Source organism: Yokenella regensburgei (assembly GCF_003634235.1).
GTDB lineage: Bacteria > Pseudomonadota > Gammaproteobacteria > Enterobacterales > Enterobacteriaceae > Yokenella > Yokenella regensburgei.
Window position 1 is genome coordinate 2,082,611 of record NZ_RBIZ01000003.1, and the last position, 57,671, is coordinate 2,140,281.

The following is a 57,671-nucleotide window of genomic DNA, read 5'->3' on the forward strand; positions in this document are numbered from 1 at the left end:
TGCCAGCTCAACTTTGATATCTTCCATCGCCTGAATAATACGCTCGCGTGGCGTCACGTAGTGCGTTTTCGGGTAGATGGTGAAGCGCTGAACGCCGGACTCCAGATGGCCGGTGAGCGGGTCAAACAACGACAGCCGCTCGACTTCGTCGTCAAAAAGCTCAATGCGTAGCGCCAGATCGTCGGACTCTGCCGGGAAGACGTCGATCACTTCGCCGCGGACACGGAAGGTCCCGCGCTGAAATGCCTGATCGTTACGGGTGTACTGCAGCTCAGTGAGACGTCGCAGGATACTGCGCTGATCGACAATCATCCCGACCGTCAGGTGCAGCATCATTTTCAGATACAGATCCGGATCGCCAAGGCCGTAGATGGCTGAAACCGACGCCACCACGATTACATCACGGCGCTCTAACAGTGCCTTGGTCGCAGAGAGTCGCATCTGTTCGATATGCTCGTTCACCGAGGCGTCTTTCTCGATGAAGGTATCCGAGCTCGGTACGTAGGCTTCCGGCTGGTAGTAATCGTAGTACGAGACGAAATACTCCACCGCGTTTTCCGGGAAGAACTCCTTCATCTCGCCATAGAGCTGGGCCGCCAGCGTTTTGTTCGGCGCCAGTACCATAGTAGGACGCTGCAGATCGGCAATAACGTTAGCGATGGTAAAGGTTTTACCTGAGCCCGTTACGCCGAGCAGCGTCTGGTGCGCCAGGCCGTCCTCCAGACCCTCTTTCAGTTTGGCGATGGCCGCAGGCTGATCGCCTGAAGGGCGAAACGCGGAATGAAGTTTGAACGGTTTAGACATGGACAACGACCTGTGAAGGAGTGAACTGGCAGGTGACTAATTTTACTCGTCGCAGATAAATTTGCCAACCATTTATACTGGATATAAAAACAGTAACATATTATCGTATTTGTGTTACCCGCCCATCGTCAGCCTGACAAACGGGCAATTTCTCGTGACGGCGGGATAAAAAACCAGACAGCATCGGTTATCCCCAGAATTTTTTCTGGTTTAACATTTGTCAAGGTATGTAATGAAACTTTTGTGGCAGCCGGTGACACTTTTCTTACAGGCATTGCTTTTATCTAACTCATTAATTAAAAAAGAAAATATCCAAAAGCCGCCTTTCGCATCAATTCAGTCGCAAGCCGCATGCTCTCTCGTTTACCAGAGGTTTTCTAACCCTAATACACAAGGTTATCCACAGGAATAGTGGATAACTGTCTCCAGCCCATATCCCCCGCCTGACGGCAAAAATGGTCCGGCAGCGAAACGCCGGACATAAAAAAATATTATTGATAATTTTTGAGTTTTTTTCGCTTTAGACGTTGGCGAATATATGCGCGATCTGCTTCACATTTCTACAATTTTGTAGCGGTCAGGTGCTGAAGGTCGAGATATCCACCGAGGTCAGTTTGCGCAACATCTCCTTCAATCCACGGGATTTCTCCCAGCAGCGGCGCAGGCAACATACGCGTTAGCGTAGCCATATATTCTGCGTGTCGGCGTCCGGGTGGAACCACGTCGTTGGCAATCCAGCCTGCAAGATGTAAACCGGCCTGCAGTACTGCCTGGGCCGTCAGCACTGCATGGTTAATACAGCCAAGCTTAACGCCAACCACCAGAATCACCGGCAAGCGTTCTTGCTGCACCCAGTCGGCAAATGTCAGCACCGGTGACAACGGTGTGTACCAGCCCCCCGCACCTTCAACCAGCACCCACTCCGCGTCACTCTCAAGCGCCCGTAACCCAGCGGAAAGCACCGTGGCTTCAATGGGACGCCCTTCATCGGCGCTGATAATATGCGGCGAAGTCGGTTCGCCGAAGGTATAGGGGTTCACCTGTTCATAACGCAGCGCTAGCGCGCTATTTCGCTGCAAGGCCAGCGCATCGCTATTACGTAACCCTTCGGCGGTCTGTTCACTACCGGAGGCGACCGGCTTATACCCCGCCGTCCGCCGTCCCAGACGATTCGCGGCCTGCAGCAGCGCACAGCTGGCGACCGTTTTCCCGACTTCCGTATCGGTACCGGTGACAAAATAACGTTCAGTCACGTTCAATCACTCCCCAGAAAAGATGGTAAGTCAGCGGGCAACCCCCGCCGTGCTGCGGCCATGCAAGCTGCAGCGCCTGTAGTTTTTGTCGCGTCAGAAGCCTGCTGGCACGCCCTTCATGCAGATGGGTGGCACCAATGCCTTTAAGCGAACGCATCGCGCTCATCGCGTCAGGGAAGCTCAGGGTGATGGATTCCAGCCTGGAACGCCCCCGCCATGCTGAGAGCGTCTCCAGGAGCCTCTCCTGCGCTAAAAAACGGTTGGCATGAGGGTGTTCATCCACCGCCTGCCAGGCCTGATTCAGCTCCGGCAGAGAGCCGGCGGCAAGCGTGGTGAAGGCCAGCACTCCGCCAGGTTTTACCACTCGATACAGCTCCGCCAGCGCCGCGCCAAAATCATCGCACCACTGCACGGCAAGATTGCTCCAGACGAGGTCGAACTGCGCGTCCGGCAGCGGCAGTGATTCGATATCGCCGGTGATGTAGTGGTGCGCGGCCTGCTGCGCACGCGCCTGTTCAAGCATTTGTGAAGAGAGATCCAGCGCCGTTACCTGGCTCCCGCTCTCCCGCCACACCCGGCTCACCGCGCCCGGACCGCAGCCCGCGTCCAGTACGTGCGCGAAGTGGCGTTCCGGCAGCTGTGCCCGCAGCAGACTGGCGCTTTGTCGCTGCAGTTTATCATGCTGTAAATAGTGCGCCGCAGCGCGACCAAAAGCGGCAGCTACCGCCTGTTTATTGACCGGCGTCATGCAGCACCTCCAGTAAGCGGGCAATATCCTCAGGCTGATGGGTGGCGGTCAGCGTCAAACGCAGCCGCGCAGTACCCGCCGGCACCGTCGGTGGACGAATCGCAGTGACCCAGCATCCTTTAGCGCGTAACCGCCCGGCAAGTTCCAGCGCCCGGGCATTTTCGCCGACGATCAGCGGCTGAATAGCGCTCCGGGAATCGGTGAGCGTCATGCCAGCCCCCTGCGCGCCCTCACGGAATGCGGCAATGTGCCCGGCAAGAGTGGCGCGACGCGCTTCCCCTTCTTCGCTACGAATAACCGCAAGCGCCGCCTGTAGCGCGACCGCCTGAGCAGCGGGCATAGCGGTGCTGTAGATGAGATGACGGGCAAACTGCAGCAGATAATCCGCCACGGACTCGCTACACAACACGGCGGCACCGCTGAGGCCAAAAGCTTTACCGAAGGTCACGACCAGCAATTCCGGGTGAACCCCCTGGGCATGACAGGAGCCGCGCCCCTGCTCGCCGGTGACGCCAATCCCATGTGCGTCATCCACCATCAGCCAGGCATCTGCCACCCGGGCCGCCTGATGGATAGCCGCCAGCGGTGCCGAATCACCATCCATGCTGAAGATACCCTCAGTGATGGCAAGCTTCAGGCCGTCGGCATCGACTTCCAGCAGGCGTTGCAGATGACCGGCATCGTTATGACTAAACCGGCGCAGCGTCGCCGGACTGAGGCTTGCGGCCTCCAGCAGCGAGGCGTGGCTAAGACGGTCAGCCACCAGTTTGTCACCCTTTGCCGCAAGTGCGGCAATCAGTGCCTGGTTGGCGGCAAAACCGGAAATAAACAGCAGCGCACGCGGGTAGCCCAGCCAGTCGGCCAGGGCTTCTTCCAGCTGCTGGTGCGCCACGGTATAGCCGCTGACGTGGCCAGAACCACCGCTACCCACGCCATAACGTGAAGCCCCGGTTTGCCAGGCACGAATACTCTCCGGGTGCTGACTCAGCCCCAGATAGTCGTTGCTGGAGAAATTGATCCAACGCTCGCCGTCACGGCTTAACCACCGCCCGGCGCCCTGCTCCACGGCCTGACGGCGGCGTAACGCATCGGCAGCCTGCCGTTCGTTCAGCGCCGCTGCAATCCGCTGTTGCCAGCTCATACTGTCGCCGCGTTGTAATACTGCTCGGTATCCGGTGAACGCAGCGCCTGCTCCAGCCGTTCCTGCTGTTCGTTATCGCCGGCGGTGACTTCCGTTTGCTGCGGATTCAGCCCCAGTTTGCGGAACAACAGCAGGTCTTTGTCCTCTTCCGGGTTTGGCGTCGTCAGCAGTTTGCAGCCGTAGAAAATGGAGTTGGCGCCCGCCATAAAGCACATTGCCTGAGTCTGCTCGTTCATCTGCTCACGGCCAGCAGAGAGACGCACATGCGAGGTGGGCATCATGATGCGCGCAACGGCGATAGTCCGAATAAATTCAAACGCATCCACGTCGTCGTTATCGGCAAGCGGTGTACCTTTGACCTTAACCAGCATGTTAATTGGCACACTTTCCGGCGGAGTTGGCAAATTAGCCAACTGCAGCAGCAGACCCGCCCGGTCTTTCTCGGTTTCGCCGAGCCCAACGATGCCGCCAGAACATACTTTGATCCCGGCATCGCGCACTTTACCCAGTGTGTCCAGACGTTCCTGATAGCTACGGGTGGTGATGATGTTGCCGTAGAATTCCGGGGAGGTATCGAGGTTGTGGTTGTAGTAATCGAGCCCCGCGTGCGCCAGGCGCTGCGCCTGCTCATCGGAAAGCGTACCGAGGGTCATGCAGGCTTCAAGGCCCATAGCTTTCACGCCCTGCACCATTTGTTCGAGATACGGCATGTCGCGCTCGTGCGGGTTCTTCCACGCAGCCCCCATGCAGAACCGGGTTGAGCCCGCGTTTTTCGCCTTACGGGCCGAGTCGAGCACCTGCTCCACTTCCATCAAACGCTCGGACTCGAGGCCTGTTTTGTAGCGCGCGCTCTGCGGGCAATATTTACAGTCTTCCGGGCAGGCACCGGTCTTAATTGACAGCAGCGTGCTGACCTGGACCTGGCGTGGATCGAAATGCTGGCGGTGCACCTGTTGCGCTTCAAACAACAGTTCCAGCAGTGGTTTATTAAATAACTCAGTAACTTGCGACATCGTCCAACGTGTGTGGTGAGCCATTGGCATCTCCAAAAGGGGTTTTGTTAATTTTCGCTTCGGTGTAAACTCGTAAACCTAAAACTTTTCAATTTGGTTTACAAGTCGATTATGACAATGGACGATCTCGCTTTCGATCAGCGCCACATCTGGCACCCTTACACCTCAATGACCCAGCCGCTACCGGTTTATCCCGTGGTTTCGGCGCGCGGCTGCGAGCTTGAGCTTGCCAGCGGCGAAAATCTGGTCGACGGTATGTCCTCCTGGTGGGCGGCTATTCACGGCTACAACCACCCACGTCTCAACGCGGCAATGAAAGCCCAGATTGACCAGATGTCGCACGTGATGTTTGGTGGCATTACCCATCCGGCCGCCGTTGCGCTGTGTCGTCGCCTTGTGGCGATGACGCCGAAAGCATTAGAGTGCGTCTTCCTTGCCGACTCCGGCTCCGTCGCCGTTGAAGTAGCGATGAAGATGGCGCTGCAGTACTGGCAGGCGAAAGGCGAGCCGCGCCAGCGTTTTCTCACTTTCCGCAACGGCTATCACGGCGATACCTTCGGGGCGATGTCGGTCTGCGATCCGGACAACTCGATGCACAGTCTGTGGAAGGGTTATCTGCCGGAAAACCTGTTCGCGCCGGCACCGCAAAGCCGTTTCGACGGCGAATGGGACGAGCTGGATATGGTGGCATTTGCTCGCCTGCTGGCGGCACATCGACAGGAAATCGCGGCGGTCATTTTAGAGCCGGTGGTTCAGGGCGCAGGCGGGATGCGGATGTATCACCCGCAGTGGCTCAAACGTATTCGTCAGATGTGCGATCGGGAAGGGATTTTGCTTATTGCCGACGAAATTGCCACCGGCTTTGGCCGCACCGGCAAACTGTTTGCCTGCGAACATGCGGGCATCACGCCGGATATTCTGTGCCTTGGTAAAGCGCTGACCGGCGGCACAATGACCCTTTCCGCCGCTATCACCACCCGTGAAGTGGCAGAGACCATCAGCAACGGCGAAGCAGGCTGCTTCATGCACGGCCCCACCTTTATGGGCAATCCGCTGGCCTGCGCCGTGGCCAATGAAAGCCTTGCCATTCTTGAGAGCGGTGAGTGGCAAACCCAGGTGGCGACAATTGAAGCGCAGCTCACGCAGGAGCTTGCTCCGCTTCGCGATAACGAACTTGTTGCGGATGTGCGTATTCTTGGCGCCATTGGCGTGGTGGAAACCCGCGAGCCGGTCAATATGGCGCGCCTGCAGAAGTTCTTCGTCGAACAAGGGGTGTGGATCCGCCCGTTTGGCAAGCTGATTTACCTGATGCCACCGTATATCATTGCGCCGGAGCAGCTCTCGCAGCTGACTGCCGCTGTCGCAAAGGCGCTGGACGACCGCGAGCTGTTCAGCCGCTAGAAAGTGAAAGCCCGGCACAGGCCGGGCGTTTTATTTATGATTCGGTGACGGCCTCAGTGGCGCGTTTCTTTGCCCGGGTGAACCATACCACCGTCAGCAATGCCAGCCATACCAGCCCGGCGATGAGCGCCATGCGGGTCTCTTCAAACCAGCCAAGCACCACAATTACCAGCCCCATAAACAGCAGCGTCAGAACAGGTGCCACCGGCCAGAACGGCACCGGGAAGGCAATCTCCGCCTTTTCAGCGGCGGTCATGCTGCGGCGCATGGCAAAGTGGGAGAGCAGGATCATCAGCCATACCCAGATAGTTGCGAAAGCGGCAAGCGAGGCGATGAGCACGAAAATCTGCTCCGGAATCAGCCAGTTCAGCACCACCGCCGCCAGCAGCGAGCCACCCATCACCACCACCGTCATCCACGGCACGCCGTTGCTGGCAATGCGCAGGAAGCTTTTCGGCGCCATCCCTTCTTTCGCCATGCCGTACATCATGCGGCCCGCGCCAAAAATGTCGCTGTTAATGGCTGATATGGTGGCGCTGATAACGATGATGTTAAGAATGTTTGCCGCAGCAGGGATCCCCAGGCCGCTAAAAATCAGCACAAACGGACTACCCTGCTGGCCGATACTGTTCCACGGGAAAATCGCCATCAGCACCATCAGCGTACAGACGTAAAACAGCACGATGCGCAGTGGGATAGTGTTAATGGCCTGCGGGATAACCTTCTTCGGATCCTGCGCTTCTGCCGCAGTAATACCGATAATTTCGATGCCGCCAAAGGCGAACATCACGATCCCGAGCGAGGCTATCACCCCTTCCCAGCCGTTAGGCGCAAAACCACCGTGCGACCACAGGTTCGAAAGCCCGGTGGCCGGGAAAGCATGCCCGAAGCCGAAGAACATGATCCCGGCACCGGCGGCAATCATGGCAATAATCGCCGCCACTTTTACCAGTGACAGCCAGAACTCCATTTCACCGAAAATACGCACGTGGCAAAGGTTCATCGCACCGATAAAGCAGATGATACTCATCACCCAGATCCAGCGCGGAACGTCGGGGTACCAGAGCCCCATATAAATGCCAAACGCGGTGACGTCGGCAAGACAGACGATGACCATCTCAAAGGTATAGGTCCAGCCGGTGATAAACCCGGCCAGCGGCCCGAGATAGTGACGAGCATAGCTGCCAAATGAGCCGGAGATAGGGTTGCGTACCGCCATCTCACCGAGCGCACGCATAACGATAAAGACCGCAGCCCCGCCGATGAGATATGCCAGCAGTACCGCAGGCCCGGCAGTCTGGATAGCAGCGGCAGAACCATAGAATAACCCGGTACCGATAGCGGAGCCGAGCGCGATGAAGCGAATATGACGGGCGTTAAGCCCGCGCAGCAGATGGGGCTTGTTGTTGTGTTGTTGCATTTGCGAGTGTCCTGATAATTGTTTTATGACGGCATAAATGCGTGTAGAGCGGCCTGGGGGCGGAACTCCCCCAGGCTACAGGTACAGAAACAACGTTGGTAAGTTAGTTTTGGCTGGGCAATACAGCAGGCAGCAGTTTCGTCAGGTGACGTTGTGCCAAAAGCGCAGTAGCAACTTCAATATCGGGTGCGAAATAACGGTCTTTGTCGTAGTGAGAAACCTGCTCGCGCAGCAGCTGGCGCGCCTGCTCCAGCAGCGGGCTGGTCGCCAGGCCTTCACGCATATCCAGGCCCTGGCAGGCAGACAGCCATTCCACCGCGATCACACCACGGGTGTTGGCGGCCATTTCCCATAAGCGACGTCCGGCCGCAGGCGCCATCGAGACATGGTCCTCCTGGTTTGCTGAGGTCGGCAGGCTGTCGACGCTGTGCGGGTGCGACAAAGCTTTGTTCTCACTCGCCAGCGCCGCAGCGGTGACCTGAGCAATCATAAAGCCGGAGTTTACCCCACCATTTTTCACGAGGAACGGCGGCAGCTGCGACATATGGCTGTCCATCAGCATCGCAATACGGCGTTCTGCCAGAGAACCAATTTCGGCAATCGCCAGCGCGATGTTATCTGCCGCCATCGCGACCGGTTCCGCGTGGAAGTTCCCGCCGGAGATCACTTCGTTCTCGGCGGCAAACACCAGTGGGTTATCGGAAACGGCGTTGGATTCCGTCAGCAGCACTTCTGAGGCATAGCGCAGTTGGGTCAGGCAAGCGCCCATCACCTGCGGCTGGCAGCGCAGAGAGTACGGATCCTGCACTTTGCTACAGTTGTGATGCGACTGCGAAATGGCGCTGTCGTCGGTCAGTACGTGGCGATACAGTGCGGCGGCATCAATTTGCCCACGCTGCCCGCGCACTTCATGGATACGGGCATCAAACGGACGACGTGAGCCCAGCGCCGCTTCGGTAGTCAAAGCACCGCACACTACCGCAGAGGCAAAGAGATCTTCCGCTTCAAACAGGCCACGCAGCGCAAACGCGGTGGAAGTTTGCGTGCCGTTAAGCAGCGCCAGCCCCTCTTTGGCCGCCAGGGTCAGCGGCTGCAGCCCGGCTTTTTTCAGCGCTTCGGTGGAAGGCAGCCACTCACCCTGCCAGCGGGCTTTACCTTCACCCAGTAAGGTCAGTGACATATGCGCCAGCGGCGCCAGGTCACCGGAAGCACCAACGGAGCCTTTCGCCGGGATCCACGGATAAACGCCAGCGTTGACCATTGCCACCAGCGTCTGGATAACCTGCAAACGAATGCCGGAAAAACCACGCGCCAGGCTGTTGATTTTCAGCACCATGATAAGGCGCACCATCGCATCATCCAGCGGCTCACCCACGCCCGCCGCATGAGACAGCACCAGCGAGCGCTGCAGATTTTCTAAATCTTCATTGGCAATACGCGTGGAGGCCAGTAGACCAAATCCGGTGTTGATCCCATAAGCGGTACGCCCTTCTGCCATAATCGCATTGACGCAGGCCACGCTTTCATTGATGGCAGCAAAGGCGCCGTCGTCGAGCGTCAGGTGCAGCGGCTCATTATAAACATCGCGCAGCTGCGCCAGAGTCAGTTTGCCAGGAGTCAGTGTTAAGGTTTTCATAATTAGCGATGCCCCTGCGTTGCGGCGACCATAGGAAGATTGAGCCCCTGTTCGGCGGCACAGTCGATTGCAATATCGTACCCGGCGTCGGCGTGACGCATTACCCCGGTTGCCGGATCGTTGTGCAGCACACGTGCGATACGCGCTGCGGCTTCGTCGGTACCGTCACAGACGATAACCATGCCAGAGTGCTGGGAGAAGCCCATTCCTACGCCACCACCGTGGTGCAGCGACACCCAGGTCGCACCGCTCGCGGTATTCAGCAGCGCATTCAGCAGCGGCCAGTCAGAAACGGCGTCGGAACCATCGCGCATGGCTTCAGTTTCACGGTTAGGGCTGGCCACTGAGCCAGAATCCAGGTGGTCACGACCGATGACGATCGGCGCGGAAACTTCACCGCTGCGTACCATTTCGTTAAAAGCGAGGCCAAGCTTCTGACGCCACTCCAGACCCACCCAGCAGATACGTGCAGGGAGTCCCTGGAAGCTGATGCGCTCGCGCGCCATATCCAGCCAGTGGTGCAGGTGCTTATCATCTTTGATGATTTCTTTGACTTTGGCATCGGTTTTATAGATGTCCTGCGGATCGCCTGACAGCGCTACCCAGCGGAACGGACCGATACCCCGGCAGAACAGCGGACGGATATAGGCAGGAACGAAGCCCGGGAAATCGAACGCATTGCTGACGCCCATCTCTTTGGCCATCTGGCGAATGTTGTTGCCGTAGTCAAAGGTCGGAACACCCTGTTTGCTGAAAGCGAGCATCGCGCTAACGTGCTCTGCCATCGAACGCTTGGCCGCTTCAACGGTGCCCTGCGGATCGGATTCCGCTTTACGCTGATACTCTTCCCACGTCCAGCCCTGTGGCAGGTAGCCGTGCAGCGGATCGTGCGCGCTGGTCTGGTCGGTGACCATGTCCGGGCGTACGCCGCGTTTTACCAGCTCCGGCACGATATCAGCCGCGTTGCCGCACAGCGCGATGGACACGGCTTTGCCTTCTGCGATGTATTTTTTGATACGCGCCAGCGCATCGTCGAGCGAGGTTGCCTGCTCATCCACATAGCGGGTGCGCAGACGGAAATCGATACGGCTCTGCTGGCATTCAATGTTCAGGGAACAGGCACCCGCGAGGGTTGCCGCCAGCGGCTGCGCGCCGCCCATACCGCCCAGACCGGCGGTTAATACCCAACGCCCCTGCAGGTTGCCGTTGTAGTGCTGACGGCCGGCTTCTACGAAGGTTTCGTAGGTGCCCTGCACGATGCCCTGGCTACCGATGTAGATCCAGCTGCCCGCGGTCATCTGGCCGTACATGGCGAGGCCCTTAGCATCAAGCTCGTTGAAGTGCTCCCAGGTCGCCCAGTGTGGAACGAGGTTGGAATTGGCAATCAGCACGCGCGGTGCGTTGCTGTGGGTTTTAAATACGCCCACCGGCTTGCCGGACTGCACCAGCAGCGTTTCATCCTCTTCAAGCTTCGTCAGCGCGTTGACGATAGCGTCATAGCATTCCCAGTTGCGTGCCGCACGACCGATGCCGCCGTAAACAACCAGCTCATTCGGGTTTTCCGCTACGTCCGGGTCCAGATTGTTCATCAGCATGCGCAGCGGCGCTTCGGTCAGCCAGCTTTTGGCAGTCAGCTCTGTGCCGCGCGGGGCGCGGATCTCCTGCTGGCGATATTTGGTTTGCGACATCGTTGTTCTCTCCTCTGGGGAACCTGTGAATGTATAAACACATATACTTGTCTATACAATTGCGCGCAAGCGTACTTTTAACAAGCTGGATACATTTTTGTTATATTGCGTCAGCAATCACGCTTTTGCTGACGCAGAGAGATCAGGAGCTGAAATGGCCCTGTAGACGGTAGCGGTTGCCGGGGAAAAGCAGGCTGGCATGGGAGACAATATGCGAGGTAGACCAGGTACGGCGGCGGATGAGCAGGCAGGGGTCATGCTCTTTGATATGTAATAAGCGGCAATCTTCCGGTGCAGCGGCGACGGCTTCCACGATGTGCTCCCCTTCGGTCAGCGGTGCAATCAGTGACAGATAAGCATGCGGCGTGGTGGTGGTGTAATCCTGCTGCAGATAATCAGGCACTACGGCGGCGTTGACGATACGATCTTCAATCTGCACCGGGATGTCGTTTTCGAAATGCACCATCCTTGAATGGAAAATACGCGTCCCCTCCTCCACCTCCATGGCCGCCGCCTGGGTGAAGTCGGCGCGGGTCTCTTCGAGCAGCAGCACTTCACAGCGGTGCTGGTGGTGACGGGCGGTGATCTCATCAGCAATGCTGCGGATCTCAAACAACGCCGATTGCCCCTTTGGCTCCGCCACAAAGGTACCAACCCCCTGCAGGCGGACCAGTAAGCCTTCATCCGTCAGTTCGCGCACCGCACGGTTGACCGTCATCCGGCTGAAACCAAACTGCGCAACCAGCTCGGCTTCCGACGGAATACGGTCATGCGGCTGCCAGACTCCCGCGTAAATTTTCTCACTGATAGCCTGCTTCACTTTTTCATAAAACGGCACCGGCGCGCTGGCGGGTGCGGGTCGGGGTCTGGGTGAATACATAGCGCTGGCGTTCCTTTTGTCTGACATCGTCGGCGAATTCAGCCGAGTATATACTCATAATCAGTTAACGCGGTGGTCATCCTTACCACCAGTGTAAAATTTGCCATGCGAGACGAGCCGCGACTTTCGCTCCTTGTCCTTCACGGTCAAAGGTTGGGTTAAATTCCACCAGGTCGACGGCCTGCAGTTTACCGCTGCGGCACAGCGGTTCGACTATCCGTAGCAGCTGCGCCAGCGGGATCCCAAGCGGCGCAGGTGCTGAGACCGCAGGCATTTCCCACGCCGGTAAGACATCAAGATCGATAGTCAGGTAGATGCGGTCGTAGCTGTCGATAGCCCGGGCAATTTCCGGCAGCGCCCGCGCCTCCATAGCGTTCAATACGTCGAGATCCTCAATCACCGTCACATGACGATGCGCCGCCTCGTCCCACAGCGCGGCGGTATTGGCCGCCAGGCTCGCGCCCATGCAGGTATAGTGGAAACCACGCTGCTGCGCCTCACAGTGCAGCGCCAGCTGGCGGAAAGGCGTGCCGGAGCTTGCATGCGGGGCGTGGCGTAAATCCAGGTGCGCATCAAGGTTGATAATACCAATGCGCTCGTCGGGAAACGCATCCAGTACGGCGGAACCATGACCAAACGCGGTTTCATGTCCCCCACCAAGCACCAGGGTGCGCATCCCGGCCTGCTGGCAGGCCAGCGCCGCATCATGCAGCGCCTGCTGCGCGGCTTCCAGTTTTTCCGGCTCAGCGCGGATGTTACCCATCTCCACCAGCCGCTCATGACCACGGTGGCTGGCCATGTTCGCCAGCGCTTTACGCAGAACGTCCGGGCCTTGTGCCGCACCGGGCCGTCCCTGGTTGCGCTTCACCCCTTCGTCACATTCAAACCCCAACAGCGCGACCTTACCGCGATGGCTTTGCGGGGCGAAATCTCCGCCGTTGGCAATCGTCTGAAACAGGCGCAGCGCGTTGGGGGCTTCGTGGCTGTCATCACGCCCCTGCCAGAGTGAAGGGTCTACCGGTTGCCACAGATTCATGCTGTCACCTCACCACGGAAAATACGTTGCCAGAGCGGATTACGCCCTGGCTCATAAACCATTTCGACCGGGTGCTGAGCATCCCAGACGACAAAATCAGCCACAAAACCGGTTGCAAGCTGACCATGCGAATCCTGGCGCCCCAGCGCTCGCGCGGCGTGACGGGTCACCCCGGCCCAGGCCTCTTCCGGCGTCAGGCCAAACTTCACGCAGGCCATGTTCATTGAGAGATGCAGACTGGCAAACGGGCTGGTGCCCGGGTTGTAGTCGGTCGCAACCGCCATCGGCACCTGCAATTCTCGCAGCAGTGCAATGGGTGGTTTGCGGGTTTCATTGAGGAAATAGAACGCCCCCGGGAGCAGTACCGCCACCGTGCCGCCCTGCTGCATAGCGACCACGCCGTCACGTTCAAGATATTCAATGTGATCGGCAGAAAGCCCTTTGTAACGCCCGACCAGCTGCGCGCCGCCGAGGGATGAGAGCTGCTCCACGTGTCCCTTCACCGGAATGCCAAAATCGCAGGCGGTGCGGAACACGCGTTCCGTTTGCGCTGGGCTAAAACCGACGTTCTCGCAAAAAACATCCACCGCTTCGAACAGTTCTTTCTGCCACAGCGCAGGCAATATGGTGTCGCAGACCAGGGAGATGTATTCATCGGGGTTATCTCTATACTCCGGCGGCGTAGCGTGGGCCGCAAGCAGTGTACGGCTCACCTCGCACGGATTCGCCTGCGCCAGCGCCCCGGCGACCTGCAACATCTTCTCTTCGTTTTCCAGATCCAGCCCATAACCTGACTTGATCTCAATGGTGGTTACCCCTTCGCGCATCAGTCGATTCAGCCGTTCCTGAGCAAGCGACTGGAGCTGCTCTGCACTGCTCTCCCGGGTCGCCCGTACCGTCGAGTTAATGCCGCCGCCCGCCGCACTGATTTGCTGGTACGATACGCCGTTCAGCCGCTGCTCCCACTCCTGGGCACGGCTGCCACCAAAGATCAGATGGGTATGGCAGTCAATAAGACCCGGAGTGATGAGTCTCCCACCGACGTCGATTACGTTGGGCGCACTGGCAGGAATATCAGCATCCGCAACGATGGCGTGAATGTATCCTTCGCGCACGATAAGCGCATGATGGTCGAGCAGACCATAGGCCTGCGGACGTGACGGGTCGAGCGTTGCCAGGCGAGCGTTGCGCCAGATGCGGTCTTCTGCGGTCAGTTCAGTCATAATGTTCGCTTGTCATGGGTTGTATAGACATTTATTTTCATTACACCGAACTTGTCAACAAAGGCTTATAGAAATGTTGGTTTTTTGTGACTATCAGCCCCTCTTCGTGCGTCCTTTACGCACATCATGATGAACTTTTTACCGTTCGTGCTTCCCGTTTCGCTCAACTTAGTATAAAAAAGCAGGTTTTGAGGGACTTACTTTTCACTGACGACCAGGTCTGGAGCAACATGAACACATTTTCGGTTTCCCGTCTGACGCTGGCATTGGCTTTTGGCGTGACACTGACCGCCTGCAGCTCAACGCCACCCGATCAACAACCTTCCACTCAGGAAGCACCGGGTACGACGTCTCGCCCCATTTTAAGCGCCGCTGAAGCGAAAAATTTCACTCAGGCTCGCTATTTCACCGCGCTGGATCCAAAAGACGGTGCGTGGGATCCGTCGGCTATCAGCATTCCGGCTAAGCCTGATTTCGTGGTAGGGCCGGCAGGTACTCAGGGCGTGACCCACACCACCATTCAGGCGGCAGTAGATGCAGCCATCGCGAAGCACTCAAGCAACCGTCTGTATATTGCGATTCTGCCGGGCGAATATCAGGGTACCGTGTACGTTCCGGCGGCACCGGGTAGCCTGACGCTTTACGGCACTGGCGAAAACGCCGCAGACGTGAAGATTGGCCTGGCTATTGATTCCGAAATCGACCCGAACACCTGGCGCCACCTGGTCAACCCGGCCGGGAAATACATGCCAGGCAAACCGGCGTGGTACATGTTTGACAGCTGCCAGAGCAAGCGTACCGCAACCGTCGGCGTAATGTGCTCTGCCGTGTTCTGGTCACAGAACAACGGCCTGCAGCTGCAGAATATGACCATCGAAAACAATCTGGGCGACAGCGTAGATGCCGGAACTCACCAGGCCGTAGCGCTGCGTAGCGATGGCGATCAGGTACAGATTAATAAGGTGAACATTCTGGGTCGCCAGAACACCTTCTTCGTCACCAACAGCGGTGTACAGAACCGTCTGCAAAACGATCGTCAGACCCGAACGCTGGTAACCAACAGCTATCTGGAAGGGGATGTGGATATTGTTTCCGGCCGCGGTGCGGTGGTATTCGATAATACCGATTTCCGTGTAGTGAACTCCCGTACTCAGCAGGAAGCTTACGTGTTCGCTCCGGCCACTCAGTCGAACATCTTCTACGGTTTCCTCGCCGTCAACAGCCGCTTTAACGCTGCCGGTGATAATGTGGCGCAGCTGGGGCGCTCCCTTGACGTTGATGGCAACACCAACGGCCAGGTGGTTATCCGTGACAGCGCGATCAACGAAGGTTTCAACATGGCGAAACCATGGGCTGATGCCGCCGTGTCTAAACGCCCGTACAGCGGAAATACCGGTGCAAAAGATGATAAAGGCGACATTCAGCGTAACCTGAACGACGGCCAGTTCAACCGCATGTGGGAATACAACAACCGCGGTCTGGGCAGCAAAGTCGTGGCGAACTAATACGCCATTTCTGACAGCAAAAGGGGGGATAATTCCCCCCTTATTTAGAACAGCAGATAATGATGAGCACGCTGCCGTTTACCAGGCGTTGACTACCACCCACATCGGGCCCTGACCTACGGCGTAGCGGCCTTTCTCTTTCAGCAGCCCCTGTTCACCTTTAATCTCATACACGCCAATGTGATGAGATTTCTGGCCCGCAGCAATCACATATTTGCCGCTGTGATCGACGTTAAAGCCGCGCGGCTGGGTTTCGGTCGGCTGGAAACCTTCCACTTCCAGCACGCTACCGTCTTCAGAAACACTGAACACGGTGATGAGGCTGGAAGTACGGTCACAGGCGTAGAGATGACGCCCGTCCGGGGTAATATGGATATCCGCCGCCCAACGCACGCCGGTGAAATCCAGCGGCATCATGTCCAGCGTTTGCACGCACTCGATGTCGCCGTGCGGGTCATTCAGTTCCCAGACGTCAACCGAGCTGTTGAGCTCATTCACGCAGTAGGCGTACTTCTGGTTCGGGTGGAACACCATGTGACGCGGACCAGCGCCTTCCACGGTGGTGACTTCCGCAGGCTCCTGCGCAACCAGCTTACCGTCGTCGCTCAGAGTGAACAGGCAGATACGGTCCTGTTTGAGCGCCGGTACCCACAGGGTGCGGTTATCCGGGGAGATATTGGCTGAATGGCAGCCTTCAAGCCCTTCCACTACGTCAACCACACCGACAGGCAGGCCGTCTTCCAGACGCGTCACGCTCACGCAGCCTGCGTTGTAAGAACCACTGAACAGGAATTCACCCCGGTGATCGGTAGAGATATGCGTTGGGCTACCTGGCAGCGCTGATTCAGCGACCCAGGTCAACGCGCCGTCGTCCGGAGCAATACGATAGGCCAGCACGCGAAACTCAGGGCGAACACCAACGTACAGAAAACGTTTATCAGGGCTCACTACCATCGGCTGAACCTGACCCGGCACGTCAACCACCTGCACCAGTTTCAGCTCGCCGTCATGTTTCAGGCTCCAGACGTGGATCTGCTGGCTTTCCGGGCTGGCGGTATAAACGGTTTGTTTCATGAAAACTCCTTTCCTAAATGCTTAACTGCACGTGGAAGCAAAATACCAGGATAGACGGTTTTAGCGGTCAATGCTGTATAAATTTGTTGTACCGCCGTAACGGTGTACCATCAACAATTATGACTTTTTCAACATTAACCTGGACTACCTCATGACCTCTCGCGTGATTGCCCTTGATTTAGATGGAACCCTGCTAACCCCACAAAAAACGCTGCTCCCCGCCTCGCTCGAAGCGCTAAAGCGGGCTCGTGAAGCGGGTTATCAGTTGCTCATCGTCACCGGGCGTCACCACGTTGCCATTCACCCTTTTTATCAGGCACTGGCGCTCGATACACCTGCAATTTGCTGTAATGGCACCTATTTGTATGATTATCAGGCAAAAAAGGTGCTGGAAGCCTCCCCATTGCCGGTCAATAAAGCGCTGCAGGTCATTGAGCTGCTGCAGGAGCACGACATTCACGGTCTGATGTACGTTGACGATGCCATGATGTATGAGCGCCCGACCGGGCACGTGCTGCGCACCACCAACTGGGCGCAATCGCTGCCGCCGGAACAGCGCCCTACCTTTACCCAGGTTGCGTCTCTGGCGCAGGCTGCTCAGGACGTGAACGCGGTGTGGAAATTCGCGCTAACCGATGAAAACATGCCGAAACTGCGCGATTTTGTCAGCCATGTGGAGAAAACGCTGCAGCTGGAGTGCGAATGGTCGTGGCACGATCAGGTTGATATCGCCCGTCAGGGGAACAGCAAAGGTAAGCGTCTGACCCAGTGGGTTGAATCTCAGGGCTGGTCGATGAAAGATGTCGTTGCCTTTGGCGACAACTATAACGACATCAGCATGCTGGAAGCCGCTGGCACCGGCGTAGCAATGGGCAACGCCGACGATGCGGTCAAAACCCGCGCTAACGTGGTGATTGGCGACAATACCACTGACAGCATAGCTAACTTTATCTATAAAAACCTGCTCTGATTAAGAGGTAATAGAAACGCTCTTAATCTGGGTGTAGAGCCACAGGCCTGGTTTAATCCCCAGGTCGTCTCTGGCCCAGGGGCTGATGCGCGCCCACAGCGTGCGTCCCCCCACTTCCAGGCGTACTTCCACCTGCCCGTTGTCGTCGTAGCACTCCACCACTTTTCCGCGCAGTACGTTACGAATACTGGTTTGCGTTGGCGGTTGCAGCACCAGCGACACGTCGGAAGCCTGAATGCGCACACGTACCGCGCTCTGCACCGGCTTATCGAGCTTATTTACCCACAGATGCTGATCGCCCAGCGCCAGCGCCGTCATCGCGTAATGTGGGTGGTGTTCCATCACGGTAACTTTCAGAATACTGCTCTGCTGATCCTGCGGCAGCCAGGGATGCATGACGCTGCTACCCCAGACCTCTTCCAGATTACCGAAGGCTTTTACACTCCCCGCCTCCAGTACCAGCACTTTATCCGCCAGATGCAGGATCTCATCGAGCGAGTGGCTGACGTAGAGCATCGGAATATTAATTTCCCGCGCCAGACGCTGCAGATACGGCAGCAGCTCGCGTTTACGGGGAATATCGAGCGAAGCCAGCGGCTCATCGAGTAGCAATAATTCGGGAGCCGTCAGCAGGGCACGGCCGATAGCCACCCGCTGCTTTTCTCCGCCCGACAGACTCCCCGGCAGCCTGTCCAGCAGAGCTTCAATTCCGAGTAGTTCCACCAGCTTGTCAAACTGTCCGGCCATGCTTTTCGCCATGCCGTAGCGCAGGTTGCCGCGCACTTTGTAGTGCGGGAACAGACGCGCATCCTGAAATACATAGCCGATGCGGCGTTTATCCGGCGACAGACAGATGCCTTTTTCCACGTCGTTCAGTACACGATCGTTGAGTATGATCCGCCCTTCCTGTGGACGAGTCAGGCCGCTAATCGCGTTAATCAGCGAAGTTTTCCCGGCTCCCGAGACGCCAAAAACCGCCGTAATACCAGAAGCCGGAAGCGTTTCGTTGATATTCAGGCGGCAGGTGCCCAGGGTTTGAGTAAAGTTGAGTTCCAGCATGATTACTTCCCTGTCCGTTCGCGGCTAAGGCGGGCCAGCCATTCCGAAACCAGCAGAGAAACCAGCGCCAGCACAATAGAAATCACGCACAGACGAGCCGCAGCACCTTCGCCACCCGGGGTCTGAATCAGCGTATACATCGCTGAAGGAATGGTGCGTGTTTCACCAGGGATGTTGGATACGAAGGTAATGGTCGCACCAAATTCGCCCAGCGAGCGGGCAAACGCCAGCACCGTGCCAACGATAATGCCCGGCAGCATCAGCGGTAAGGTGATAGTGAAAAATACCCGCCAGCGTCCGGCGCCCAGCGTTCGGGCAGCCTGTTCAAGCTTGACGTCGACACCTTCCAGCGCAAGGCGAATGGCGCGCACCATTAGCGGGAACGACATCACCGCCGCTGCCAGCACGGCGCCGCGCCAGCTGAAGGCAAAGGTGATCCCAAACCAGTCGTACAGCCAGGAACCGATGAATCCGCGTCGCCCCATGGCAATCAGCAACAGATAGCCCACCACGACCGGCGGCAACACGAGAGGAAGATGGATAACGCTGTCGAGCAGCGCTTTGCCTGGAAATTTACGCCTTACCAGCAACCAGGCCATGAAGATCCCAAATGGCAGGCTGATAACCACCGCCAGGGATGAAACTTTCAGGCTCAGCAGAACCGCCTGCCATTCAGGATCCGACAAAATCATTAGTGCGTTGTAAACCCGTATTGTTTAAAGATGGCAGAGGCCTGCGGCCCTTTCAGGTAGTCATAAAAAGCGCTCACGGTGGCATTCTTATGACCTTCCACGATGGCTATCGGATATTCTACCTTTTTATGTGAATCTTCCGGGAAGGTCCCGATCACTTTTACGCCTTTGCTGGCGACCGCGTCGGAGCCGTAGACAATGCCTAACGGCGCTTCGTTACGCTCTACCAGCGCCAGCGCGCCGCGCACGTCTTCCGCCGGAGCCAGTTTCGGTGACAGCGTCTCCCACGCGCCAAGTTTCCGCAACGCTTCTTTGGCATAAATACCCGCCGGAACGTGTTCCGGATCGCCTACCGCCAGACGGCCGCCCTTCAGCAGGCTGGTCCAGTTGGTTTTAGCATCGATGGTGATGTCACCCTGTTCGCTGGCCTTAGGTGCCACAACCACCAGGCTATTGCCAAGCAGCGTTTCACGGCTGGCAGTATCGATGGCCTTTTTGTCTACCGCATAATCCATCCATTTCTGATCGGCAGAAATGAACAGGTCGGCAGGTGCACCAGCTTCAATCTGGCGAGCGAGTGTTGAAGAAGAGGCAAACGACGATACCACATCAACGTTCTTCTCTTTTTTGTACTCTTTGGCGATATCCTGCATTGCGTTAGTCAGCGAGGCTGCCGCAAATACCGTAATTTTGGCGTCAGCCGCCAGCGCCTGACCGGCGACAGAAAGTGTTAACGTTGCCCCGGCGAAAAGGCGTAACCATGTACGTGCCATGTGTAGCTCCTGTGAGTGTCGTTATGTATGGAATAATATAACGAGAAGAGCGTGCTTTTCATAGCGCCGCGCGCTACCGCATTGTGGGTAATGTGATGATTATCGGCAAAAAAGGCGGGAACTTAAATGTAAAACACCCGGCATAGCCGGGTGTTCTGGTAATCAGTGATTCTGATGGGGGCGGTCTTTATGGCCAACGTTAGAAAAGACGTTAAACACTTCACCAAGACCGTAGATCAGCCCCAGGATGATAGCCATCACCACGGGAACCATGATTACGGCAAATACCAGGCTTTTCAATAACTCTAACATGGTCGACTCCAGACATTGTGATTAGGCTATTTTAACGCGATATTCGCAAAAAACACCTCCGTTTTGTGCGGTAGGCTTTGACCGTGCCCGCAAATGAGTGACAATGCCCTTTCTCATCCGGTTAACCAGGATTTTGTTATGCAAGCCGAAATTCTTCTGACACTTAAACTGCAGCAACGCCTCTTTGCCGATCCGCGCCGTATTGCGTTGCTCAAGCAAATAGAACTGACCGGCTCTATCAGCCAGGGCGCGAAGAATGCCGGCATCAGCTACAAGAGTGCCTGGGATGCCATCAACGAGATGAACCAGCTAAGCGAGCAATCCCTGGTAGACAGAGCCACCGGCGGCAAAGGCGGCGGTGGCGCGGTGCTGACGCGCTACGGTCAACGGCTTATCCAGCTCTACGATCTGCTGGCCCAAATTCAGCAAAAAGCGTTCGATGTCCTGAGCGACGACGATGCCCTGCCGCTTGATAGCCTGTTGGCGGCCATTTCCCGCTTTTCCCTACAGACCAGCGCCCGTAACCAGTGGTTTGGCACCGTAACCGCACGGGATCATAGCCAGGTTCAGCAACACGTCGAGGTGCTACTGGCCGACGGCAGTACACGCCTTAAAGTTGCGTTAACGGCGCGCAGCAGCGAACGTCTGGCCATTGAAGAAGGTAAAGAGGTGCTGGTGCTGCTGAAAGCGCCATGGGTGGGTATCACGCAGAACAAGCAGGAAGCCGCTCATGCTGACAACCAACTGGCTGGCCGTATCAGCCATATCGAGTGCGGCGAGGAGCAGTGCGAAGTCCTGATGACCCTGCCGGACGGCCAGACCCTGTGCGCGACTATCCCCCGCGAACATGCGCAGGATCTGCAGGAAGGCGCCGAGGTCACAGCATATTTCAACGCCGATCGCGCCATCATCGCCACGTTATGCTGATGCACTGACCCGCCATTGACAATGTTTGGCGGAAAACGTATCCCTGTGGCTACAGATGCAAAAATCGGGATACATCATGTCATCATTGCAGATTTTGCAAGGCACGTTTCGCCTTAGCGATACCAGAACGCTGAAAATCGATAACCTGAGCCTGCGCGCTGGCGAAAGCTGGGCGTTTGTTGGCAGCAACGGCAGCGGCAAATCAGCGCTGGCGCGGGCGCTGGCCGGAGAGCTCCCCCTGCTTTCTGGTTCACGTGAATCAACCTTTAACCGGGTCACCCGCCTGTCGTTTGAGCAGTTACAGAAGCTGGTCAGCGATGAGTGGCAGCGCAATAACACCGACCTGCTGAGTCCCGGTGAAGAGGATACCGGGCGCACCGCCGCCGAGATTATTCAGGAGGATATTCACTCCCCCGAGCGCTGCGCGCTGCTGGCTGAACGTTTCGGTATTACAAGCCTGTTGAATCGCCGCTTTAAGTACCTCTCCACCGGCGAAACCCGTAAAACGCTGCTCTGTCAGGCGCTGATGTCCGAGCCCGACCTGCTGATCCTCGATGAACCTTTTGACGGTCTGGACGTTGCCTCCCGTCGGCAGCTCGCCCTGCTGCTGGAAGCACTGAACAATGAGGGTTATACCCTCGTGCTGGTGCTCAACCGCTTTGATGAAATTCCTGAATTTGTTCCGCAGGCTGGTGTGCTGGCAGATTGCACGCTTAGCGAAGCCGGTGAGAAAAAGGCGCTGCTGGAGCAGGCGCTGGTCGCACAGCTGGCGCACAGTGAGAAGCTCGATGGTATCACTCTGCCCGAGCCCGATGCGCCCGCAGCACGCCTGTCGCTCCCGGATAATGCCCCGCGTATTGTGCTAAATGATGGCGTGGTCTCGTACGACGATCGCCCGATCCTCAACCACCTTAGCTGGCAGGTTAACCCCGGTGAACACTGGCAGATTGTTGGCCCTAACGGTGCCGGAAAATCGACGCTGCTGAGCCTGGTGACCGGCGATCATCCCCAGGGTTACAGCAATGATTTAACCCTGTTCGGGCGCCGTCGCGGCAGCGGAGAAACCATCTGGGATATCAAAAAACACATTGGTTATGTCAGCAGCAGCCTGCATCTTGATTACCGGGTGAGTACGACGGTGCGTAACGTTATTTTATCGGGCTACTTTGATTCTATCGGCATTTATCAGGCCGTTTCCGATCAACAGCAAAAGCTGGTACAGCGCTGGCTTGCGATCCTTGGGATGGATAAACGTACCGCCGACGCGCCGTTCCATAGCCTGTCGTGGGGACAGCAGCGGCTGGCGCTTATCGTCCGTGCGCTGGTCAAACACCCAACGTTGCTGATTCTGGACGAACCGTTACAAGGGCTCGATCCACTCAACCGCCTGCTGGTACGTCGCTTTGTGGATGTACTGATTGGCGAAGGAAAAACGCAGCTGCTGTTTGTCTCTCATCACGCCGAAGACGCGCCGGAGTGTATCACCCATCGGCTTGAGTTCGTCCCTGAAGGTAACAACTACCGCTACGCTATCGGCCAGCGTTAACTTACGGCACGACACCACGGAGGTATCTCGCCTCCGTTTTTCAGATAAAGGGCATCTCTCTCCCCTCTATACCTTGTTTTATAATGAGAAAATCTCTGCTACAAGCGTTGGTAAATTTAGTGTAAACGATTCCACTAATATATCCCATGTCACACTTTTGACTTCTCTGTTATGCTAGGATTTTAACATACCATATGCCTAATGGAGCGAATCATGAGAGTACTGGTAACGGGTGGTAGCGGTTACATAGGAAGCCATACCTGCGTGCAGCTGCTGCAACAGGGTCATGACGTCATCATTCTTGATAATCTGTGTAACAGTAAGCGCAGCGTCTTGCCGGTGATTGAGCGCCTGAGTGGTAAAAGCGCCACGTTTGTTGAGGGTGATATTCGCAATGAAGCTCTGATGACGGAGATTCTGCACGATCACGCGATTGATACGGTGATTCATTTCGCCGGTCTGAAAGCGGTGGGCGAATCCGTCGCCAAACCCCTCGAGTATTATGACAACAACGTCAACGGCACTCTGCGACTAATTGCCGCTATGCGTGCGGCAAACGTTAAGAACTTCATTTTTAGCTCCTCCGCGACCGTCTACGGCGACCAGCCGAAGATCCCATACGTAGAGAGCTTCCCGACCGGCACCCCGCAAAGCCCTTACGGCAAAAGCAAACTGATGGTAGAGCAGATCCTGACCGATCTGCAAAAGGCACAGCCAGACTGGAGCATCGCCCTGCTGCGTTACTTCAACCCGGTTGGCGCACATCCATCGGGAGATATGGGGGAAGATCCGCAGGGTATCCCGAATAACCTGATGCCGTATATCGCCCAGGTGGCGGTTGGCCGCCGTGAATCTTTAGCCATTTTCGGCAACGACTACCCGACAGAAGACGGCACCGGCGTGCGTGACTACATCCACGTGATGGATCTCGCCGATGGCCACGTGGCCGCCATGGAAAAACTGGCCGGGAAACCGGGCGTACATATCTACAACCTTGGCGCCGGAGTGGGCAGCAGCGTACTGGACGTCGTGAACGCATTCAGTAAAGCCTGCGGCAAACCGGTGAATTACCATTTCGCACCGCGTCGCGACGGCGACCTGCCTGCTTACTGGGCTGATGCCACAAAAGCAGACCAGGAGCTGAACTGGCGCGTGACCCGCAACCTTGAGCAAATGGCGCAGGACACCTGGCACTGGCAGTCCCGTCATCCTCAGGGCTATTCAGACTAAGGAACCGAACGTAATGGAGCACTTTAATCCCGTCGATCACCCGCACCGTCGCTTTAACCCGCTGACGGGTCAGTGGATCCTCGTTTCCCCGCACCGCGCGAAGCGTCCCTGGCAGGGGGCGCAGGAAACGCCAGCGAAGCAAACGCTGCCGAACCACGATCCCGACTGCTTTCTGTGTCCGGGCAATACGCGTGTCACGGGTGATGAGAATCCGGATTATCCGGGTACCTATGTTTTCACTAACGACTTTGCGGCGCTGATGACGGATACGCCAGCAGCGCCAGAAAGCGATGACCCGCTTATGCGCTGCCAGAGCGCACGTGGTACCAGCCGCGTGATCTGCTTCTCTCCCGACCACAGTAAAACGCTGCCGGAACTGAGCCTCAGTGCGCTGGAAGAAGTAGTTAAAACCTGGCAGCAGCAAACCGCCGAGCTGGGGGAAACCTGGCCGTGGGTGCAGGTTTTTGAAAACAAAGGCGCGGCGATGGGGTGCTCCAACCCTCACCCACACGGCCAGGTGTGGGCCAATAGCTTCCTGCCGAACGAAGTGGAGCGCGAAGACCGTCTACAGCGCGAGTACCACCAGCAGCACGGCACACCAATGCTGTTCGACTACGTGCAGCGTGAGCTGGCAGACGGTAGTCGTACGGTAGTGGAAACCGAACACTGGCTGGCGGTGGTGCCCTACTGGGCAGCCTGGCCATTTGAGACCCTGCTGCTGCCGAAAGCGCACGTCCTGCGCATCACCGAACTCACCGACGCGCAGCGCAGCGACCTTGCCCTGGCGTTGAAAAAGCTGACCAGCCGCTACGACAACCTGTTCCAGTGCTCTTTCCCCTACTCGATGGGCTGGCACGGCGCACCGTTTAACAATGACAGCCACGCGCACTGGCAACTGCACGCCCATTTCTACCCGCCGTTGTTACGCTCGGCCACCGTGCGTAAATTTATGGTCGGTTATGAAATGCTGGCGGAAACCCAGCGCGATCTCACGGCAGAACAGGCGGCTGAACGTCTGCGTGCCGTCAGCGATATTCATTTTCGCGAGTCCGGAGAATAACAATGAGTCTGAAAGATAAAACCCAATCCCTGTTTGCCGAAATTTTCGGCTACCCTGCAACTCTTACAATCCAGGCCCCTGGCCGCGTCAATCTGATTGGCGAACACACCGACTACAACGACGGCTTCGTTCTGCCCTGCGCCATTGATTATCAGACGGTTATCAGCAGCGCTGCCCGTAACGACCGTATTGTGCGCGTTATCGCCGCCGACTACGACAACCAGACGGATGAGTTCTCACTCGATAAGCCGATCGTCGCCCACGACACCCAGCAGTGGTCCAACTACGTGCGTGGCGTGGTGAAACATCTGCAGCAACGCAACAACAGCTTCGGCGGCGCAGACCTTGTGATCAGCGGTAACGTGCCGCAGGGCGCGGGCCTGAGCTCCTCTGCCTCGCTTGAAGTGGCGGTCGGCACCGTATTCCAGCAGTTGTATCATCTGCCGCTCGACGGCACGCAGATAGCTCTGAACGGTCAGGAAGCCGAAAACCAGTTTGTCGGCTGCAACTGCGGCATCATGGATCAGCTGATCTCAGCGTTAGGGAAAAAAGACCACGCCCTGCTGATTGACTGCCGCTCTCTTGGCAGCAAAGCCGTTTCCATGCCGGAAGGCGTTGCCGTGGTTATCATCAACAGCAACTTCAAACGTACGCTGGTTGGCAGCGAGTACAACACCCGTCGCCAGCAGTGCGAAACCGGTGCACGTTTCTTCCAGCAACCGGCACTGCGCGATGTAACGCTCGAACAGTTTAACGCCGTGGCCCACGAGCTGGATCCGCTGGTAGCCAAACGCGTTCGTCATATTCTGACGGAAAACGCGCGCACCGTAGAAGCAGCAACGGCGCTGGAGAAAGGCGATCTCAAACGTATGGGTGTGCTGATGGCGGAGTCTCACGCGTCCATGCGCGATGATTTTGAAATCACCGTACCGCAAATCGATACGCTGGTCGAAATAGTGAAAGCCGCTATTGGCGACCGGGGCGGCGTGCGTATGACCGGCGGTGGCTTCGGCGGCTGCGTGGTCGCGCTGGTGCCGGAAACAATGGTCGATACGGTGCAGAAAGCCGTTGCCGAACAGTATGAAGCCAAAACCGGCATTAAAGAGACCTTCTACGTCTGCAAACCGTCACAAGGAGCTGGCCGTGCTGAATGAAACTCCGGCGCAGGCCCCCGATGGCCTGCCCTTTCGCCTGCTGACTCTACACAATAGCGCAGGGATGGTGGTCACCGTAATGGACTGGGGCGCCACGTTGCTTTCCGCACGTGTACCGCTTTCTGATGGTAGCGTCCGCGAAGCGCTGCTGGGCTGCGCCAGTCCGGAACAATATACCGACCAGGCCGCTTTTCTCGGCGCCTCCGTGGGTCGTTACGCCAACCGCATCGCCGACAGCCGCTACACGTTCGAAGGTGAAACGGTCACCCTGCTACCGAGCCAGGGCGTAAACCAGCTGCATGGCGGCCCGGAAGGCTTTGACAAACGCCGTTGGCAGATTGTCAGCCAGAACGATACTGAAGTGCTGTTCGCGCTGGAATCAGCCGATGGCGATCAGGGTTTTCCGGGAAACCTCAGCGCAACGGCGCACTATCGCCTGACCGATGATAACCGCATCTCAATTACCTATCGCGCCACCGTTGATAAACCGTGCCCGGTCAACATGACCAACCATGTTTACTTCAACCTCGATGGTACGCAAAGCGACGTGCGTCAGCACAAACTGCAGATCTTCGCCGATCGCTACCTGCCGGTCGATTCCGCCGGGATCCCGCGTGAAGGTTTAAAAGCCGCGCAGGACACCAGCTTTGATTTCCGCCAGGCGAAAACCATCGCGCGTGATTTTCTGAGTGATCACGATCAGCAGCAGGTGAAGGGTTACGATCATGCCTTCCTGCTTTCAGTACATGGCAGTCTGCATCAGCCGGCCGCACAGCTCTGGTCGCAGGACGAGAAGCTGCAGCTGAGCGTCTATACGACCGCTCCGGCGCTGCAGTTTTACTCGGGCAATTACCTCAGCGGCACCCCGGCCAGGGGTTCTGAGCACTACGAGGACTGGCAAGGTCTGGCGCTGGAAAGCGAGTTTCTGCCCGACAGCCCTAACCACCCGGAATGGCCGCAGCCAGACTGCGTTCTCCGCCCTGGAGAAGAATACGTTAGCGTGACGGATTACCAGTTTATTGCTAAGTAACAGAAGCCCTCTTTACAGAGGGCTTTTTTTTATTCGCATTGTCGAAAATAGCGCCACTCACAGACAAAAACACAACCGCCAGTTCACAAGCAGCTTACACTCGCACACTATTTTCGCTATGGTTAGGGATAAGCGTTGCTGCGGGCGTTCGCCGGGCAATATAATGAGAATTGTTATCATTCAAAATAATAGCTTGAGGAGTAGGATATGGCTGTAACTAAGCTGGTTCTGGTTCGCCACGGCGAAAGCCAGTGGAACAATGAAAACCGCTTCACCGGTTGGTATGACGTTGATCTGTCCGAGAAAGGCGTAGGCGAAGCAAAAGCTGCCGGTAAACTTCTGAAAGAAGAAGGCTTCAGCTTTGATTTTGCTTATACCTCTGTGCTGAAACGTGCCATCCACACCCTGTGGAACGTGCTGGACGAACTGGATCAAGCCTGGCTGCCGGTTGAGAAATCCTGGAAACTGAACGAGCGTCACTACGGTGCGCTGCAGGGCCTCAATAAAGCAGAGACCGCTGAAAAATACGGCGACGAGCAGGTAAAACAGTGGCGTCGTGGCTTCGCGGTAACTCCGCCGGAGCTGACCAAAGACGACGAGCGCTATCCGGGCCACGACCCGCGCTACGCAAAGCTGAGCGACAAAGAGCTGCCAACCACCGAGAGCCTGGCGCTGACCATCGACCGCGTTGTGCCATACTGGAACGAAACCATTCTGCCGCGTCTGAAAAGCGGTGAGCGCGTCATCATTGCCGCTCACGGTAACTCCCTGCGTGCGCTGGTAAAATACCTCGACAACATGGGCGAAGCCGAGATCCTCGAGCTGAATATCCCGACCGGCGTACCGCTGGTATATGAGTTCGACGAGAACTTCAAACCTATCAAACACTACTACCTGGGTAATGCCGACGAAATCGCAGCAAAAGCGGCTGCCGTAGCAAACCAGGGTAAAGCGAAGTAATCGTTACTTCGAAACAAAAAAAGCGTGGGATCTCCCACGCTTTTTTATTTGCCTGACCTGTGCACAGCAGGCGTAATAATGCACTTAACCGCGACGCGCTTTCACCGCGTTCGCCAGCATACGCAGCACCTTGTCGGAGTCGTCCCAGCCGATGCAGGCGTCGGTAACGCTCTTGCCGTAAACCAGCGGCTCAGCACCTTCCAGATTCTGGTTACCTTCTACCAGGTGGCTTTCAATCATCACGCCGATGATCGCGTTCTCACCGCCAGCGATTTGACCACACACGTCTTCTGCTACGTCCATCTGCTTTTTAAACTGCTTGCTGGAGTTTGCATGGCTGAAGTCGATCATTACCTGCGGAGTCAGACCGGCTTTTTCCAGCCCTTCTTTAACTTCTGCCACGTGCTTCGCGCTGTAGTTCGGGGTTTTACCGCCGCGCAGAATGATGTGGCAGTCGCCGTTACCGCTGGTATTCACAATCGCCGAATGGCCCCATTTGGTCACGGACAGGAAGCAGTGCGGTGCACCGGCCGCATTGATGGCGTCAATCGCGACCTTAATAGTGCCGTCGGTGCCATTTTTGAACCCAACCGGGCAGGAAAGGCCGGATGACAGCTCGCGGTGCACCTGAGATTCTGTAGTACGCGCGCCAATGGCACCCCAGCTCATCAAATCGGCCAGATACTGCGGGGTGATCATATCGAGGAATTCACCGGCAGCAGGCAAGCCGCTGTCGTTGATTTCGAGCAGCAATTTACGGGCGATCCGCAGACCATCGTTGATCTGGAAGCTGTTATCCATGTGCGGATCGTTAATCAGCCCCTTCCAGCCCACGGTTGTGCGCGGTTTTTCAAAGTAAACGCGCATGACGATTTCCAGCTCGTCCTTCAGCTCTTCACGTAATGCCTGCAGACGAGCAGCATACTCTTTCGCCGCCGCCGGATCGTGAATGGAGCATGGACCAATCACCACCAGCAGACGGTCGTCGTTACCTTTAAGGATCTTGTGGATCGCTTTGCGGGCATGAGAGACCGTGTTAGCGGCGTTTTCAGTGGCGGGGAATTTTTCAAGGAGTGCTACTGGAGGTAATAACTCATTGATCTCTTTGATGCGTAAATCGTCGTTCTGATAATTCATGTTCGTTCCAGTGCTGCCATACTTATGGGAGTGAATGCAATCCTTTCAATCTAACTTGTGATTAAGGAAGTGTAAACCGCCTTTTACACAGCAGCGGGATTATTTCTTCGTAGCCGTTTCAGGCTCCTGAACGGTGAGCCTTATTTGTATGCGCAACCCGAAAAGATCTGCAATGATATCAGGCATAACGTCAACAATAACAGGACGACACTATGGCGCACTCCCATTCGCACTCCCCGCTTCCGCAGGACGGTAACGCTCGCCGCCTGCTGCTGGCATTCGGCATTACCGCCGGGTTTATGATCATTGAGGTGATTGGCGGCTTCGTCTCCGGCTCACTGGCGCTGCTTGCCGATGCAGGACACATGCTGACAGATGCCGCCGCGCTGCTCTTTGCACTGCTTGCCGTGCAGTTTGCAAGACGCCCGCCGAACACCCGCCACACCTTCGGCTGGTTGCGCTTAACCACGCTTGCTGCGTTTGTGAATGCCATTGCGCTGGTAGTCATCACCATTCTTATCGTCTGGGAAGCTGTTCAGCGCTTTAATCACCCACAGCCCGTTGCAGGCGCTACCATGATGGTCATTGCCGTAGCCGGGCTGTTAGCGAACCTGGTGGCATTCTGGATCCTGCATCGGGGAAGCGAAGAGAAAAACTTGAACGTGCGTGCCGCCGCGCTGCACGCACTGGGGGATTTGCTCGGTTCCGTGGGGGCGATTGCTGCCGCGATTGTCATTATTCTGACCGGCTGGACACCCATCGACCCGATTCTTTCGGTGCTGGTCTCCTGCCTGGTGCTGCGGAGCGCGTGGCAATTACTGAAAGAGAGTGTTAACGAATTGCTGGAAGGTGCGCCACGGGCGATCGATGTTGAGGAACTCAAGCGTAACCTCAACCGCACGCTGCCGGAGGTACGCGACGTACACCATGTGCACCTCTGGCAGGTTGGTGAAAAACCGGTGATGACCTTACATGTGCAGGTCGTGCCGCCGCACGACCACGATGCGCTGCTTGGCCGCATCCAGCATTTTCTGGAGCATCACTACCAGATTGAGCACGCCACCATTCAAATGGAGTACCAGCCCTGTAACGGCCCGGAGTGCCACCTCAACGAGACGCAAGCCGGACCGGGCCATCACCACCACCACTAGCTGGAAAGCGCGCGAGAGCCACGCTCACGCGCGCTCTTAATCCACATCCGGCTACCGTTGAGTGCAATAAAGGTCAGCAACAGATATTCCAGCGACATCGCGTACACACCCTGGCGGGCAAAAATCACCACGCTGATGACGTTAATGATGACCCACAGCAGCCAGTTTTCCACATACTTACGGGTCATCAGGATCATCGCCGCAATCGACAACACCATCATGCAGGAATCCCAGAACGGGAAAGCATCGGGCTGTAGCTCTGGCATCGTTACGCTAAGGCCCAGCGTCTGCATAATGGTGACGGCAATTCGGGTCAGGAAGGCAAATACCGGATCGATAAACGCGGTCATCAACCCAATGGCCACCACGCAGGCGACAAACCAGGTAATCGCCTTCGGCAACGGCAACCAGCGGATTTGCAGCTCTGCCTCGTGTTGGCTGGTTTGCCGCGACCAGGCGTACCAGCCATAGATATTGGCGGCAAAAAAGAAAAGCTGTAACAGCAGGCTGGCATACAGCTGGATCTGGAAGAAGATAATGGCAAACAGCGTCACGTTTATCAGGCCAAACGCGTAGTTGCTTATCTTCTCAAGGCTTGCCAGCCAGATGCACAGCAGACCTGCTATCGTCCCTACCGCTTCAATCCACGACAGATCATAGCCGCCGGCCCCGACAGGGATGTGTACCAGAATATTTTGCGTGCTAAAGAAATCCATTTTTTACTCCGCAAGGTCGAGCGCTAATACTGCAATACATCATAAACATAGTCAGTTATTAACGTAGTGTAGCCGCAAAGTCGAGCATCCGGTTAAGCGGAATTAACGCCCCCTCACGCAGCGCTGCATCAACATGAATCTCATGGGCTGCCCCACCGCGCTCCAGCCCTTCAGCAATCGCCTGCAGGCCGTTCATGGCCATCCATGGGCAATGTGCACAGCTGCGGCACGTTGCCCCTTCGCCAGCCGTCGGTGCTTCCAGCAGCTCTTTGTCCGGTACCGCCTGCTGCATTTTGTAGAAGATCCCACGATCGGTCGCGACAATCAGTCGCTGGTGCGGCAGGGTCTTTGCCGCAGCAATTAACTGGCTGGTGGAGCCCACGGCATCCGCCATATCGACAATCGACTGCGGTGATTCAGGGTGCACCAGCACGGCAGCGTCCGGATACAGTCCTTTCATTCGGGTGAGCGCCTGAGTTTTAAATTCGTCGTGTACAATACACGCCCCCTGCCAGCACAGCACGTCCGCCCCGGTCTGCTTTTGCACGTAGCTTCCTAAATGGCGATCCGGTGCCCAGAGAATTTTTTTGCCCTGGCTGTCGAGATGCTCAATCAGCTCCACGGCAATGCTGGAAGTCACTACCCAGTCCGCTCTTGCTTTTACCGCCGCTGAAGTATTGGCGTACACCACTACGGTGCGATCCGGGTGCGCATCGCAAAAGGCATTGAACTCAGTTATTGGGCATCCGAGATCCAGTGAGCACTCTGCCTGCAAGGTTGGCATCAGAATCGTTTTTTCTGGACTGAGGATTTTCGCCGTTTCGCCCATAAAGCGAACACCCGCAACCAGCAGCGTTGTCGCCGGATGCTTTGCGCCAAAACGCGCCATCTCCAGCGAATCGGAAATACAGCCGCCGGTCTCTTCCGCCAGTTGTTGAATTTCCGGGTCAGTGTAGTAGTGAGCCACCATCACAGCATTGCGCTCTTTCAGCAAGCGTTTGATTTTATCGCGGTAAAACGCTTTTTCTACCGGATTCAGGGGAGTAGGCTTCGGCGGAAATGGATAGATGGCCGTTTCTGGAAAGAACATTACGCTCATAATGCAGTCTCGTTTTACACGCTTAACAAAATGCCGTTATGTTCGCATCACAGCGACTAATGACGGCCAATGTGTTTTATATGCTAAACAAGATAGCGGATTTCAGCCAGGATGTCGTGCGGTATTTGCCCCCACGGCGAAGCTGGCCAGGCAGAATACGGGTAGCGCATCAGGAAAAGTAGTGGAAGGTAAACGCAGAAAAGCAAAAAAGCGCCTTTAGGGCGCTTTTTCACACTGGTGGGTCGTGCAGGATTCGAACCTGCGACCAATTGATTAAAAGTCAACTGCTCTACCAACTGAGCTAACGACCCCTTTCGGGATGTACTACAAATTTTTCAGGCTGGTGGGTCGTGCAGGATTCGAACCTGCGACCAATTGATTAAAAGTCAACTGCTCTACCAACTGAGCTAACGACCCATTTGGGTGTCGCCTGAAATTTCACTCGGAACCAATAAAATTGGTGGGTCGTGCAGGATGACTCGCTTTGCTCGCCCTACGGGCCGTTGCTTTGCAACGTTATCCTTCACGTTCAACATCGAGTGCGATGTTAAATTGGTGGGTCGTGCAGGATTCGAACCTGCGACCAATTGATTAAAAGTCAACTGCTCTACCAACTGAGCTAACGACCCGAGTGGTGGGTGATGACGGGATCGAACCGCCGACCCCCTCCTTGTAAGGGAGGTGCTCTCCCAGCTGAGCTAATCACCCGATACTGCGCTGGATACTTCTTACTAACTAAGTTAGTGGTGGGTCGTGCAGGATTCGAACCTGCGACCAATTGATTAAAAGTCAACTGCTCTACCAACTGAGCTAACGACCCACTATCTCGCGGCTTTTGGGATGTTTGATATCCCTTGGCAACGGCGGCATATATTACTGATTTCAGATTTCAGCGCAACATAAATTTCATTGAAGGGAACTTAACTGCTTATGATTCATGCGACACGACCAGAAATAACACGATTCCTGGTCATGTCGTCATCATTGCATCGATCCGAGACGTTTCTGCGCCTGTTTAGCACCTTCGGTGCCGGGATATTTGCTGACTACCTGCTGGTAGACGGCTTTCGCTTTCGCGCTATCCCCTTTGTCCTGCATGATCACGCCGACTTTATACATCGCATCAGCGGCCTTCGGCGACTTCGGATAGTTTTTCACCACCGAAGCGAAATAAAACGCCGCATCGTCTTTTTTACCCTTATTGTAATTCAGCTGACCGAGCCAGTAATTGGCGTTCGGCTGATACGTCGAATCTGGGTATTTTTTGACGAAGCTCTGAAATGCCGCAATAGCATCATCCTGACGAGCAGGATCCTTCACCAGTGCGATAGCCGCATTGTAGTCGGTGTTCGCATCGCCGCTCTGGGTTGGAGCGCCGCTCGTGGCAGCAGACGCTGCTGGAGCCGCATTCGTCGCCGTTGCACTTGCGGACTGATCTCCCCCCGTCTGACCAGCCTGCGCTGCGGCAGCACCGCCGCTGCTGAGGCTGTCCATCTGCAGCAAGATCTGCTTCTGGCGCTCAACGACCTGATTCAGCTGGTACTGGCTCTCCTGGATTTGTCCACGGAGTGAGTCAATATCGGCCTGGTTATCAGAGAGTTGTTGCTGGAGTTGGGTCAAAAGCTGGCTGTGAGCATTAGAAATACGCTCGAGTTGGGTGACACGGTCCTCGACCGAGCCTGAGCCGACACTACTGATTGGCGCCTGAGCAAAAGCGGCCCAGGGGGCCGCTATGCCAACCAGTAACGACAGACTCAACAGGTGATGTCTGAAGTTACTGCTCATGCAATTCTCTTAGTAAACCAGTACGGCACGACGGTTTTTAGCGTAAGCCGCTTCGTCATGACCCAGTACTGCAGGTTTTTCTTTACCGTAAGAAACGATGGAGATCTGGTCAGCTGAAACGCCTTTACCCTGCAGGTACATTTTAACCGCGTTAGCACGACGTTCGCCCAGGGCGATGTTGTACTCCGGAGTACCACGTTCGTCAGCATGACCTTCAACGGTAACTTTGTAGGACGGGTTGCTACGCAGGAAGTTAGCGTGCGCATCCAGCATTGCCGCGAACTCAGAGCTCACGTCATACTTGTCCAGACCAAAGTAAACGATGTTGTTCTGCTGCAGCTGCTGCATCTGCAGACGAGCTTGCTCTTCAGAAGACATGTTACCGTTGCCGTTAGCATCCATACCAGTGCCGGCACCCATCATGCCTTCGCCGCTCTGGTCGTTGCTGGCGTTCTTGTTAGAAGAACACGCTGCGATTGCCATAACCGGCAGAGCCAGCATCAGTCCTTTCAGCACTTTGTTCAGTTGCATTTCTTTGATTCCTATATAACTAATTATTTATTATCACAGATACGGAGACCAGGCAGGGAATTTGACCTGTCCATCAGTCGCCGGAAGACGCGCTTTGAAACGCCCATCTGTAGAAACCAGATTCAGCACGGATCCCATCCCCTGAGAAGAGCTGTAGATAACCATAGTGCCGTTAGGTGCCAGACTTGGCGTTTCATCCAGGAACGTTGACGACAGAACTTGTACGCCACCCGCTACCAGATCTTGTTTGGCAATGTGTTGCTGACCGTTGGCCGAGCTCACCATTACCATAAATTTACCGTCAGAACTCACGTCTGCGTCCTGGTTCTGATTACCTTCCCAGGAAATACGCTGCGGAGCGCCGCCGTTAATACCAACTTTATACACCTGCGGACGACCGGCCTGGTCAGAAGTGAAGGCCAGGGTCTGACTGTCCGGGAACCAGCTTGGTTCGGTGTTGTTGCTGCGACCGTTGGTCACCTGACGGATCTGGCCAGAGCCGATATCCATCACGTACAGGTTCAGGCTACCGGTTTTAGACAGGGCAAACGCCAGTTTGCTGCCATCCGGAGAGAATGACGGTGCACCGTTGTGCTGCGGGAAAGAAGCAACCTGACGCACAGCGCCGTTGGCCAGCGTCTGGATAACCAGCGCAGAGCGACCGCTTTCGAAGGTAACGTAAGCCAGTTTAGAACCATCCGGAGACCATGCCGGTGACATCAGCGGCTGCGGTGAACGGTGAACCACAAACTGGTTGTAACCATCGTAGTCAGAGACGCGCAGTTCATACGGGAACTGACCGCCGTTGGTCTGAACGACGTAGGCGATACGGGTACGGAACGCCCCTTTGATACCGGTCAGCTTCTCGAACACTTCGTCACTGGCAGTATGGCCGGCATAACGCAGCCATTGCTTGTTCACTTTGTAAGAGTTCTGTGCCAGCACGGTTCCCGGAGCACCACCGGTGTCGACCAGTTGATAGGCAACGGTATATGAGCCATCCGGGTTAGGCGTAACCTGCCCTACCACAACAGCATCGATACCCAGCGCAGACCAGGCAGCTGGCTGAACTTCCTGTGCGGAACCCGGCTGCTGTGGCAGACGAGAACGATCCAGCGGGTTAAACTTGCCGCTGTTGCGCAGGTCGGCTGCAACAATGCCGCCGATATCTTCAGGTGCCGCACCCGGGCCCGCCCATTTAAAAGGCGCAACGCCGATTGGGCGTGCCGAGTCCACCCCTTGGGTAATCTCGATACGTACTTCTGCGTGCAGCACTGCCGCCCACAGCATCAGAAAACTTAACGCTACTCGTAATGCCTGCTTCATCATATCTCCCTTATCCAGGCGGAAAGCCCACGATAATTTAGCAGAATGTTAACAAACTCAAATACACAAAACTACCAAAACCCTGAGACTACCGTAGTTTGTTTTTCCCCGTTTGCACGGGGAAAATGCCACTTAAGGTTTGAAGTCCAGCGGTGCGTTTTTAAAGACTTCGTAAACTGCCTGTGAAGGCGGTTTCGGGATCTTCGCCTGTCGTGCTGCTGCCAACGCTGCGCTACACAGTGCCGGGTCGCCGCCTTCAGACTGAATATCTAACAACATGCCATCTGGTGCCAGTTTAATTCTGAGCGTACAAACCTTACCTGCATATGACGAGGAGTCGTAGAAACGGCTTTCAATTGCCGATTTAATCTGCCCCGCATAGTTGCTGATATCTGCCCCGGAAGCGCCATTATTCTTAGTGTTACCACTTCCCGCTGGAGAAGCATGGTTTCCTTTTGCTCCGCCACCGGTTTTCGGCGCATTCTTACCTGAGCTAAGATCGCCCAGCAGGTCGTCAACGCCAGAGGCTTCGGCTGCAGCCGCCTTCTTCGCTGCAGCAGCTTTCTTCGCGGCAGCGGCTTTGGCAGCCTTATCCGCAGCGGCCTTCTCAGCGGCAGCAGCTTTATCTGCGGCAGCTTTTTCGGCGGCGGCTTTTTCTGCGGCAGCGGCTTTAGCGGCCGCCTTCTCAGCGGCTTTTTCAGCAGCGGCAGCTTTCTCAGCTGCGGCTTTTTCTGCCACAGCCTTCTTCGCCGCCTCAGCAGCAGCCTTCTTCTCGGCATCCTGCTGCGCTTTTTTCGCGGCTTCTGCTTCGGCTTTCTTCTGGGCGTCAGCAGCGGCTTTGGCAGCTTCTACTTCAGCCGCTTTCTTCGCCAGCGCAGCCGCTTTGGCGGCATCGGCTTCCGCTTTTTTCTGTGCATCAGCAGCGGCTTTTTTCGCGGCTTCAGCCGCAGCTTTTGCTTCAGCATCGGCTTTGGCTTTAGCATCGGCAGCCGCTTTCGCAGCGGTTTCTTCCGCCTGCTTCTGCGCCTGTTTTGCTTCTTCCTGGGCCTGCTTCGCATCCTGCTGCGCCTGCAGACGCTCTTTTTCCATCTGCTTCAGACGTTCCTGCTCGGCGGCCTGCTGCTCGCGCATCTCTTCCGCCTGCTGTTGCGCCTGTTTTTCACGCTGCTCTTCCGCGCGTTTGGCGCTGGCCTGTTGCTGCTGCTGACGGTTGTAGTTCTGAACAACCGCACCAGGATCAACCATGACCGCGTCAATGGACGAACCACCACCACCGCCTGCGGAAGCATCTATATGCTCATCGAACGAACTCCAGATCAGCAGTGCGATCAGAATGATATGCAGCACAACTGAAATGATGATCGCGCGTTTTAGCTTGTCGTTTTGTTCGGTTGCCTTCGACACTATCGGTTCCCAAAAACTATGTACCTGTTGTGAATGCGGATCAAATCGGCTGCGTCATCAGACCAACAGATTTAACACCAGCACTGTGTAACAGGTTCAGCGCTTTAATAATTTCATCGTACGGCACATCTTTTGCGCCACCGATCAAGAAGACCGTTTTCGGATTCGCCTGCAGACGACGCTGCGCTTCGGCTACAACCTGCTCAGGCGGCAGCTGCGGCATCTTCTCCTGACCAACGTTCACGCTGTACTGCCCTACCCCGGAAACCTCAACGATCACCGGCGGTTCGTCATTACTGCTGACCGTTTGCGAATCCGTTGCATCCGGCAGATCAACCTCAACGCTCTGAGTGATAATTGGTGCCGTCGCCATAAAGATAAGCAGCAACACCAACAACACATCCAGCAGCGGAACGATGTTGATCTCGGACTTCAGTTCGCGACGTCCGCGTCCACGTGCTCTGGCCATGGATTACCCCTTGTTGCTCTCGCTAGTGGTAAACGCCTGACGATGCAGAATCGCGGTGAACTCTTCCATAAAGTTGTCGTAGTTCAGTTCCAGCTTGTTCACTCGCTGGTTAAGGCGGTTGTACGCCATAACAGCAGGGATCGCCGCAAACAGACCGATAGCCGTTGCGATCAGCGCTTCGGCGATGCCCGGTGCAACCATCTGCAGAGTGGCCTGTTTTACCGCACCCAGCGCGATAAAGGCGTGCATGATCCCCCACACGGTACCAAACAGACCGATATACGGGCTGATAGAACCCACGGTGCCGAGGAACGGAATATGGTTTTCCAGGGTTTCGAGCTCGCGATTCATGGAGATACGCATCGCACGCGAAGCCCCTTCGACAATCGCTTCCGGTGCATGGCTGTTCGCCCGGTGTAGTCGGGCAAACTCTTTAAAGCCGCTATAGAAGATCTGCTCGGAACCGGTCAGATTATCGCGACGCCCCTGACTTTCCTGATACAGACGGGAAAGTTCGATACCGGACCAGAACTTGTCTTCAAACGCCTCAGCCTCACGTCCTGCTGCATTAAGAATGCGCGTACGCTGGATGATGATGGCCCAGGATGCGATTGAAAAACCAATCAAAATCAACATGATAAGTTTAACCAGAAGGCTAGCCTTCAGGAACAAATCAAGGATATTCATGTCAGTCACTGCTTAAACTCCGCGACAATAGACTTGGGAAGCGCACGAGGCTTCATTATGAGTGGATCAACACAGACAATCAGAACCTCAGCCTCGTTCAGCACCTGATTCTCCGCGTTGACGATGCGCTGCGTGAAAACCAGCGAGGTGCCACGCATCGATGTTATTTCCGTTTGGACTTCGAGCATGTCGTCGAGTCTGGCGGGTACAAAATACTCCAGCGTCATTTTGCGTACCACGAAGGCTACGCGCTCCGCCAACAGAACCTGCTGGCTAAAGTGATGGTGGCGCAGCATCTCGGTCCGTGCTCTTTCATAGAAAGCAACATAGCTGGCGTGGTAAACCACACCACCGGCATCCGTGTCTTCATAGTAGACGCGTACCGGCCATCGAAATAGCGTTGTGTTCACTTTACATCCCGGTAATGCAAAAAAGTTTAGAGCTTTCAAACTTCGCTACTATACGCGCGGTCAAGAGGGTTTGGAATGGGTGTAGGTAAACGGAGAGTAAATTTTTATGGGCTTACGCAAGCCCATATCATTAAAGGAACATTCTTAATCAGGCGAAAAAGAATAGCAGACCGGCGAGCAGAACGAGATCGGCGAGCAACGGGCAGAAAATGCCCTGCCAAAGTACAGCTTTCGGACGGAAGCCAACGCCGTGAATCACACCGGCACAGACGGCCCACATCAGCAGAAAACCGTGCCAGATTTCAAGTTCACTGGTCTTTGCCGCAAAGCGTGACGGGTCCCAGAAAATGCACCCCGCCAGCACCAGCGCCATCAGTAAGGAAAGGGCCCTTAACGGGCCCTTGTCCATTACCGCATACAGAGTTGCGATAATCTTATTCATCAGCTCTCTTTCTGCCCTGCCTCAACGTGTTCGAGGGCCAGTGCAGTGATTATCCCAAAGGCGCAAGCCAGAAGCGTCCCCAAAATCCATGCGAAGTACCACATATTTTGCTCCTTACTTAGTACAGAGAGTGGGTGTTGCTTTCAATGTCTTGCTTAGTGATACGACCGAACATCTTCCAGTAACACCAGGTGGTGTAGGCAAGAATAATCGGTACGAACACCGCAGCAACATAGGTCATCAGGTTCAGCGTCAGCTGGCTGGACGTTGCATCCCACATGGTCAGGCTCGCGTTCATCATCGTGCTTGAAGGCATCACGAACGGGAACATCGCGATACCAGCGGTCAGAATGATGCAGGCCAGAGTCAGCGAGGAGAACAGGAATGCCCACGCACCTTTATCTGCTTTAGTACACAGAATAGTCAGCAGCGGCAACACCACGCCCAGTGCAGGAATAGCCCACAGCGCCGGGATGTTGTTGAAGTTGGTCATCCAGGCACCCGCTTCACGCACCACTTCTTTGGTCAGCGGATTAGACGGCGCGGTATGATCCATCGCAGACTTGATCACATAACCATCGATACCGTAGTACACCCAGACGCCCGCCAGGGCGAAGCACACCAGGGTAACCAGTGCAGCAACCTGCGAGGTAGTACGAGTACGCAGGTGCAGTTCGCCCACGGTACGCATCTGCAGATAGGTCGCGCCCTGAGTCAGGATCATCGCCGCACTGACGATACCCGCCAGCAGGCCGAACGGGTTCAGCAGTTGGAAGAAGTTGCCGGTGTAGTACAGACGCATGTACTCGTCTACGTGGAACGGTACACCCTGCAGCAGGTTGCCGAAGGCCACGCCGATAACCAGCGGCGGCACAAAGCTACCTACGAAGATGCCCCAGTCCCACATGTTACGCCAGCGGGTGTCTTCAATCTTGGAACGGTAGTCGAAACCTACCGGACGGAAGAACAACGCGGCCAGCACCAGCACCATCGCCACATAGAAGCCGGAGAACGCAGCGGCGTAGACCATCGGCCAGGCAGCAAACAGCGCGCCGCCGGCGGTGATGAGCCACACCTGGTTACCGTCCCAGTGCGGAGCGATAGAGTTAATCATGATTCGACGCTCGGTGTCATTGCGACCGAGGAAACGGGTGAGCATGCCCACCCCCATGTCGAAGCCATCAGCGACCGCAAAACCAATCAGCAGAATACCGATCAGCAGCCACCAGATAAAACGCAATACTTCATAATCGATCATTTGACGACTCCTGTCTTAGCGTGCCGGCTGAGTAGTCGCAGTGGACTGCTCGTAGTGATAGCGACCGGTTTTCAGGCTGCTCGGGCCGAGGCGCGCGAACTTGAACATCAGGAACAGTTCAGCCACCAGGAACAGGGTATACAGACCGCAAATCAGCACCATTGAGAAGATGAGATCGCCTGCCGTCAGTGACGAGTTCGCCACCGCGGTAGGTAACACCTCACCAATCGCCCACGGCTGACGGCCGTACTCTGCAACAAACCAGCCTGATTCAATAGCAATCCACGGCAGCGGAATCGAGTACATCGCAACACGCAGCAGCCATTTTTTCTTACCAATGCCGTTACGAATCACCGTCCAGAAGGAGGCTGCGATAATCAACAGCATCAGCACACCACACGCCACCATGATACGGAAGGCGAAGTACAGCGGTGCAACACGCGGGATAGAGTCTTTTGTTGCCTGCTGGATTTGGGCTTCCGTCGCGTCAGAGACGTTCGGGGTATAGCGTTTCAGCAGCAGACCGTAACCCAGATCTTTCTTCACATGGTTGAACTGGTCACGCACCGCCTGATCGGTAGAGCCGGAACGCAGCTGCTCGAGCAGCGCATAGGCTTTCATACCGTTACGGATACGTTCTTCATGCTGCACCATCAGTTCTTTCAGGCCAGTAACCTGCTTGTCGACGGAGCGGGTAGCAATGATGCCCAGTGCATACGGGATCTGGATCTGGAAGTGGTTTTTCTGTGCATCCTGGTCAGGAATACCAAACAGCGTAAAGGATGCCGGAGCCGGTTGGGTTTCCCATTCCGCTTCGATAGCAGCCAGTTTGGTTTTCTGCACGTCACCCATTTCGTAACCGGATTCATCACCCAGTACGATAACGGAGAGGATTGCCGCCATGCCGAAGCTTGCAGCGATAGCAAAGGAGCGTTTTGCGAAGGCGAAGTCACGACCGCGCAGCATGTAGTAAGAGCTGATGCCCAGTACAAACATCGCGCCGCAGACGTAGCCAGAAGCCACGGTGTGAACGAATTTAACCTGAGCAACCGGGTTCAGAACCAGTTCAGCAAAGCTGACCATTTCCATACGCATGGTTTCGAAGTTGAAATCCGATGCGATAGGGTTCTGCATCCAGCCGTTTGCCACAAGGATCCACAACGCAGAAAGGTTGGAGCCCAGTGCAACCAGCCAGGTTACCGCCATGTGCTGGACTTTACCCAGACGGTCCCAACCGAAGAAGAACAGACCTACAAAGGTGGATTCGAGGAAGAAAGCCATCAAACCTTCAATGGCCAGCGGCGCACCGAAGATGTCCCCTACATAGTGAGAGTAGTAAGACCAGTTAGTCCCGAACTGGAACTCCATGGTCAAACCGGTGGCAACCCCCAGAGCAAAGTTGATACCAAACAACTTGCCCCAGAATTTTGTCATATCTTTATAAATCTGTTTGCCGGAAAGGACGTAGACCGTTTCCATGATGGCCAGCAGGAACGCCATACCGAGCGTTAGTGGCACAAACAGGAAGTGGTACATCGCGGTCAAGGCAAACTGTAAGCGCGACAGTTCGACTATATCTAACATCATGACTCCTTGCTCATCGCATGAAGACTCCGAGATTGAACCTCGTTAGAGAAGGTTCAAACACATGCCCCAATACAAATTTATTTGCTCCCCTGCCCCGTTGCTGTTTCGACATAAGAGGAAACGGCCATGAGCAAAAGTTACAAATACGTTAAGAAAAAACCCAAATTGATCCCTCGATTATATTACGCCGCAAAGTCCTTACAATAAACAGGTTTTTATTGTATTAGATTTACGTTTTTCGACAGTGATCAATTTATAGCTAAAATGCTACATTCCGACCAGTTTGATCTGCGACAATTTAACGCTATTGCTATGTTTTTTCCAAGGATTACATGTTGATTTAAATCAATTTTACATCACATTGTTAATTGTGTATGTGATTAATAAGTCATGGTAAATTTGATGTTAAAAACATGTTCATTGCGTGATATGCGTGGTTACTAATTAAGGTGAAAATAGTATCCCGCGTCATTTTTGTTTACCTGTTGCAGCCCTGAGAAATCGCGGTCACCGATCTAAATAATCGTAGTGCGTTCAGTGTAATTTTCCACATGCTTCACCGACAGCGCTGTTTATTACATTTAATTTACTTTAATAACCTTAAAAATTAACACACTGCGTATATTTCAGGCATAAAAAAGGCCGCTTTGCAGCGGCCAACCATGTCGAAATCGGACATATAAAGCTCCCCGCTCGGGGAGCAGAGAGGATTACCCAATGATGGATTTCAGTGCTTCGCCGATATCAGCGAGGCTACGGACGGTTTTCACACCGGCCGCTTCAAGTGCTGCGAATTTCTCATCAGCGGTACCTTTACCACCGGCGATGATGGCACCCGCGTGGCCCATACGCTTGCCTTTCGGCGCGGTAACACCAGCGATGTAGCCAACCACCGGTTTGGTCACGTGATCTTTGATGTAGGCTGCCGCTTCTTCTTCCGCGCTACCGCCAATCTCACCGATCATGACAATCGCTTCGGTCTGCGGATCTTCCTGGAACAGTTTCAGGATATCGATGAAGTTAGAGCCTGGGATCGGGTCACCGCCGATACCGACACAGGTAGACTGACCAAAGCCGTAGTCGGTGGTCTGTTTCACTGCTTCATAGGTCAGCGTACCGGAACGGGAAACGATACCCACTTTGCCCGGCTTATGAATGTGGCCCGGCATGATACCGATTTTGCACGCGCCCGGGGTGATAACGCCTGGGCAGTTCGGGCCGATCATGCGCACACCGGCTTCGTCCAGCTTCATTTTCACGGTCAGCATATCCAGCGTCGGGATACCTTCAGTGATCGTGATAATCAGTTTGATGCCCGCATCGATAGCTTCGAGGATGGAATCTTTGCAGAACGGAGCCGGAACATAGATAACGGTCGCAGTAGCGCCGGTGGTTTCTACGGCTTCACGCACGGTGTTGAACACCGGCAGGCCGAGATGCGTGGTGCCGCCTTTGCCTGGCGTTACACCGCCAACCATCTGAGTACCGTAAGCGATCGCCTGCTCGGAGTGGAACGTCCCCTGGCTACCAGTGAAGCCCTGGCAGATAACCTTGGTGTTTTTATCGATTAAAATGGACATTATTTCCCCTCCACTGCGGCAACTACCTGCTGAGCGGCATCCGTCAGACTTTTCGCTGCAATAATATTCAGGCCGCTGTCAGCCAGTTTTTTCGCACCCAGTTCGGCGTTGTTACCTTCCAGACGCACCACTACCGGCACGTTAACGCCCACTTCTTCTACTGCACCGATAATACCGTCTGCGATCAGGTCGCAGCGCACGATGCCGCCGAAGATGTTAACCAGAACGGCTTTCACATTGTCATCGGAGAGGATGATTTTGAACGCTTCGGTCACGCGCTCTTTGGTTGCGCCGCCGCCCACGTCGAGGAAGTTTGCCGGTTCGCCACCGTGCAGTTTAACGATGTCCATGGTGCCCATTGCCAGGCCCGCACCGTTAACCATGCAGCCGATGTTGCCGTCGAGCGCAACGTAGTTCAGTTCCCACTGCGCAGCCTGCGCTTCGCGCGGATCTTCCTGAGACTGGTCGCGCATTTCACGCAGTTCCGGCTGGCGGAACAGGGCGTTGCCGTCAGCACCCAGTTTGCCATCGAGGCAGATAAGGTCGCCCTGACGGGTGATCACCAGCGGGTTGATTTCGATCAGCGCCAGATCGCGCTCAAGGAAGATGTTCGCCAGACCCATGAAAATTTTGGTGAACTGCTGAACCTGCTTACCTTCCAGACCCAGTTTGAACGCCAGCTCACGACCCTGGTACGGCATCGGGCCAGTCAGCGGATCCAGAGCAACTTTGTGGATCAGGTGCGGCGTTTCTTCCGCCACTTTTTCGATTTCCACGCCACCTTCGGTAGACGCCATGAACACTACGCGACGAGAGCTACGGTCAACAACGGCGCCCAGGTACAGTTCTTTATCGATATCGGTCGCAGCTTCTACCAGGATCTGGTGAACCGGCTGGCCGTTCGCATCTGTCTGGTAGGTCACCAGGCGTTTGCCCAGCCAGTGCTCAGCAAAAGCACGGATCTCTTCTTTGCTCTTAACGACCTTCACACCGCCAGCTTTACCGCGGCCACCAGCGTGAACCTGACATTTAACAACCCATGGGCCGGTACCAATTTTAGACGCGGCTTCTTCAGCTTCGCGCGGGGTGGTACAAGCGTAGCCGACCGGAGCAGGTAAACCGTAGCGGGCAAACAGTTGTTTTGCCTGGTATTCATGTAAGTTCATGCGTTCTATCCACTTTTCAGATAATCGTTATCATTTTACCTCCAGGCCGCGGACGGCCTGGAGGACAGGTGATACAGAGAAACTACACGTCCAGCAGCAGACGAGTCGGGTCTTCCAGCAGCTCTTTAATGGCCACCAGGAAGCCTACGGACTCGCGGCCGTCGATCAGACGGTGATCGTAGGACAGCGCCAGATACATCATCGGCAGGATCACGACCTGACCATTCACCGCCATCGGTCGGTCTTTGATCGCGTGCATCCCGAGGATGGCGCTCTGCGGCGGGTTGATGATTGGGGTAGACATCAGGGAACCGAACACGCCGCCGTTGGTAATGGTGAAGTTACCACCGGTCAGGTCTTCTACAGTCAGTTTGCCGTCACGGCCTTTCACCGCCAGCTCTTTGATATTTTTCTCGATGTCGGCCATACCCAGCAGATCAACGTCACGCAGAACCGGGGTTACCAGGCCGCGCGGGGTAGATACCGCCATGCTGACATCGAAGTAGTTGTGGTACACCACATCGTCGCCATCGATAGAAGCGTTCACTTCCGGGTAGCGTTTCAGCGCTTCAACAACCGCTTTCACGTAGAAGGACATAAAGCCCAGACGGATACCGTGGCGTTTTTCGAACGCATCACCGTACTGCTTACGCAGGTCCATGATTGGCTTCATGTTGACTTCGTTGAAGGTGGTCAGCATCGCGGTGGAGTTTTTCGCTTCCAGCAGACGCTCAGCCACACGCTTACGCAGACGAGTCATCGGTACGCGTTTTTCAGAACGGCCAGTCAGCGGCGCAACCGGTGCAGCAGCAGCGGCCGGTGCTTTGCTTTCTTTCTTCGCAGGGGCGCTCGCCAGATGTTTTTCCACATCTTCACGCGTCAGACGGCCACCGACACCAGTGCCTTTAATCGCGCTGGCTTCGAGATTGTGCTCGCCGAGCAGGCGACGAATCGCCGGGCTCAGGGCATCGTTAGTCTGCTCTTCCAGAGAGGCCTGCTGGCGCTGTGCCGGCGTCGACTCTTTAGCATCCACTTTCGCACTGGAGGCTTTACCCGCGCTGTTACCTTCACGCAGGCGACCGAGGATCTGACGTGAAGTCACGGTGGTGCCTTCGTCTTCCAGAACCGCATCCAGAATACCGTCCGCCGACGCCGGTACTTCCAGTACCACTTTGTCAGTTTCGATTTCTACCAGCACTTCATCACGGGTTACCGCATCGCCCGGCTTTTTATGCCAGGTGGCAACAGTTGCATCGGCAACGGATTCAGGCAGGTCAGGAACAAGAATATCTACGCTACTCATTATTTATCCTTTAATTAATCGACGTTCAGCGCGTCATTAACCAGATCTTGTTGTTGCTTCTGGTGAACGGACATATACCCTACCGCCGGAGAGGCGGAGGCCGGACGACCTGCGTAACGCAGGGCAGATCCAAATGGGATGACTTCACGGAAATGATGCTGGCTGCAGTACCATGCGCCCTGGTTGAGCGGCTCTTCCTGGCACCAGACAAAATCATGTACGTGAGCATACGGTTTCAGCGCATCCTGTACCGCCTGGTGCGGGAACGGATACAGCTGTTCGATGCGCACAATGGCAACATCTTTCTGATCGTTTTTGCGACGCTGTTCCAGCAGGTCGTAGTACACCTTACCAGAGCACAGCACCACGCGTTTAACCGCCTGCGGATCCAAATCGTCAATCTCGCCGATTGCCGGTTCGAAGGTCCCGTTAGCCAGTTCATCAAGGGTAGACACCGCCAGCGGATGACGCAGCAGCGATTTCGGTGACATGACTACCAGCGGACGACGCATACCGCGCAGCGCCTGACGACGCAGCATGTGGTAAACCTGCGCCGGAGTCGATGGTACGCATACCTGCATGTTCTGCTCAGCGCAGAGCTGCAGATAACGTTCCAGACGCGCGGAGGAGTGCTCCGGACCCTGGCCTTCATAGCCGTGCGGCAGCAGCATCACCAGGCCACACATACGGCCCCATTTCTGCTCGCCGGAGCTGATGAACTGGTCGATAACCACCTGAGCACCGTTGGCGAAGTCACCAAACTGTGCTTCCCAGATAGTCAGGGTGCGCGGCTCAGCGGTAGCGTAGCCGTATTCGAACGCCAGTACCGCTTCTTCAGACAGTACGGAGTCCCAGACTTTAAATTCGCCCTGCCCGTTATGCACGTGGTGCAGCGGGGTGTAGGTAGAACCATTGGCCTGGTTATGGATAACCGCATGACGGTGGAAGAAAGTACCACGGCCGGAGTCTTCACCGGACAGACGGACGTCGACACCTTCATCAACCAGCGTTGCATACGCCAGGTTTTCTGCACCACCCCAGTCGAACAGCTTCTCGCCGGAGGCCATCAGTTGACGATCGCCGTAGATCTTCTCTACGCGAGACTGCATTTCGATGGTTTCCGGCACCGTGCTGATGCGCTTGGCCAGCTCCTGCAGACGCTTCATTTCAACTTTGTTCGGGTAGCTCTCATCCCACTCGTGGTTGAGGTACGGCGACCAGGTGATGGAGTGCAGGTTCATCTGACGCCACTCTTTCACCACACACTCGCCCGCATCCAGCGCGTCGCGGTAAAGATTGACCAGCTCGGTCGCATCTTCAAGCGTCGTCACTTTGTTCTGCTCCAGCTTGTCAGCATAGATCTTACGCGGCGTCGGGTGCTTTTTGATTTTCTGGTACATCAGCGGCTGGGTTGCGCTCGGCTCGTCGGCTTCGTTGTGGCCGTGACGGCGGTAGCACACCAGGTCGATGAAAACATCACGTTTAAAGGTGTTACGGAAGTCCAGCGCCAGGCGGGTCACAAACGCCACCGCTTCCGGGTCATCCGCGTTGACGTGGAAAATGGGCGCCATCACCATCTTACCGATATCGGTACAGTACGGCGTAGAGCGAGCATCCAGCGGATTAGAGGTGGTGAAGCCCACCTGGTTATTGATGACGATACGTACGGTACCGCCCACTTCATAACCACGCGCTTTCGACATGTTCAGGGTTTCCTGAACCACGCCCTGACCGGTTACCGCGGCATCACCATGAATCGTGATTGGCAGCACCATGTTGCTGGTCGGGTTGTCGAGTCTGTCCAGACGCGCACGTACGGAGCCGATAACCACCGGGCTCACGATCTCCAGATGCGACGGGTTGAACGCCAGCGCCAGGTGAACCAGGCCACCGTCGGTTTCGAAATCGGAAGAGAAGCCCATGTGGTACTTCACGTCACCGGTGCCGAGGTGCTCTTTATGTTTACCCGCGAATTCGTCGAACAGATCCTGCGGTTTTTTACCCAGCACGTTGATGAGCACGTTCAGACGACCACGGTGGGCCATCCCCAGTACCACTTCACGAGTGCCGCTGTTGCCCGCGTGACGAATCATCTCTTTGAGCATCGGTACCAGCGCATCGCCGCCTTCCAGCGAGAAACGCTTCGCGCCCGGGAATTTCGCGCCCAGATAACGCTCAAGGCCTTCCGCTGCGGTCAGTTCGCTCAGGAAGCGCTTTTTCTCGTCTGTGGTAAAGCTCGCCTGCCCCATCACCGATTCAATGCGCTGCTGGATCCAGCGTTTTTCTTCGGTAGAAGTAATGTGCATGTATTCCGCACCGATGGAGCCGCCGTAGGTTTGCTTGAGCGCAGCAATCAAATCGCCGAGCTTCATGGTGTCTTTGCCGATAGCAAAAGAGCCGACGTTAAAACTTTCCTGAAGATCAGCTTCGGTCAAATCGTGGAACGCAGGTTCCAGATCGGCCACGGTCTCCTGTTTCCACAGGCCAAGCGGATCGAGATTCGCTGCCTGATGCCCACGGAAACGCCAGGCGTTGATAAGCTGCAGGACTTTAACCTGCTTCGCATTGGTGTCAGGGTCGGAAATCGAGGAAGAGTAACGCGAGGCATCCTTCGCCAGACGACGGAAATAATCACGCGTGGTTGAATGGAATTGATCCGGTTTAACTCCGGTGCCAGGCAGTTGCTGGAACATCGAACGCCAGTTGGCGTCAACAGAGTCAGGGTCGGTTAAGAAGTCTTCATAGAGCTGTTCTATCCAGCTCTGGTTCGCACCAGAGAGGTAAGAAGAGTCCAGCCAGGCTTTCATTGCGCCGTTCTGCATCGTGATCCCTTAAGCATTTCATGCTTATTTCGCCGTAGAAACTACCACGCACACTCTGTGTACGTGCCGGGGTTCACCTGCGAGCTCTTCTCTATGTAGTGGCTCGCGAAGGAACCTTTAAAAACTGTCATTCAATGGGGCAGTTTTTAGAGGTTTCCTGTCTCTAATGCTGGTGGCTCTTGTAGGCCGGATAAGACGTTGACGTCGCATCCGGCATTTTGCCTGATGCGCTACGCTTATCAGGCCTACAGGCCACCACCGTTAAAACTACTTACGCACTGCGTTGCAACAGCATCGACTTAATATGGCCGATGGCGCGCGTCGGGTTCAGCCCTTTCGGACATACACTGACGCAGTTCATAATGCTATGGCAGCGGAATACGCTGAAAGCATCACTCAGTCCTTCCAGTCGGCTGTCGGTTTCGGTATCGCGGCTATCAATCAGGAAACGATACGCGGCGAGCAGGCCGGCCGGACCGATAAATTTGTCTGGATTCCACCAGAACGACGGGCAGGACGTTGAACAGCACGCACACAGAATACATTCATACAGGCCGTCCAGTTTTTCACGCTGCTCCGGTGATTGTAAATGCTCTCGTGCGGGTGGATTTTGTCCATTATTCAACAAGTAAGGCTTAATCTTCTCATATTGAGCATAGAATTGCCCCATGTCCACCACCAAATCGCGGACCACCGGCAGGCCCGGCAGTGGACGGATTACAATTTTCTTACCCGGCTGGTTCAGCGCCGAAATCGGCGTGATACATGCCAGGCCATTTTTACCGTTCATGTTCAGGCCATCAGAACCACACACGCCTTCACGGCATGAGCGGCGGAACGCGAGCGTTGGGTCTTTCTCTTTGAGCTGGATTAACGCATCCAGCAGCATCATGTCGCGCCCTTCTTCCGCTTCCAGGGTGTAATCCTGCATGCGCGGAGCATCGTCTACGTCCGGGTTATAGCGATAAACTGAAAATTCTAGTTTCATTGTCCTGTCTCCGCATTAGTAAGTACGAATTTTCGGCGGGAACGCCGGACGCAGTTTCGGTTCCATATTGACGCTACGACGCGTCATGGATTCCGACTCTGGCAGATACAGGGAATGGCACAGCCAGTTTTCGTCATCACGATCCGGGAAGTCGAAGCGGCTATGCGCGCCACGGCTTTCGGTACGGAAGTTGGCAGAAACAGCGGTGGCATACGCCGTTTCCATCAGGTTATCCAGCTCCAGACACTCAACGCGCTGGGTGTTGAACTCACTGGAAGTGTCATCAAGACGCGCATTTTTCAGGCGTTCGCGAATCGCTTTCAGCTGCTCAAGCCCTTTCGCCATCGCATCACCTTCACGGAATACCGAGAAGTTGTGCTGCATACACTCCTGCAGTGCTTTACGGATTTCTACCGGATCTTCGCCGTCACGATTGCCGTTCCAGCGGTTCAGACGCTCGAGAGAAGCATCGATTTCAGCTTCGGTTGCGTCCAGCAGGTCGCCCTGCTCGGCAATCGATTCCTGCAGATGCAGACCCACCGCACGACCAAACACCACCAGGTCAAGCAGAGAGTTACCACCCAGACGGTTGGCACCATGTACCGATACACAGGCAATTTCGCCGACGGCGAACAGGCCCGGGATAACCACGTCTTCGCCCTGCTCGTTCACGGTCAGCGCCTGGCCGGTTACTTTGGTCGGAATACCGCCCATCATGTAGTGGCAGGTCGGGATAACCGGAATTGGCTCTTTCACCGGGTCGACGTGCGCAAAGGTGCGAGACAGTTCGAGAATGCCCGGCAGACGGGATTCCAGCACTTCTTTGCCCAGATGGTCGAGTTTCAGTTTGGCATGCGGGCCCCACGGACCATCGCAACCACGACCTTCACGGATTTCGATCATGATGGAACGCGCCACCACGTCACGACCCGCCAGGTCTTTCGCATTCGGGGCATAACGCTCCATGAAGCGCTCGCCGTGTTTGTTCAGCAGGTAGCCACCTTCACCACGGCAGCCTTCTGTGACCAGAACGCCCGCACCGGCAATACCGGTTGGGTGGAACTGCCACATTTCCATATCCTGCACCGGCACGCCAGCGCGGATAGCCATACCGACACCGTCACCGGTGTTGATGTGGGCGTTGGTAGTCGACTGGTAGATACGACCGGCACCGCCGGTTGCCAGCACGGTCGCACGGGCTTTGAAGTACACCACTTCGCCGGTTTCAATACACAGCGCGGTACAACCCACCACGGCGCCATCGGCGTTTTTCACCAGATCCAGCGCATACCACTCAGAGAAAATAGTGGTGTGGTTTTTCAGGTTCTGCTGATACAGCGTGTGCAACAGGGCGTGGCCGGTACGGTCAGCCGCTGCCGCAGTACGTGCCGCCTGCTCGCCGCCGAAGTTTTTCGACTGGCCGCCAAACGGACGCTGATAGATAGTGCCATCTTCGAGGCGCGAGAACGGCAGACCCATGTGATCCAGCTCCAGAATCGCTTCCGGACCAGTTTTACACATATATTCGATGGCATCCTGATCGCCAATGTAGTCTGACCCCTTCACGGTGTCATACATGTGCCATTCCCAGTTATCTTCATGGGTATTACCGAGCGCTACGGTGATGCCACCCTGCGCGGATACGGTATGGGAACGGGTAGGGAAAACTTTGGAAAGCAGCGCACAGGTCTGGCCGCTTTGGGAGATTTGCAGCGCGGCACGCATACCCGCGCCACCGGCTCCAATCACAACAGCATCAAATTCTCTGACTGGCAGTTTCATTACACACCCCACACCACAACAAATCCATAAATGACGTAAACCACCAGCGCTACAACGATAGCCAGTTGCAGAACCAGACGAACAGCCAGTGGTTTAACGTAGTCGGTCAACACCTGCCACATGCCGATCCAGGCATGAATCAAGATGGAAAAGAGAGCCAGCAGGGTGAAGACTTTGGTGAAAGCGGAAGAGAAGAAACCCGTCCAGACTTCCCAGGTAAGCGTGCCGCTGGTCGCAAAGAACCCAATCATGTAGATGATGTAGAGGGTCAAGACGATTGCGGTAGCACGGACCAGGATGAAGTCATGTACGCCGTTGCGTCCTAGTGCTGAGGCGTTGCTTACCATACGAGGACTCCTGCGAGAAGTGAAAGCACGACAGTAATAACAAAAGAAATTTTGGCAGAGCGGATCCCAGATTCTAACGTCTCTTCCAGGTAACCGAAGTCCATCAGCAGATGGCGAACGCCGACAACGACGTGGTAGGCCAGTGCAGTGAGAATGCCCCACATGATGAACTTAACGAAGAAGCTGCTCATGATTGAGCTGGCGACGAGGAAACCTTCAGGGGAAGAGAGGCTGGTGCCCAGCAACCACAGCAGAATACCGACGGCCACAAAAGTGATCACACCGGAGACGCGATGGAGAATGGACGCTATCGCCGTTATTGGGAACCGGATCGTTGCGAGATCCAGATTGACAGGTCTTTGTTTTTTCACGTTTCTTATCATGAATAACGCCCACATGCTGTTCTTATTATCCTTCCTCCGGTCTGCGTGCGGGTCAAGCAGCGTCCTTTCTATAACTTAGCGTCATGTAAAAACGTCTCTTAAGGCGTAAGTACGACACAAAACAACGCTGGGTGGCTCGGGATTAGCAGGGTGTTCCGGAGACCTGGCGGCAGTATAGGACGTTCACAAAATCATTACAATTAACCTACATATAGTTTGTCGGGTTTTATGCGGAACAGTGATCGATATCACGATAACAACATTATTTTAAATTTTACTCAGCTGATTTGACAAATATTAAACATTATTGTTACAACCATCACTAGAAAAGTCATATAATGCGTAAAAGTTATGGGGACATACTCGCACCTGAAAATAAGTTATGTAACAGCGTGTCGGTATTGACCTCAGTAATCAGGACAGTTATTAGTGATAGACAGGTTTGAATAATACGGACTGCTAAGACCCTGATTTGCTGCTGTTTCGCTGTATAGAGATTCATTACCACTAAGCGCCCATTGCTCTGTACCCTGGTTACCCTCTGACGCAGAGCTGCGAGCCGAAAAAGAATCGGTAAGGTCGACATACAGTCTGAAAGCGAATCCGGCCCCGGCGGTCTTAAGCAATAAGGCGCTAAGGAGACTGTAATGGCTGATACAAAGGCAAAGCTCACTCTAAATGGTGACGCTGCTATCGAACTGGATGTGCTAAAGGGCACACTCGGCGAAGATGTTATTGATATCCGTACCCTCGGTTCCAAAGGGATGTTCACTTTCGACCCGGGTTTCACCTCTACCGCATCCTGCGAATCCAAGATCACCTTTATCGATGGTGACGAAGGCATCCTGCTGCATCGCGGTTTTCCTATCGACCAGTTAGCTACCGAGTCTAACTATCTCGAAGTGTGCTACATCCTGCTGAACGGTGAGAAACCGACTCAGGCCCAGTACGAAGAATTCAAAACCACCGTCACTCGTCACACCATGATCCATGAGCAGATCACCCGTCTGTTCCATGCGTTCCGTCGTGACTCTCACCCGATGGCGGTGATGTGCGGTATTACCGGCGCGCTGGCGGCGTTCTACCACGACTCTCTGGATGTGAATAACCCGCGTCACCGCGAGATTGCCGCATTCCGTCTGCTGTCTAAAATGCCAACCATGGCGGCGATGTGCTACAAGTATTCCATCGGTCAGCCGTTTGTTTATCCGCGCAACGATCTCTCCTACGCGGGTAACTTCCTGAACATGATGTTCTCTACGCCGTGCGAAGAGTATGTGGTGAACCCGGTTCTGGAACGTGCAATGGACCGCATCCTGATCCTGCACGCCGATCACGAACAGAACGCTTCCACCTCAACCGTGCGTACCGCCGGTTCTTCTGGTGCTAACCCGTTCGCCTGCATCGCGGCCGGTATTGCCTCCCTGTGGGGACCGGCTCACGGCGGCGCCAACGAAGCAGCACTGAAGATGCTGGAAGAAATCAGCTCCGTTGAGCACATTCCGGAATTCGTCCGTCGCGCGAAAGACAAGAACGACTCTTTCCGTCTGATGGGCTTTGGCCACCGCGTGTACAAAAACTACGACCCGCGCGCCACCGTAATGCGTGAAACCTGCCACGAAGTGCTGAAAGAGCTGGGTACCAAAGATGATCTGCTGGAAGTGGCGATGGAGCTGGAACACATCGCGCTGAACGACCCGTACTTCATCGAGAAGAAACTGTACCCGAACGTCGATTTCTACTCCGGTATCATTCTGAAAGCCATGGGCATTCCGTCTTCCATGTTCACCGTTATCTTCGCGATGGCGCGTACCGTGGGCTGGATTGCACACTGGAACGAAATGCATACCGAAGGCATGAAGATTGCTCGTCCGCGTCAGCTGTACACCGGCTACGACAAGCGTGAGTTCAAATCCGATCTGAAGAAGCGTTAATCCGCAAGATCTGACGGCTAACCCCTCCCCTTAGGGAGGGGTTAATTATTTCTGGCACTCCGGGCACCAGTAAAAGGGCCGGGATGACACTATCGTTTTCTCAATAACCCCCCCGCAGCGCTCACAGCGTTCTCCATCCCGATGAAACACCCTGAAGCGGAATAATGCCCCATGATGTTTATTGTCATCGACTTTGCCACGCGTCTGATATGAAAGACGTGGGATATCCAGCATCGCATGAGCCAGCACATCGAGCCTTCCTTCGCTGAGCTGCGACGCCTTGTGCTGTGGCGTGAGCTCTGCCTGCCAGAGGATCTCAACCCGCAGGTAGTTGCCGAGCCCTGCCAGGAACGCCTGGTCCAGCAGCAGACCACCAAACTGACGATGGCGAAACTTCGGCGACAGCAGGCGCGCTTTCACCTGCTCCACCGTCAGGCTCATATCGAGAACATCAGGCCCGACGCGCAGCAGGAACGGATGCACCGCCAGCTGCTCCGGGGTCAACATCTCAATATCGGAAGCGCTGTAGAGCAAAATCGCTTTGTTGGCGGTTTGTAACCGAACGCGCAGAACCCGCGTGGTCTGTGGCGTGTCTCCGGCATCCACTATTCGCCAGACGCCATAGAGCTGGTTGTGGCTGTAGAGCGTGAGTTGGTTAGAAAAATGGGTCAGCAGCGCTTTCCCCCGGGTTTCGAGCCGGGTAATACGCTTGCCGATAAGCTGTGATTCGAACGATTTTAACTGCGGAAAAGCAAACCAGACATCAGTCAATGGTTCGCCCTGGATAGCCGCCTCCAGGCTATCCGCCGCGCGACGGATCTCCGGGCCTTCAGGCATTGTTACATCCTTAGTGCTGCCTCATGCAGCAACGGTAATACCATTCTCAGCAAATGCCACCCGCAAACGACGGGCAAACGCCAGGGCATGCTCGCCGTCGCCATGCAGGCAAACGGTTTGCGCGTGCACAGGCGCCCAGCTACCGGTGATGCTCAGCACACGACCGTGCTGCACCATCTCCAGCGTTTGTGTGAGTGCCTTATCACTATCATCAATCAATGCCCCCGGCTGTGCGCGGGGGACCAGGCTGCCGTCCGCCTGATAGCCACGGTCGGCAAACACTTCTTCGTATGTCGCGAGGCCATAACGCTGCCCGGCAACAATCAGTTCACTCCCCGCAAGCCCTACCAGCCGCAGAGAAGGATCGAAATCATGCACCGCACGGGCAATGGCGTCAGCAAGTCGCGGAGTTTTCGCCGCCTGGTTGTACAGCATGCCGTGGGGTTTCACATGGCGCATGATACCGCCTTCCGCACGGGCAATCGCCGCCAGGGCGCCAATCTGGTACAGCGTTTGTGCGTACACCGTTTCCGGCGACAGATGCATTTCTGTACGACCAAAGTTTTCCCTATCCGGGAAGCTCGGGTGTGCCCCGATAGCCACGTCGTTTTTCAGCGCCTCACGCACACAAAAGCGCATGGTGTCGGCATCACCGGCATGAAAACCACAGGCGATATTGGCAGAGGAGACCAGCTGCAGCAGTTGCGCATCACTGGCCGCCCCTTCGCCAAGATCGGCGTTTAAATCAATCGTCTTCATCAAGTCGCCATGCCAGTTGTTCGAGGTAACGTTGCCGGTCGCTGCGCGCTTTCAACGCCTCTTCCAGCGAACAGGCCACAAAATGGATGGGCTGCCCGAGCGGAATTTGCGCCAGCTGGTAGAGATCGGCAGTAATAACGCAGGCAATGCGTGGGTATCCTCCGGTAGTCTGCGCATCGTTCATCAGCACAATCGGCTGGCCGTTGTGCGGCACCTGCACGACACCAGGCAGCAGACCGTGCGACAGCATTTCCCGCGAAGCCTCACGCACCAGCGGCTGTCCGCTCAGGCGGTAACCCATACGGTTACTCTGCGGGCTGAGCTGCCACGGCGAGCGCCAGAACGCGTCCTGAGAGGCTGTATCGAATTCCTGATACTCAGGTCCCGGCAGAGCTCGCAGCCAGTTACTGGTTGGCAGCTGCCTGACCCCTTTCGGCCTGCGGAAATCTCTTCTTGCCTGCCCCAGACCAAGCACGTCTCCGTCTACCAGTCTACGCCCTTCCATGCCACCGATCCCGACTTTCAGATCGGTGCTGCGCGACCCTAACACTCTCGGAACATCAATCCCTCCGGCAACGGCCAGATAACTGCGAATGCCGTAAAGCGGGCGCTTGAGCACCAGTTGCTGACCGGCACGGGCGAAGTGACGCCAGCCGCTCCAGACCGGTTCGCCGTCAAGGGTGGATTCGCAACCTGCGCCAGTCAGGGCAAACCAGCCATCCCGGGTAAATTCCACCGTCACCTGGCCCAGGGTCATTTCCAGACCCGCATCATCCGGGTGATTCCCTACCAGCAAATTGGCAGTGACTAATGAAAGGGTATCCAGCGCGCCGCAGTGGCTGACTCCTGACTGACGCAAACTAAAGCGTCCGGTATCCTGCACGGTGGTATACATTCCGGCACGGAGTATCTTCAGCATACGCCCTCCTTCTGCGGCACAAAGCGCACGCTGTCGCCCGGTCGCAGCAGCGCCGGTTCTGCCCGCTGCGCGTCAAACAGCGTCAACGGCGTGTGACCAATCAACTGCCAGCCTCCCGGCGTTGCCAGCGGGTAAATCCCGGTTTGCGCCCCGCCTATCCCCACCGTTCCTGCCGGAACCAGCAATCGTGGCTCCGCACGCCGGGGAGTCGCCAGCGCCTCAGCCATGCCGCCAAGATAGGCAAATCCAGGCTGAAAACCGATAAACCACACCACGTAATCCTGAGCAGCATGCAGCTCCACTACCTGCTTTTC

At 55.7% G+C, this 57,671-nt stretch carries 54 protein-coding genes, 5 tRNA genes and 1 pseudogene (2 of these 60 running past the window's edge); 13 read left to right on the forward strand and 47 right to left on the reverse strand.

Translation table 11 applies throughout. The features are described 5' to 3' along the window. The 5 genes from uvrB to bioB form a co-directional block, all read right to left on the reverse strand. Positions 1–804 carry the beginning of an excinuclease ABC subunit UvrB gene (uvrB, locus tag C7387_RS10185; protein WP_120816610.1) on the reverse strand. The gene continues 1,209 nt to the left of window position 1, outside the view, so only the first 804 of its 2,013 coding nucleotides appear in the window; it begins with the start codon at positions 802–804; the stop codon falls past the left edge of the window. 560 nt (positions 805–1,364) lie between these two features. Beyond that, complete coding sequence (gene bioD, locus C7387_RS10195; RefSeq protein ID WP_120816744.1) at positions 1,365–2,057, reverse strand: dethiobiotin synthase; 693 nt, start codon at positions 2,055–2,057, stop codon at positions 1,365–1,367. Further along, positions 2,050–2,805, reverse strand: coding sequence for a malonyl-ACP O-methyltransferase BioC (bioC, locus tag C7387_RS10200; protein ID WP_120816611.1), 756 nt, complete (start codon positions 2,803–2,805; stop codon positions 2,050–2,052). The genes bioD and bioC overlap by 8 nt, the downstream gene beginning before the upstream one ends. After that, positions 2,789–3,946 carry an 8-amino-7-oxononanoate synthase gene (gene bioF / locus C7387_RS10205; RefSeq protein WP_120816612.1) on the reverse strand — a complete coding sequence of 386 codons (1,158 nt, stop codon included), beginning with the start codon at positions 3,944–3,946 and terminating at the stop codon, positions 2,789–2,791. The genes bioC and bioF overlap by 17 nt, the downstream gene beginning before the upstream one ends. Next, positions 3,943–4,983, reverse strand: a complete 1,041-nt coding sequence (gene bioB, locus C7387_RS10210) for a biotin synthase BioB (RefSeq protein ID WP_038258821.1) — start codon at positions 4,981–4,983, stop codon at positions 3,943–3,945. Before bioB ends, bioF begins: the two co-directional genes overlap by 4 nt. An 87-nt stretch (positions 4,984–5,070) precedes the next feature. On the opposite strand from bioB, the gene bioA reads away from it, so the two are divergent. Continuing rightward, positions 5,071–6,360 carry an adenosylmethionine--8-amino-7-oxononanoate transaminase gene (gene bioA / locus C7387_RS10215; protein WP_120816613.1) on the forward strand — a complete coding sequence of 430 codons (1,290 nt, stop codon included), beginning with the start codon at positions 5,071–5,073 and terminating at the stop codon, positions 6,358–6,360. Between the two features lie 34 nt (positions 6,361–6,394). Here bioA and C7387_RS10220 read toward each other — a convergent pair whose 3' ends face one another. From C7387_RS10220 to hutI, 6 genes and pseudogenes are all read right to left on the reverse strand, one after another. Next, the gene (locus C7387_RS10220; RefSeq protein ID WP_006819113.1) at positions 6,395–7,780 is read right to left on the reverse strand and encodes an amino acid permease; all 1,386 of its coding nucleotides are present in this window, start codon (positions 7,778–7,780) and stop codon (positions 6,395–6,397) included. A gap of 103 nt (positions 7,781–7,883) precedes the next feature. Further along, on the reverse strand, positions 7,884–9,416 hold the full coding sequence (hutH, locus tag C7387_RS10225; RefSeq protein WP_120816614.1) for a histidine ammonia-lyase: 1,533 nt from the start codon (positions 9,414–9,416) through the stop codon (positions 7,884–7,886). 2 nt (positions 9,417–9,418) lie between these two features. Then, positions 9,419–11,104, reverse strand: coding sequence for a urocanate hydratase (gene hutU, locus C7387_RS10230; RefSeq protein WP_120816615.1), 1,686 nt, complete (start codon positions 11,102–11,104; stop codon positions 9,419–9,421). 142 nt (positions 11,105–11,246) lie between these two features. Further along, the gene (locus C7387_RS10235) at positions 11,247–11,984 is read right to left on the reverse strand and encodes a histidine utilization repressor (protein ID WP_038258823.1); all 738 of its coding nucleotides are present in this window, start codon (positions 11,982–11,984) and stop codon (positions 11,247–11,249) included. Between the two features lie 82 nt (positions 11,985–12,066). Then, the gene (gene hutG / locus C7387_RS10240) at positions 12,067–13,020 is read right to left on the reverse strand and encodes a formimidoylglutamase (RefSeq protein ID WP_006819108.1); all 954 of its coding nucleotides are present in this window, start codon (positions 13,018–13,020) and stop codon (positions 12,067–12,069) included. Next, positions 13,017–14,284 (reverse strand): annotated as a pseudogene (gene hutI, locus C7387_RS10245) (imidazolonepropionase). The gene hutG and the pseudogene hutI overlap by 4 nt, the downstream one beginning before the upstream one ends. 189 nt (positions 14,285–14,473) lie before the next feature. Between hutI and C7387_RS10250 the strand changes: the two are divergent. Next, a complete protein-coding gene (locus C7387_RS10250) occupies positions 14,474–15,748 on the forward strand; it encodes a putative acyl-CoA thioester hydrolase (protein WP_040903417.1) in 1,275 nt (424 codons plus the stop codon). 78 nt (positions 15,749–15,826) lie between these two features. Here C7387_RS10250 and pgl read toward each other — a convergent pair whose 3' ends face one another. Continuing rightward, positions 15,827–16,822, reverse strand: a complete 996-nt coding sequence (gene pgl, locus C7387_RS10255; RefSeq protein WP_006819105.1) for a 6-phosphogluconolactonase — start codon at positions 16,820–16,822, stop codon at positions 15,827–15,829. A gap of 151 nt (positions 16,823–16,973) precedes the next feature. Between pgl and C7387_RS10260 the strand changes: the two genes are divergently transcribed. Further along, on the forward strand, positions 16,974–17,792 hold the full coding sequence (locus C7387_RS10260) for a pyridoxal phosphatase (protein WP_006819103.1): 819 nt from the start codon (positions 16,974–16,976) through the stop codon (positions 17,790–17,792). Here the strand turns inward: C7387_RS10260 and modC are convergent, their stop codons facing one another. The 4 genes from modC to C7387_RS10280 form a co-directional block, all read right to left on the reverse strand. After that, positions 17,793–18,851, reverse strand: a complete 1,059-nt coding sequence (modC, locus tag C7387_RS10265; RefSeq protein WP_120816616.1) for a molybdenum ABC transporter ATP-binding protein ModC — start codon at positions 18,849–18,851, stop codon at positions 17,793–17,795. Positions 18,852–18,853: 2 nt separating this feature from the next. Beyond that, positions 18,854–19,543 (reverse strand): molybdate ABC transporter permease subunit, encoded by a 690-nt coding sequence (gene modB, locus C7387_RS10270; RefSeq protein WP_006819101.1) that lies wholly within the window; start codon positions 19,541–19,543, stop codon positions 18,854–18,856. Further along, positions 19,543–20,316, reverse strand: a complete 774-nt coding sequence (gene modA / locus C7387_RS10275) for a molybdate ABC transporter substrate-binding protein (RefSeq protein WP_120816617.1) — start codon at positions 20,314–20,316, stop codon at positions 19,543–19,545. The genes modB and modA overlap by 1 nt, the downstream gene beginning before the upstream one ends. 162 nt (positions 20,317–20,478) lie before the next feature. Then, positions 20,479–20,628, reverse strand: coding sequence for an AcrZ family multidrug efflux pump-associated protein (locus tag C7387_RS10280; RefSeq protein ID WP_006819099.1), 150 nt, complete (start codon positions 20,626–20,628; stop codon positions 20,479–20,481). Positions 20,629–20,766: 138 nt separating this feature from the next. Between C7387_RS10280 and modE the strand changes: the two genes are divergently transcribed. The 7 genes from modE to gpmA all read left to right on the forward strand — a co-directional run bounded on the left by modE (position 20,767) and on the right by gpmA (position 28,535). Beyond that, positions 20,767–21,555, forward strand: coding sequence for a molybdenum-dependent transcriptional regulator (gene modE / locus C7387_RS10285; protein ID WP_120816618.1), 789 nt, complete (start codon positions 20,767–20,769; stop codon positions 21,553–21,555). A 76-nt stretch (positions 21,556–21,631) separates the two neighbouring features. Beyond that, entirely contained in the window at positions 21,632–23,101 is a 1,470-nt protein-coding gene (gene modF / locus C7387_RS10290) for a molybdate ABC transporter ATP-binding protein ModF (protein ID WP_120816619.1), read from the forward strand. A 213-nt stretch (positions 23,102–23,314) separates the two neighbouring features. Next, entirely contained in the window at positions 23,315–24,331 is a 1,017-nt protein-coding gene (galE, locus tag C7387_RS10295) for a UDP-glucose 4-epimerase GalE (RefSeq protein WP_038258834.1), read from the forward strand. A 13-nt stretch (positions 24,332–24,344) separates the two neighbouring features. Then, positions 24,345–25,391: a galactose-1-phosphate uridylyltransferase gene (gene galT, locus C7387_RS10300; protein WP_120816620.1), complete on the forward strand. Its 1,047-nt coding sequence runs from the start codon at positions 24,345–24,347 to the stop codon at positions 25,389–25,391. Between the two features lie 2 nt (positions 25,392–25,393). Then, a complete protein-coding gene (gene galK / locus C7387_RS10305; RefSeq protein ID WP_006819094.1) occupies positions 25,394–26,545 on the forward strand; it encodes a galactokinase in 1,152 nt (383 codons plus the stop codon). Next, complete coding sequence (galM, locus tag C7387_RS10310; protein ID WP_120816621.1) at positions 26,535–27,575, forward strand: galactose-1-epimerase; 1,041 nt, start codon at positions 26,535–26,537, stop codon at positions 27,573–27,575. Before galK ends, galM begins: the two co-directional genes overlap by 11 nt. Before the next feature lie 207 nt (positions 27,576–27,782). After that, a complete protein-coding gene (gene gpmA / locus C7387_RS10315) occupies positions 27,783–28,535 on the forward strand; it encodes a 2,3-diphosphoglycerate-dependent phosphoglycerate mutase (RefSeq protein WP_006819092.1) in 753 nt (250 codons plus the stop codon). Between the two features lie 84 nt (positions 28,536–28,619). Here gpmA and aroG read toward each other — a convergent pair whose 3' ends face one another. Then, the gene (gene aroG, locus C7387_RS10320; RefSeq protein WP_038258836.1) at positions 28,620–29,672 is read right to left on the reverse strand and encodes a 3-deoxy-7-phosphoheptulonate synthase AroG; all 1,053 of its coding nucleotides are present in this window, start codon (positions 29,670–29,672) and stop codon (positions 28,620–28,622) included. Between the two features lie 212 nt (positions 29,673–29,884). Between aroG and zitB the strand changes: the two genes are divergently transcribed. Continuing rightward, positions 29,885–30,823: a CDF family zinc transporter ZitB gene (gene zitB / locus C7387_RS10325; protein ID WP_120816622.1), complete on the forward strand. Its 939-nt coding sequence runs from the start codon at positions 29,885–29,887 to the stop codon at positions 30,821–30,823. Here the strand turns inward: zitB and pnuC are convergent. The 26 genes from pnuC to sdhC all read right to left on the reverse strand — a co-directional run bounded on the left by pnuC (position 30,820) and on the right by sdhC (position 52,923). Further along, positions 30,820–31,539: a nicotinamide riboside transporter PnuC gene (pnuC, locus tag C7387_RS10330; RefSeq protein ID WP_006819089.1), complete on the reverse strand. Its 720-nt coding sequence runs from the start codon at positions 31,537–31,539 to the stop codon at positions 30,820–30,822. The genes zitB and pnuC overlap by 4 nt on opposite strands. Positions 31,540–31,597: 58 nt before the next feature. Continuing rightward, a complete protein-coding gene (gene nadA / locus C7387_RS10335) occupies positions 31,598–32,638 on the reverse strand; it encodes a quinolinate synthase NadA (RefSeq protein ID WP_120816623.1) in 1,041 nt (346 codons plus the stop codon). A 235-nt stretch (positions 32,639–32,873) separates the two neighbouring features. Beyond that, positions 32,874–32,949: transfer RNA gene (locus C7387_RS10340), tRNA-Lys, on the reverse strand. 30 nt (positions 32,950–32,979) lie between these two features. Then, positions 32,980–33,055: transfer RNA gene (locus C7387_RS10345), tRNA-Lys, on the reverse strand. 136 nt (positions 33,056–33,191) lie between these two features. Next, positions 33,192–33,267: transfer RNA gene (locus tag C7387_RS10350), tRNA-Lys, on the reverse strand. Positions 33,268–33,270: 3 nt separating this feature from the next. Then, positions 33,271–33,346 (reverse strand) — tRNA-Val (locus C7387_RS10355). A 36-nt stretch (positions 33,347–33,382) separates the two neighbouring features. Continuing rightward, positions 33,383–33,458, reverse strand: a tRNA-Lys gene (locus C7387_RS10360). Positions 33,459–33,619: 161 nt separating this feature from the next. Beyond that, on the reverse strand, positions 33,620–34,423 hold the full coding sequence (gene cpoB, locus C7387_RS10365; protein WP_120816624.1) for a cell division protein CpoB: 804 nt from the start codon (positions 34,421–34,423) through the stop codon (positions 33,620–33,622). Between the two features lie 9 nt (positions 34,424–34,432). Beyond that, on the reverse strand, positions 34,433–34,954 hold the full coding sequence (pal, locus tag C7387_RS10370; RefSeq protein ID WP_006819085.1) for a peptidoglycan-associated lipoprotein Pal: 522 nt from the start codon (positions 34,952–34,954) through the stop codon (positions 34,433–34,435). A gap of 33 nt (positions 34,955–34,987) precedes the next feature. After that, positions 34,988–36,280 carry a Tol-Pal system beta propeller repeat protein TolB gene (gene tolB / locus C7387_RS10375; protein WP_038254821.1) on the reverse strand — a complete coding sequence of 431 codons (1,293 nt, stop codon included), beginning with the start codon at positions 36,278–36,280 and terminating at the stop codon, positions 34,988–34,990. A gap of 132 nt (positions 36,281–36,412) precedes the next feature. Further along, entirely contained in the window at positions 36,413–37,684 is a 1,272-nt protein-coding gene (gene tolA, locus C7387_RS10380; RefSeq protein ID WP_120816625.1) for a cell envelope integrity protein TolA, read from the reverse strand. A 40-nt stretch (positions 37,685–37,724) separates the two neighbouring features. Beyond that, positions 37,725–38,153 carry a colicin uptake protein TolR gene (gene tolR, locus C7387_RS10385; RefSeq protein WP_006819082.1) on the reverse strand — a complete coding sequence of 143 codons (429 nt, stop codon included), beginning with the start codon at positions 38,151–38,153 and terminating at the stop codon, positions 37,725–37,727. A 3-nt stretch (positions 38,154–38,156) separates the two neighbouring features. After that, positions 38,157–38,849 carry a Tol-Pal system protein TolQ gene (gene tolQ / locus C7387_RS10390; protein WP_087943260.1) on the reverse strand — a complete coding sequence of 231 codons (693 nt, stop codon included), beginning with the start codon at positions 38,847–38,849 and terminating at the stop codon, positions 38,157–38,159. After that, positions 38,846–39,250 carry a tol-pal system-associated acyl-CoA thioesterase gene (gene ybgC, locus C7387_RS10395; protein WP_120816626.1) on the reverse strand — a complete coding sequence of 135 codons (405 nt, stop codon included), beginning with the start codon at positions 39,248–39,250 and terminating at the stop codon, positions 38,846–38,848. Before ybgC ends, tolQ begins: the two co-directional genes overlap by 4 nt. 148 nt (positions 39,251–39,398) lie before the next feature. Further along, positions 39,399–39,692, reverse strand: coding sequence for a cyd operon protein YbgE (gene ybgE / locus C7387_RS10400; protein ID WP_006819079.1), 294 nt, complete (start codon positions 39,690–39,692; stop codon positions 39,399–39,401). Further along, positions 39,692–39,796: a cytochrome bd-I oxidase subunit CydX gene (gene cydX / locus C7387_RS10405; RefSeq protein WP_006819078.1), complete on the reverse strand. Its 105-nt coding sequence runs from the start codon at positions 39,794–39,796 to the stop codon at positions 39,692–39,694. The genes ybgE and cydX overlap by 1 nt, the downstream gene beginning before the upstream one ends. Positions 39,797–39,810: 14 nt before the next feature. Beyond that, entirely contained in the window at positions 39,811–40,950 is a 1,140-nt protein-coding gene (gene cydB, locus C7387_RS10410) for a cytochrome d ubiquinol oxidase subunit II (protein WP_006819077.1), read from the reverse strand. Between the two features lie 15 nt (positions 40,951–40,965). Further along, positions 40,966–42,534, reverse strand: coding sequence for a cytochrome ubiquinol oxidase subunit I (cydA, locus tag C7387_RS10415; protein ID WP_038254818.1), 1,569 nt, complete (start codon positions 42,532–42,534; stop codon positions 40,966–40,968). A 713-nt stretch (positions 42,535–43,247) separates the two neighbouring features. After that, entirely contained in the window at positions 43,248–44,117 is an 870-nt protein-coding gene (sucD, locus tag C7387_RS10420; protein ID WP_006819075.1) for a succinate--CoA ligase subunit alpha, read from the reverse strand. Beyond that, entirely contained in the window at positions 44,117–45,283 is a 1,167-nt protein-coding gene (gene sucC, locus C7387_RS10425) for an ADP-forming succinate--CoA ligase subunit beta (protein ID WP_006819074.1), read from the reverse strand. Before sucC ends, sucD begins: the two co-directional genes overlap by 1 nt. Before the next feature lie 82 nt (positions 45,284–45,365). Then, positions 45,366–46,586, reverse strand: coding sequence for a 2-oxoglutarate dehydrogenase complex dihydrolipoyllysine-residue succinyltransferase (odhB, locus tag C7387_RS10430; protein ID WP_120816627.1), 1,221 nt, complete (start codon positions 46,584–46,586; stop codon positions 45,366–45,368). Between the two features lie 14 nt (positions 46,587–46,600). Next, positions 46,601–49,408, reverse strand: coding sequence for a 2-oxoglutarate dehydrogenase E1 component (gene sucA, locus C7387_RS10435; RefSeq protein ID WP_006819072.1), 2,808 nt, complete (start codon positions 49,406–49,408; stop codon positions 46,601–46,603). Positions 49,409–49,679: 271 nt separating this feature from the next. Then, the gene (gene sdhB, locus C7387_RS10440) at positions 49,680–50,396 is read right to left on the reverse strand and encodes a succinate dehydrogenase iron-sulfur subunit SdhB (RefSeq protein WP_006819071.1); all 717 of its coding nucleotides are present in this window, start codon (positions 50,394–50,396) and stop codon (positions 49,680–49,682) included. A 15-nt stretch (positions 50,397–50,411) separates the two neighbouring features. Then, entirely contained in the window at positions 50,412–52,178 is a 1,767-nt protein-coding gene (sdhA, locus tag C7387_RS10445) for a succinate dehydrogenase flavoprotein subunit (RefSeq protein ID WP_006819070.1), read from the reverse strand. Continuing rightward, positions 52,178–52,525 carry a succinate dehydrogenase membrane anchor subunit gene (gene sdhD, locus C7387_RS10450; RefSeq protein WP_006819069.1) on the reverse strand — a complete coding sequence of 116 codons (348 nt, stop codon included), beginning with the start codon at positions 52,523–52,525 and terminating at the stop codon, positions 52,178–52,180. Before sdhD ends, sdhA begins: the two co-directional genes overlap by 1 nt. After that, entirely contained in the window at positions 52,519–52,923 is a 405-nt protein-coding gene (sdhC, locus tag C7387_RS10455) for a succinate dehydrogenase cytochrome b556 subunit (RefSeq protein WP_006819068.1), read from the reverse strand. Before sdhC ends, sdhD begins: the two co-directional genes overlap by 7 nt. Before the next feature lie 323 nt (positions 52,924–53,246). On the opposite strand from sdhC, the gene C7387_RS23375 reads away from it, so the two are divergent. Then, positions 53,247–53,354: a hypothetical protein gene (locus C7387_RS23375; protein ID WP_420378122.1), complete on the forward strand. Its 108-nt coding sequence runs from the start codon at positions 53,247–53,249 to the stop codon at positions 53,352–53,354. Between the two features lie 201 nt (positions 53,355–53,555). Next, a complete protein-coding gene (locus C7387_RS10460; protein WP_006819067.1) occupies positions 53,556–54,842 on the forward strand; it encodes a citrate synthase in 1,287 nt (428 codons plus the stop codon). A gap of 45 nt (positions 54,843–54,887) precedes the next feature. Here C7387_RS10460 and nei read toward each other — a convergent pair whose 3' ends face one another. The 4 genes in view from nei to pxpB are tightly spaced (at most 21 nt apart) and all read right to left on the reverse strand, a layout consistent with a single transcriptional unit that may run on beyond the window. After that, positions 54,888–55,679, reverse strand: a complete 792-nt coding sequence (nei, locus tag C7387_RS10465; protein WP_120816628.1) for an endonuclease VIII — start codon at positions 55,677–55,679, stop codon at positions 54,888–54,890. Positions 55,680–55,700: 21 nt separating this feature from the next. Continuing rightward, on the reverse strand, positions 55,701–56,438 hold the full coding sequence (gene pxpA, locus C7387_RS10470; RefSeq protein WP_120816629.1) for a 5-oxoprolinase subunit PxpA: 738 nt from the start codon (positions 56,436–56,438) through the stop codon (positions 55,701–55,703). Beyond that, positions 56,425–57,357 carry a 5-oxoprolinase subunit PxpC gene (gene pxpC / locus C7387_RS10475; RefSeq protein ID WP_120816630.1) on the reverse strand — a complete coding sequence of 311 codons (933 nt, stop codon included), beginning with the start codon at positions 57,355–57,357 and terminating at the stop codon, positions 56,425–56,427. The genes pxpA and pxpC overlap by 14 nt, the downstream gene beginning before the upstream one ends. Next, on the reverse strand, positions 57,351–57,671 hold the final stretch of the coding sequence (gene pxpB / locus C7387_RS10480; RefSeq protein WP_006819063.1) for a 5-oxoprolinase subunit PxpB. Its footprint extends 336 nt past the window's final position; the window shows 321 of its 657 coding nt (coding positions 337–657); the start codon falls outside the window, past its right edge; its stop codon occupies positions 57,351–57,353. The genes pxpC and pxpB overlap by 7 nt, the downstream gene beginning before the upstream one ends.

Coding starts and splice junctions, on each gene's coding strand:
- ybgE (WP_006819079.1), bottom strand. CDS start 39,692: ATGAATAAGATTATCGCAACTCTGTATGCGGTAATGGACAAGGGCCCG.
- C7387_RS10260 (WP_006819103.1), top strand. CDS start 16,974: ATGACCTCTCGCGTGATTGCCCTTGATTTAGATGGAACCCTGCTAACC.
- C7387_RS10460 (WP_006819067.1), top strand. CDS start 53,556: ATGGCTGATACAAAGGCAAAGCTCACTCTAAATGGTGACGCTGCTATC.
- bioA (WP_120816613.1), top strand. CDS start 5,071: ATGACAATGGACGATCTCGCTTTCGATCAGCGCCACATCTGGCACCCT.
- hutU (WP_120816615.1), bottom strand. CDS start 11,104: ATGTCGCAAACCAAATATCGCCAGCAGGAGATCCGCGCCCCGCGCGGC.
- modE (WP_120816618.1), top strand. CDS start 20,767: ATGCAAGCCGAAATTCTTCTGACACTTAAACTGCAGCAACGCCTCTTT.
- pxpC (WP_120816630.1), bottom strand. CDS start 57,357: ATGCTGAAGATACTCCGTGCCGGAATGTATACCACCGTGCAGGATACC.
- gpmA (WP_006819092.1), top strand. CDS start 27,783: ATGGCTGTAACTAAGCTGGTTCTGGTTCGCCACGGCGAAAGCCAGTGG.
- galE (WP_038258834.1), top strand. CDS start 23,315: ATGAGAGTACTGGTAACGGGTGGTAGCGGTTACATAGGAAGCCATACC.
- bioF (WP_120816612.1), bottom strand. CDS start 3,946: ATGAGCTGGCAACAGCGGATTGCAGCGGCGCTGAACGAACGGCAGGCT.
- aroG (WP_038258836.1), bottom strand. CDS start 29,672: ATGAATTATCAGAACGACGATTTACGCATCAAAGAGATCAATGAGTTA.
- C7387_RS23375 (WP_420378122.1), top strand. CDS start 53,247: ATGCGTAAAAGTTATGGGGACATACTCGCACCTGAAAATAAGTTATGT.
- bioB (WP_038258821.1), bottom strand. CDS start 4,983: ATGGCTCACCACACACGTTGGACGATGTCGCAAGTTACTGAGTTATTT.
- sucD (WP_006819075.1), bottom strand. CDS start 44,117: ATGTCCATTTTAATCGATAAAAACACCAAGGTTATCTGCCAGGGCTTC.
- sucA (WP_006819072.1), bottom strand. CDS start 49,408: ATGCAGAACGGCGCAATGAAAGCCTGGCTGGACTCTTCTTACCTCTCT.
- cpoB (WP_120816624.1), bottom strand. CDS start 34,423: ATGAGCAGTAACTTCAGACATCACCTGTTGAGTCTGTCGTTACTGGTT.
- modB (WP_006819101.1), bottom strand. CDS start 19,543: ATGATTTTGTCGGATCCTGAATGGCAGGCGGTTCTGCTGAGCCTGAAA.
- bioC (WP_120816611.1), bottom strand. CDS start 2,805: ATGACGCCGGTCAATAAACAGGCGGTAGCTGCCGCTTTTGGTCGCGCT.
- sucC (WP_006819074.1), bottom strand. CDS start 45,283: ATGAACTTACATGAATACCAGGCAAAACAACTGTTTGCCCGCTACGGT.
- sdhD (WP_006819069.1), bottom strand. CDS start 52,525: ATGGTAAGCAACGCCTCAGCACTAGGACGCAACGGCGTACATGACTTC.
- modA (WP_120816617.1), bottom strand. CDS start 20,316: ATGGCACGTACATGGTTACGCCTTTTCGCCGGGGCAACGTTAACACTT.
- odhB (WP_120816627.1), bottom strand. CDS start 46,586: ATGAGTAGCGTAGATATTCTTGTTCCTGACCTGCCTGAATCCGTTGCC.
- pgl (WP_006819105.1), bottom strand. CDS start 16,822: ATGAAACAAACCGTTTATACCGCCAGCCCGGAAAGCCAGCAGATCCAC.
- C7387_RS10280 (WP_006819099.1), bottom strand. CDS start 20,628: ATGTTAGAGTTATTGAAAAGCCTGGTATTTGCCGTAATCATGGTTCCC.
- nadA (WP_120816623.1), bottom strand. CDS start 32,638: ATGAGCGTAATGTTCTTTCCAGAAACGGCCATCTATCCATTTCCGCCG.
- modC (WP_120816616.1), bottom strand. CDS start 18,851: ATGCTGGAACTCAACTTTACTCAAACCCTGGGCACCTGCCGCCTGAAT.
- C7387_RS10235 (WP_038258823.1), bottom strand. CDS start 11,984: ATGTATTCACCCAGACCCCGACCCGCACCCGCCAGCGCGCCGGTGCCG.
- hutH (WP_120816614.1), bottom strand. CDS start 9,416: ATGAAAACCTTAACACTGACTCCTGGCAAACTGACTCTGGCGCAGCTG.
- cydA (WP_038254818.1), bottom strand. CDS start 42,534: ATGTTAGATATAGTCGAACTGTCGCGCTTACAGTTTGCCTTGACCGCG.
- galK (WP_006819094.1), top strand. CDS start 25,394: ATGAGTCTGAAAGATAAAACCCAATCCCTGTTTGCCGAAATTTTCGGC.
- nei (WP_120816628.1), bottom strand. CDS start 55,679: ATGCCTGAAGGCCCGGAGATCCGTCGCGCGGCGGATAGCCTGGAGGCG.
- pnuC (WP_006819089.1), bottom strand. CDS start 31,539: ATGGATTTCTTTAGCACGCAAAATATTCTGGTACACATCCCTGTCGGG.
- zitB (WP_120816622.1), top strand. CDS start 29,885: ATGGCGCACTCCCATTCGCACTCCCCGCTTCCGCAGGACGGTAACGCT.
- pal (WP_006819085.1), bottom strand. CDS start 34,954: ATGCAACTGAACAAAGTGCTGAAAGGACTGATGCTGGCTCTGCCGGTT.
- modF (WP_120816619.1), top strand. CDS start 21,632: ATGTCATCATTGCAGATTTTGCAAGGCACGTTTCGCCTTAGCGATACC.
- tolB (WP_038254821.1), bottom strand. CDS start 36,280: ATGAAGCAGGCATTACGAGTAGCGTTAAGTTTTCTGATGCTGTGGGCG.
- tolR (WP_006819082.1), bottom strand. CDS start 38,153: ATGGCCAGAGCACGTGGACGCGGACGTCGCGAACTGAAGTCCGAGATC.
- hutG (WP_006819108.1), bottom strand. CDS start 13,020: ATGAATCTGTGGCAACCGGTAGACCCTTCACTCTGGCAGGGGCGTGAT.
- C7387_RS10220 (WP_006819113.1), bottom strand. CDS start 7,780: ATGCAACAACACAACAACAAGCCCCATCTGCTGCGCGGGCTTAACGCC.
- sdhC (WP_006819068.1), bottom strand. CDS start 52,923: ATGTGGGCGTTATTCATGATAAGAAACGTGAAAAAACAAAGACCTGTC.
- sdhA (WP_006819070.1), bottom strand. CDS start 52,178: ATGAAACTGCCAGTCAGAGAATTTGATGCTGTTGTGATTGGAGCCGGT.
- galT (WP_120816620.1), top strand. CDS start 24,345: ATGGAGCACTTTAATCCCGTCGATCACCCGCACCGTCGCTTTAACCCG.
- C7387_RS10250 (WP_040903417.1), top strand. CDS start 14,474: ATGAACACATTTTCGGTTTCCCGTCTGACGCTGGCATTGGCTTTTGGC.
- cydB (WP_006819077.1), bottom strand. CDS start 40,950: ATGATCGATTATGAAGTATTGCGTTTTATCTGGTGGCTGCTGATCGGT.
- cydX (WP_006819078.1), bottom strand. CDS start 39,796: ATGTGGTACTTCGCATGGATTTTGGGGACGCTTCTGGCTTGCGCCTTT.
- sdhB (WP_006819071.1), bottom strand. CDS start 50,396: ATGAAACTAGAATTTTCAGTTTATCGCTATAACCCGGACGTAGACGAT.
- pxpA (WP_120816629.1), bottom strand. CDS start 56,438: ATGAAGACGATTGATTTAAACGCCGATCTTGGCGAAGGGGCGGCCAGT.